This is a genomic window from Cellulomonas fimi (genome assembly GCF_028583725.1).
Taxonomy (GTDB): Bacteria; Actinomycetota; Actinomycetes; order Actinomycetales; family Cellulomonadaceae; genus Cellulomonas; species Cellulomonas fimi_B.
In genome coordinates, this window is record NZ_CP110680.1 from 4,022,033 (window position 1) to 4,075,722 (window position 53,690).

The window sequence follows — 53,690 nt, forward strand, 5'->3', positions numbered from 1 at the left end:
CGGCGGTGCGCGTCGGCGACCTGCACGTCGCGGAGGCGCCGTGGCTGCGCTTCCCGATGCTGCTCGGGCTGCCGCTGGCGCAGCCGCTGTGGGTCGACGCCGCGAGCGGGACCGACGCGGCGGCGGTCCGGCAGGTGCGCACGCTCGTCGCGCGGCTGCTCGCGGCGTACCCGGCGGGGGCGCTCGAGGTGCTCGTCGTCGACCTCGTCGGCGGTCTGGCACCGTCCCTCGGCGCGCTGGCCGCGCCGGGGAGCCGCGTCATGACGACCCCGGCGGCGACGTCGGTCGCGGCTGCCGGGGCGGTGCTCGACGCGCTGGTCCGGCGGGTCGACCTGGTGCAGATGGCGCGCTCCGCGGGCGCGCTGGACGCGCTCGACGGCGACGACGCGCACCGGCTGCTCGTGCTGCACGACGTCCCGACCGGCCTCGACGACGCCGCGCTGGCTCGACTGCGCTACCTGGTCGACGAGGGCCCGTCGGCGGGTGTCCAGGTGCTGCTCACGGGTGAGCGCAGCCCCGTCCACGACGCGAGCCCGCTCGTCACGACGCTGTTCCGCGACGCCGTCCGCCTGTCCGTCGAGCCCGACGACCACCTGGCCGACGCCTGGACGGGCACGCAGTGGCACTACACGCCCGACCTCGGCCCCGACGACGCGCGGGTGGTCGACGGCGTCCTGCGGTCGGCCGCGGGCACCGACGGCGCCTGACCGGGAGCGACGCGGTCCCGTCGCGGCGCGACGAGCTCAGCTCCGCCGGCAGGGCCCGAGCGCCGAGGTGACCGCCGCCGCGTACGCCGCGTAGCCGTCGGCGGTCGGGTGGAACGCGGCGGGGTCGGTCGGCCCGAGGATCCACGGGTCGGGTGCGTTCGCGCCGTGGCCGTCGAACCGCTTGCGGACGTCGACGTACCGGAAGCCGCTGCGGTCGGACGCGGCCGAGACGACCGTGGCGAGCGTGTCCGCGGCCGCGTTGAGGGCGCGCAGCTCGTCGACCGAGGCGGCGAGGTAGGCGCCGTGCTCGGGCGAGAACAGCCGCGGGTACCCGGCGACGACGACGTGGGCGTCGGGCGCGGCCGCGGCGACCGCGCCGTAGACGGAGTCGAGGCGGGCGGGCAGCTCGTCCGTGATGCGCGCGGTGACGACCGCGAGCGCCGCGCTGCACTGCGCGTCGGTGCCGCCGAGGCACGCGACGACCGCGGTCGACCAACCGACGTCGTTGCCGCCGATCGTCAGCGTGACGAGGTCGGTGTCGGCGTCGAGCGCGGCGAGCTGCCCGCCGGCCACGAGCGAGGTCGTCGTGGCGCCCGCGCACGCGACGAAGTCGTCGAGCCGCACGCGCTGACGCCCGTCGAGCCGGACAGGGTAGGCACCCTGCGAGCGGCCGCAGGCCGAGTACGGCGGGACGCCGTAGCCGGACGCGAACGAGTCGCCGAGGGCGTCGTACACGACGCGTGCCGGGGGCCCGGACGGTGCCCGTGGCGGCGCGGCGGACGCCGGGGCGACCGCCCCGACGACGGCGATCGCGGCGACCACGGCCAGGACGGCGGACCTCGTCGTCCGCAGGAACCTGCTCATGGGTGTGACGGTAGTCACCTCCGCGTCGTCGTGCCGTGTCAGCGCCGCACGCGGTAGCGGGACCACGTCGTGCCGTTGCCGAACGGGCGCTGCTCGACGAGGTCGAGGTCGAGCCGCACGTCGTCGGGCCAGAACCGCAGGCCCCCGCCGACGGACACGGGTGCGACGTAGGGCTGGACCTCGTCGACGATCCCGGCGCGCAGGGCGTGCGCGGCGAGCGTCGGGCCGTCGATCGTGACGTCGCGGTCGAGCGCGTCGACGCGTGCGCGCACCGCCGCAGGGTCGAAGGTCCGCTCCAGCGTCGTGCGCGCGGTGGTCAGGGTGTCGAGCGTCGTCGAGTAGACGACCTTGTCGGCGGCCTGCCAGACCTCGGCGTAGGTCCGGACGAAGTCCGGCGGGTCCGGGGTGTCGAGCGCGGTCTCCCAGAACGACATCGTCTCGTACATGCGCCGGCCGTAGAGGTAGGTGCCGACGGGCCGCGACCGGTCGGAGACGAAGTCGTGGAGCTCGGGGTCGAGCGCGCCGCCCCAGTCGCTGCTCCCGGTCCTGTCGGCCGCGTAGCCGTCGAGCGAGGTGAACATCGAGTAGATGAGCTGTCCCATGCCTCGAACGTAGGGGCGCTCGGACCTCTTGACAAGATTTGTTGTCAAGGTCCACGGTGGGGCCATGCAGGACGTCGAGGTCATCGAGGACGCGGAGGCCGCCGCCGCCGCGCTGGATCCCGTCCGGGCGCGGCTGCTCCGCGAGCTCGCCGTCCCGGCCTCCGCCGCCGGGCTCGCCGCGCGCGTCGGCATCGCCCGCCAGAAGGTCAACTACCACCTCAAGGCGCTCGAGGCGCACGGGCTCGTCGAGCTCGCCGAGGAGCGCCGGCACGGCGGCATCACCGAGCGAGTGCTGCGCGCGTCGGCGGCGGCCTACGTCGTCTCCCCCGCGGTCGTCACGGCGTCCGCGGCAGACCCCGACGACAAGGCCGACCACCTGTCCGCGGCCTACCTCGTCGCGCTCGCCGGCCGGCTGGTCCGCGAGGTCGGCACCCTCGCGCGGCGGGCCGGCACGTCGGGCCGGCGAGTGCCCACGCTCACGATCGACACGCAGATCGGCTTCCGCTCCGCCGCCGACCGGGCGGCCTTCGCCGACGACCTCACCGCCGCGGTGCTCGACCTGGCCGCGCGCTACCACCACGACGACGGTCGCCCGCACCGGCTCGTCGTCGCCGCCCACCCCCTCCCCGAGGAGACGACACCATGAGCACCACCACCCCGGACGTCCCGTACCGCCTCGAGTTCACCGTCGAGGTCCCCGGCACCCCCGAGCAGGTCTGGGACGCCATCGCGACCGCGAAGGGCATGAGCGCCTGGTTCGCGCAGACCGAGCTCGACGAGCGCGAGGGCGGCGCCCTGCGGTTCGTCATGGGCCCCGACATGGACTCCGTCGGCCGCGTCGTCCGCTGGGACCCGCCGCACCGCCTCGTCTACGACGAGGACTGGGCCGCCCTCATGGGCAAGGACCCCGACACCCTCAGCCCGCTCACGTCCGAGTTCGTCGTCGAGGCGCAGTCCGGCGGCACGTGCGTCGTGCGCGTCACGACCAGCGGGTTCGGCGTCGGCGCCGACTGGGAGTCGGAGTGGTGGGACAGCCTCGCGCCGGGCTGGATGCCGTCCTTCGACAACCTGCGCGTCTACCTCGCGCACTTCGCCGGCCAGGAGGCGACGCGGTTCGAGGCGTCCGTCTCGCGGCCCGGCGAGCCCAAGGCCGTCTGGTCGGCGATGCACGAGGCGCTCGGGCTCGGCGACGAGGGCGCGACCGTCGACGTGCGCGGCTCGACCGGCACCGTCGAGCGCGTGGGCGACCACCAGACGCTCGTGCGGCTCATCTCACCCGTGCCGGGCGTGCTCAACGTCTACGCGTTCGAGGACGGTGACGGCGGCGTGGCGGCCGGTGTGCGGGCGTTCCTGTTCTCCCCCGACGCCGCCGAGCACGCGCGGCGCGAGGAGCCCGCGTGGCAGGCGTGGCTCGACGACCTGTCGGTCCCGGCCTGATCAGGACGAGCGCGCCGCGGCGGCCCGGGCGGCGGCCTCGACCGTGGCCCGGTGCTCCGCGCGTGCGGCGCGCGCGGCCTCGTCGACGGTCGGGACCGGTCCCGCCGCCATGCCGGTCGCGCCGTCGAGACTCTCCCGCATGATGTCCGCGTGACCGGCGTGGCGGGCCGTCTCGGTCAGCACGTGCACCAGGACGTCGAACAGCAGCACGTCCGGCCGCGGCCACCACGGCACGTGCCCCGGGGCGTCGACGGGGAGCGCCTCGACCGTCGCGTCCGCGTGCGCGCAGGCCCGGCGGTAGCGCTCGACCACGTCCGCCCGCGACTCGTCCGCGGTCACCCACAGGTGGGCGCGGTTGCCGGCCGAGTCGTCCCACCGCGGGATCGGCTCGGAGAACGGCCGGCCGAAGATCTCGCCGAGGTACCGGGCCTCCGTGACCGCGAGGTGCTTGACCAGGCCGAGCAGGTTCGTGCCCGTCTCCGTCAGCGGGCGCCGCACGTCGTACTCGGACAGCCCGTCGAGCTTGCCGAGCAGCGACGCCCGCGTCCAGCGCAGGTCGTCGAGCAGGGACGTCTTCGCGTGGTCGTCGATCATCGCGCCAGCCTCCCAGCCCGGCCCGGCCGCGCGCAGGGCGCCGTCGACGTCCGCCGTCAGGGGGTGACGAGCTCGCGCGGGTAGGCGAGGACGTCGACGAGCGCGCCGTTGCGCCACACGGTGACCTCGATGCGCCGGTCGATCGCGTCCTCGACCATGAGCCGCTGCACGGCGGTCGCGGTGACGACGCGGTTGCCGTCGAGCTCGACCACGACGTCCCCGCGCCGCAGCCCGGCCTCCGCCGCCGGGCTGCCGGGCGACACCTCGGCGACCTGCAGGCCGGTGCGCGACCCCATCCGGGCGGCGAGCTCGGGCGACAGCGCGACCTGGATGCCCGCGATGCCGAGCCACGCCCGGCGGACCCGCCCCCGGGTCATGAGCGCGTCGACGATCTGCCGTGTCGTCGCGTTGACCGGCACGGCCAGCCCGACCCCGATGCCCGCGAGCGCGGTGTTGACGCCGACCATGCGCCCTGACCCGTCGGCCAGCACGCCGCCGCTGTTGCCGGGGTTCAGCGCGGCGTCGGTCTGCACGACCTCGTCGACGACCCGGCCCGACGCCGTCGGCAGCGACCGCCCGAGCGCCGACACGATCCCGGCCGTGACGCTGCCCGCGAGGCCGAGCGGGTTGCCGAGCGCGATGACGAGCTGCCCGACGCGCAGCCGCGCGGCGTCGCCGAGCTCGACCGGGTCGGGCAGGTCGTCGCGCGCCCGCAGCACGGCGAGGTCCGACAGCGGGTCGCTGCCGACGACGTCCGCGTCGACCGTCGTGCCGTCGAGGAACGCGGTCTCGACGGTCCGCGCGCCCGCGACCACGTGCGCGCTGGTGAGCAGGTGCCGGTCGCGCGTGACGACGCTCGCGGACCCCGCGCCCCGGCCGCGCGCCGTCACGACGGTGAGGCTCGCGACGCTCGGGAGCACGCGCTCCGCGACGCCCGAGACCGTGCGCGAGTAGGCGTCCAGCACGTCGTCGTCCATGCGTGGTGCAGCGCGCGCGACGCCCGCGGCGATACCCGCGTTCGCCCAGGGCGAGCACGTCGGGATCGCTCGTGAACCGTTTCGGACGCCTGCGCCACGCCGAGGACGGTCGTTATCTTCACCGGTGTAGATCGCCCTCCGGCCGCCGCCGCACGACGCGGTGCCGCGCGAACCGGAGCGGTCCGGACGAGCCGGAGGAGCCCCACCGTGCGCCATCCCACACCGACCCGCCTGCGCGGGACCCTGCTGGCGGCCGCCGTCGCCGTCCTCGCGCTCGTCGGGCTCACCGCCCCCGCCGTCGCGGCCCTGCCCGACTCGGTGCGCGCCGCGGGCGCGGTCCGCGCCGCCGCCACCGCCGGTTGCGGCCGCCCCGCCGGGCTCGCGACCGGCACCCACACGATCAGCAGCGGCGGCCAGCAGCGCACGTTCCGCCTCGACGTGCCCTCCGGCTACGACCCGAACCGCGCCTACCGGCTCGTGGTCGGGCTGCACTGGTGGCACGGCACCGCGTCCGACGTCGTCAACCAGGGCTTCTACGGGCTCAAGCCGCTCGCCGGCACCAGCACGGTCTTCGTCGCGCCCCAGGGCATCGACAACGCGTGGCCCAACAGCAACGGCCGCGACGTGACGTTCATCGACGACGTGCTGCGCACCGTCGAGCAGGCGCTCTGCATCGACACCACCCAGCGGTTCGCCACGGGCTTCAGCTACGGCGGCGGCATGAGCAACGCGCTGGCCTGCGCGCGCGCCGACGTCTTCCGGGCCGTCGCGGTGCTCAACGGCGCCCAGCTCTCCGGGTGCACGGGCGGCACCCAGCCGATCGCCTACCTCGGCTCGCACGGCGTCGTGGACGACGTCCTCAACATCTCCCAGGGACGCGCCCTGCGGGACCGCGCGCTGCGCAACAACGGCTGCCAGGCGCAGCAGGCGCCCGAGCCGGCCGCCGGGAGCGGGACGCACACGCGCACCGCGTACACGTGCCGCGACGGCTACCCCGTGGTGTGGCTCGCCTCCGACAGCGGCCACCAGTGGGACGCGCGGGACCGCGGGCAGCAGCAGTCGTGGGTCCCCGGTGAGATCTGGCGGTTCTTCACGTCGCTGCCGTCCACGACGCCGAACCCGACCCCCACCCCGACGCCCACGCCGACCCCCACCCCGACGCCGACGCCCACCACGAGCCCGACGCCGACCCCCACGCCGACCGTCACGACCCCGCCGCCCGCCGGCGCGTGCACGGCGACGTTCCGCACCGTCAACTCGTGGCCCGGCGGCTTCCAGGCCGAGGTCACGGTCCGCGCCGGTTCCCCGACCTCGTCGTGGAGCGTCGGCTGGCGGACGTCGGGCGAGCGGGTCGACCAGGTCTGGAACGGGACGCTGACCGCGCAGGGCGACCAGCTGACCGTGCGGAACGTCGCGTGGAACGGTGGCCTGCCCGCGGGCGGCACGGCGACGTTCGGGCTCCTCGGCAGCGGGACGCCGCCGACCCCCGCCCTCACCTGCACGAGCGCCTGACGCACGACGCGGTGGCCGCCGACGTCCCTCCCGTCGGCGGCCACCGCGCCCGTCTCACTCGCTGCGCAGCGCGCCCGGGCGCGTGAGGCGCCACAGGAGCGGGAGCGTCGCGGCGGTCGTCAGCAGCACGACGGCCGCCGCGGTGCCCGACGTCGTGCCGATGCCGAACCAGTCGAGCCGGACGCCCGCACCGGCCGCGCGCTGCAGCACCGCAGCGAGCCCGGCCCCCGTCGCGACCGCGAGCGCGAGCCCGAGCGCCACGGGCACCGCCACCTGGTAGAGCACGGACACGCCGAGCGTCCTGCGGCGGGTCCCGAACGCGAGCAGCACGGCGAGCAGCCGGCGGCGCTCACGGAGCTGCTCCAGGACGTCGACCAGCAGGCTCGCCCCCACGACGACCAGCAGGCCGATCGTGCCCACGAGCAGCGCGGCGCGCACGGTGTCCATCGTCGTCGCGACCCGTTCTGCGCCCGGCGTCACGTACGCCGTGGGGTCGACGCGCAGCACGGCCGTGCGGAGGTGGTCCATCGCGTCGGGGACGGCGGGGTCGACCACGACCCGCACCTCCTCGCCCGCGTCGGCGAGCACCAGCCCGTCCGCCGCCTGCGGCGTGAGCAGCAGCCACGACGCGACACCGGACCCCGCGTACCGCGCGTCGGCGGGCACGGTCCGCGCGTCAGCGGGCACCGTCCACTGCCGGCCGGGACCGTCCTCGGTCGAGACCCGGAACGTCATGCCCGCCCACGGCGCGGTGACGTCCGGGGCCGCCGCCACGAAGGCGTCACCCGCGGCGCAGTCGTCGATGTCCGCCTCCAGCGCGAGCGCCGCGCAGTCCCCCACCTGCGCCAGGAGCTCGACGTCGCTGCCGTCGTCGGCGACCAGCCGCACGCCGGCCAGGACGTGCACGTCGACGACCCCGGGAGCGGCCGCGACCGCGGTGCGCCACGCGTTGTCGGTGCGCTGGCCGTAGACCTCGACGACGCGCCCCGGGGCGTCGCCGCCCCCGCTCTCGTACGCGGTCTCGACGGCGCCCACGAGGCCGTGCATGGCGACGAGTCCCGCGACGGACACCGCGATCCCCGACACCGCACGGACCGACGTCCCGCTGTCGAGCTGCAGGCGGCGCACGGCGAGCTGCCACGCGACGCCGCCGGGAGAGAGCCGGCGCACGACGGCGTCGACGAGCCAGGGCAGCAGGAGCGCGACCCCGACCAGGAGCAGCACGAGGCCGAGCATGAGGGTCCACGGCGAGGAGGAGACCGCGTCGGCCCCGTCCCGCAGCGGCAGCAGCAGGAGGCCACCGCCCACGGGCAGCACGAGCCGCCACCACAGCCGACGACGCACGCCGCGGGCCCGGCGGACGACCCCGAGCGGCTCGGCGACCACGCGGCGCATCGCGGAGATCGTGACGACGACCGACGCGACGGGCACCAGCACGACGACGAGCGCGGCGAGCAGCGGGACGGGCCGCACGTCACCGGGGTAGAACCCCAGCTCGGCGGGCACCCACGCGTCCATCGAGGCACCCACCACGACCGCCAGCAGCGCGCCGACGGCGAGCCCCAGCGTCGCGCCGACGAGCGTCTCGCCCGCCGCGATCCGGCGGGTCGTCGCGACGTCCGCCCCGACGAGCCGCAGCGCCGCGAGCCGGCGGTCGCGCGACTCGCCGCCGAACCGGACGGCGGTCGTCACGAAGATCGCGACCGGCAGCAGGAGCACGACGAGCGCGACGATGCCCAGCAGCAGGAGCAGCGGCCCGGCGTCGGCGTCGGGGACGGCCGTGCCGAACGACGCGGTGCGCACACCGGTCTCCGGCGTGAGCGCGTCGGTCCCGGCGTAGACCCGGAGCTCGCCGGGACCGGCCAGGCCGGCCGGGCCGATCTCCCCGACGACGCGGTCCCCCCAGCGGCCGCGGACCGCCTCCCCCTCGTCGGAGGCGAGGAGCCTCCCGAGCGCGGGCGACACCACGAGCTCGCCCGGGGCGGGCATGACCGCGACACCCGGCGGAAGCACGGGATCGTCGCCCTCCGCCTGCAGCAGCAGCCCCTCGGCCGGCGCGCCCTGCACGTGCGACCGGACGGGGTACGTGAGCACGGTCGTCTCGTCGGGCGCGACGCCGTCCGACCCGTCGGCGAGCGTCCGCGGGACCTCCCGGGCGGCGACCCGGTCGGCCCGGGCGTCGAGCACGGACGGGATCGCGGTCGCGAGCAGCAGGAGCGCGACGCCGAGCCCGACGCCGGCGCCCACGAGCGCGAGCCGCGCCCACCCGGCGCGACCGCCCGCGACGGCGAGCCGGGCGCCGAGCGCCAGGTCGCGGAGCGGGCCCTGGCGTCCCGTCGGGCGCGTCATCGGGCGAGCTCCGGGGTGCGGACGCGACCGTCGCGGACGACGACCTCGCGGTCGGAGTACGCGGCGACGCGCACCTCGTGGGTGACGAGCACGACGGCCGCGCCGGTGTCGCGCGCCGCGGAGACGAACAGCTCCATCACGCGCTCGCCGTTGAGCGAGTCGAGCGCGCCCGTCGGCTCGTCGGCGAAGACGACCCGCGGCCGCACGACGAGCGAGCGGGCGACGGCGACGCGCTGCCCCTGGCCGCCCGACACCTCCCCCGGGCGCTTGTCGGCGGTGTCGTCGACCTCGAGCCGGGCGAGCCACTCGTCGGCGGTGCGGTGCGCCTCGCGACGCCCGACGCCCGTGAGGCGCAGCGGGAGCGCGACGTTCTCGCGGCACGTGAGCTCGGGCACGAGCTGCCCGAACTGGAACACGAATCCGAACTGCGTGCGCCGCAGGGCGCTGCGCTCGGCGTCGGACATCGCGGTGAGATCGCGCCCGGCGTACGTGACGGTGCCCGCGTCGGGCCGCAGGATGCCCGCGAGGCAGTGCAGCAGCGTCGACTTGCCGGACCCGGACGGCCCCATGAGGGCCAGCACCTCGCCCGCGCGGACGTCGAGCGACGCGGAGTCGAGGGCGGTGGTGGCGCCGAAGCGCACGTGCAGGTCGTCGGCGGCGAGGATCGGGGCGTGCGTCATCGGGTTCTCCAGTCGTGGGGTGCGAGGCCGGGGCGGCACGTCAGCGCCTCAGCTCGCCGCGGAGGCGGTCGAGCCGGGCGGCCGTGAGCTCGAGCCAGCGCAGGTCGGCCTCGAGGTGGAACAGCGCGTGGTCGCACACGAGCTGGTCGGCAAGGTCACCCTCGGTCTTGCGCCGGGTCAGGTCGCGCATGAGACGCAGGTGCTCGCTGCGCTGCGCGTCGAGGACCTGCGCCGCGTCGAAGCCCGTGAGGAGCGCCAGGACGACCTTCGTGTAGAGGGTGCTCTGCAGGTAGGGCTCGGGCTTCTCGGGGTGCGACAGCCACGCGTCGACGTCGCTCACGCCGGCGTCCGTGATCGCGTACCGCTTGCGGTCGGGGCCGTCGCCCGGCTCCTGCTCGACCTCGACGAGGCCGTTCTTCAGCAGGCGGGCGAGGGTCGAGTACACCTGCCCGTACGCGAGCGGCCGGTCGTGGCCGAAGCGCTCGTCGTACGCGCGCTTCAGGTCGTAGCCGTGGCGGGGTCCGGTGCGCAGGAGGCCCAGAAGGGTCGGTCCGACGGTCATGACGAGGACTATACACACCGTGTATACGCACCGTGTATAGCCCGGTGGGCTGTCGGGCCCGGGGATCGGCCGGGCGTCAGCCCTGGGAGCTCACGAGGACGTCCTCGGCGAGCAGCTCGAGGTACTCGAGCGGCGGCGCGGTGTCCGGGTACCCGCCCCCGAACACGCGCTCGGTGATCTCGACAGCCTCACGCGGCGTGCGGATGCCGAGGTGACGGAAGAGGACGACGAGGTCGTCGAGGTCGCGTTCCCGCCCGGCGAGCATCTTCATCGCCAGGAGGTGCTCGGGTGACGCGACGGCGGCGGACAGTCCGGGAACGTCGAACTCGGTCTCGCCGTCGTCGTCGACGAGGCCGACGACGGCCGCGGCGACCCGGTCGACGAGCCACTCGGGGTCGAGCCCGTGCCGTGCGGCGACCTCGCGCGCGGCCGTCCGCAGGCCGTCCGACCCGCTGCGGAACACCGCGTCGACGTCACGGGTGACGCGGCGCGAGTCGAGCGTGATGGACATCGCCGCACCGCCGACGACGTAGATCGTCGCGTGCAGCCCGTCGCGCTGGAGGACGGCGCCGAGCTCGGCGAGAAGGCCGACGACGTCGGCGCGGGACAGGGTCGGACCGTGCGTGCTCATGCCGTCGTGAAGTTCCGCTCGTCGAACCAGACGCCGAGGCGAGCGAGCTCGACCGGGGTGTGCTGCACCGCGACTGCCGCTCGCGCACCGCGCCCCGTCGGCCACCACCACGCGCTCAGAGGCCTCCGGCGGGTCCAGGCGGGGGCCGGGACGCCGGCGCGCCGTGCGACGTACCGCACGCTCCCGGCGACCAGCGCGTCCCAGCGGTCGTCGCCGGTCGACCGTGGCTCGGCGAGCATCTCGTCGGCGCCGCCTGTCGCTGCGACGCGCGGGAGGGCGTCGAGACCGTCGACGAGCATCCGGATCGCGGCCGGCTCGTCGCCCCGACCGACCTCTGCCGAGACGTCGTCGACGATCTCGGGGACCGTCCGCCACCACCGCGGCCCCGCGTCCTGCGCGCGTCGCGCGTCCTCGTAGTCGAACGCCTCGCGCGCGGCGCGCATGTAGCCGTTCGCCCAGCTCGGGGTCAGCAGGGTGCGACGGCCGCGCCGCTCGGTGCGCACCATCTCGGCGTCCACGAGTCGCGACACCTCGCGCGCGACCGTCGAGAGCGGCTCACCCAGCTCCCGTGCGACGTCCGTCGCCGTCATCGGCACCGACGCGCGCGCGAGCACCCGCAGCACCCGGGCCTGGGTGTCGCTGCGGAAGATCGCGGAGACGTTCGTCATGCCGTCAGCCTATCTCCCACAATCCGGTAGATCGAGCCGTCGCCCGGTGCTGCGCGCGGGCGGCATGCTGGGCCGGTGCTGAGCGACGGACGACTGCGCGACCTGGCCGACCGGCTCGCGACGGTGCCCGGCGTGCGGGCCGTCGTGCTCGGCGGCAGCCGGGCGCGCGGTGACGCCACGCCCGAGTCCGACGTCGACCTGGGCCTCTACTACCGGCCACCGCTCGACGTGGACGCGCTCGGCGCGGTCGCCCGCGAGGTCGCCGGCCCCGACGCGCGCGTGACGGCCCCCGGCGAGTGGGGTCCGTGGGTCGACGGGGGCGGCTGGCTCCACGTCGACGGCACCGCCGTCGATCTGCTCTACCGCGACCTGGACCGCGTGCACCACGCGTGGGCGGAGGCGCAGCAGGGCCGGTTCGCGTGGCACGCGCAGGTCGGCCACCCGCTCGGCGTGCCGTCGTTCGCGTACGCCGGCGAGGTCGCCGTCGCCGTGGTGCTCACGGACCCGTCGGGCGAGGTCACCGCGCTGCACGAGGCCGCGTCGACGTATCCCCCGCGGCTGCGCGACGCCGTCGTCGCCGGGCTGTGGGAGGCCGGGTTCAGCCTGGACACCGCCGCCAAGGCGGTGTCGCGTGCCGACAGCGCCTACGTCGCCGGCTGCCTGTTCCGCGCGGTGCTGCTCCAGGCGCACGCGCTGCTCGCCGACGCGGGCCGGTGGGTCACGAACGAGAAGGGCGCCGTGGCCGCGGCCGGGCGTCTGACCGGCGCACCGTCCGCGTTCGCGGCGCGCGCCCACGCCCTCTGCGCGGAGGTCGGCGGCACGCCGGACGCGCTGCGCGCGACGCTCACGGCCGCGCGCGACCTCCTCGCGGAGACCTCGGCGGCGTGCGGGGTGACGTCATGACGGCGCGCCTCGTGCTGCGGCCGCTGGCGTCGGCCGACGAGTCCGAGGCGTGGGCCGCGCACGACGAGCTCGCACGAGAAGGGTTCGACTTCCTGCTCGACGGCCGCCGCGACGACTGGCCGGGCTACCTCGCGCACCTGGCCGACGAGCGCGCGGGAGTGCGGCTCCTGCCCGGCCGCGTGCCCGCGACGTTCCTCGTCGCGGACGTCGACGGTGTGCTCGTCGGCCGCGTGTCCGTACGGCACGAGCTCAACGAGGCCCTCGCGCGCGTCGGGGGGCACATCGGGTACGCGGTGCGCCCCGCCCACCGGCGCCGCGGGCACGCGACCGAGATACTGCGGCAGTCGCTCGTCGTCGCCCGGTCGGTCGGCATCGCCCGCGCGCTCGTGACCTGCGACGACGACAACGTCGCGTCCGCACGGACCATCGAGCGGTGCGGCGGCGTGCTGCAGGACCTCGTCGCGGTCGCCGGCGGCCCGCCGAAGCGCCGGTACCGCGTCCCGACCGGCTGACCCCGCCGGCGGCCGGACGCGCGCCGGCGGGGTCGGCCGTCAGCCGGCCTCGACCGGGAGCCAGAGCTCGACGGTCGCGGTACTGAAGTCGTCGGCGCGCTCGACGACCGCGACGACCTCGGGCCCGGGCCGCAGCCGCGACGGGTTCGACGGGAACCACTCCGTCGCGGTCGCCGCCCAGAGGGTCTGCAGGGTGTCCGGGTAGGGCCCGGCGGCCCGGAACACGGCCCACGGGCCCGCGTCGACGTCGATCACGTCGAGGTCGGCCGGCACGTCGACGGCGTCCGTGACGGCGACGCCGTGCAGGTAGGTCAGCTCGGTGCCCTCGCGGCGGTCGGGGTCGAGATCGGCGCTCACGGCGAGCAGCCCGCCGGGCTCGGTGTCCCCGAGCGCCTTGAGCCGCGCGTGCTCCTGCGGCGGGATCGCGACGACGTGCTGCTGGATCGCGGGGTTGACCCCCTCGTGGACGAGCGGGACGCGCGCGGCGTGCCCGACGAGGCGGACGGCGGGACGGGTGACGAGGCGGACGTCCATGGGACTGGCTCCTTCGACGGTCAGGCGGAACCTGAGAACGGGTTGGCTGCGGAAGGGGCCACCGTCGCGCCGGGCCCGCCCGGGGCCGACGCCGTGCACCGCCTGGAACGCGCGGCCGAACGCCTCCGCCGAGCCGTACCCGTGGCGGACGGCGATCGTCAGCAGGTCGTCCGACCCGTCGACGACGTCCGCCGCGGCGACGGTCATGCGGCGCCGACGCACGTACTCCGACAGCGGCATCCCGGCCAGCGACGAGAACATCCGCCGCAGGTGGTACTCGCTGGTGCCGAGCGTCGTGGCGAGCCGGGCGACGTCGAGGTCCTCGGTGAGGCTCTCCTCGACGAGGTCGACGAGCCGGTTGAGCCAGGCGATCACGGTGCCCTCCTTCCGTCGTCCACACTGGCGCCCCGCGCGGTGCCGTCGCCCGATCATCGTGGCCCGGTGCGATCAGGCGGCGTGCACGGACGACGGCTGCCGGTCGCGCTCCCGCGGTCAGAGGTCGAACCGGCGCGCCAGGTCGTGCAGCGTGTCGGCGGAGTGCCGCAGGGCCGCGACCTCGTCGTCGGTCATCGGGGTCGGCAGCAGCGTGCCGGCGCCCGCGTGGCTGACCATCGTCGGGACGGACAGGCACATGTCGTCGATCCCCCGGTAGCCGCTGACGAGCGACGACACGGGCATGACGCGGCGCTCGTCGTTGACGACCGCCTCGACGACGCGCGAGCTCGCGAGCCCGATCGCGTAGTTCGTCGCGCCCTTGCCGGCGATGATCTCGTACGCGGAGTGGACGACCTCGTGCGCGATCGCGTCGCGCACCTCCGGGGTGAGGCGCTCACGGCCGTCGAGGGGCGGCACGTCGAGCAGCGGGACGCCGCCGATCGTCGCCGACGACCACAGGGGCACGGCGGTGTCGCCGTGCTCGCCCGCGATGTACGCGTGCACGTTCTGCACCGCGACGCCGACGTGCTGCGCGATCAGGTAGCGGAACCGTGAGGAGTCGAGGACCGTCCCGGTGCCCAGCACCTTCTCGCGCGGGAGGCCCGAGCACCGCAGCGCCGCGTACGTGACGACGTCGACGGGGTTGGTGACCATGACGTAGACCGCGTCGGGCGCGACCTCGACGAGCTGCGGCATGAGCGTGCGCGTCAGGCCGATGGTCTGGGCGGCGAGGTCCAGCCGGGTCTGCCCGGGCTTCATCTTGGCGCCCGCGGTGACGACGACGACGTCCGCGCCGGCGCACGCCGCGATGTCGTCGGACCCGACGACGTGCGCCATGGGCATGAACTGGATCCCGTGCGCGAGGTCGAGCGCCTGGGCCCGGACCTTGGCGCGGTCGATGTCGTAGAGGACGACCTCGCGGGCCGCGCCGCGCATGAGGACCGCGTAGGCGAGCGTCGCGCCGACCGACCCTGCGCCGACGACCGCGACCTTGGCCGTCGGGCGGGGCGGCGGGGTGCTGCCGCCGTCGACGAACCCGTCGAGACCTCCGGACCCTTCCCCGGCCTCGTGCGTCATCGCAGCCCCCTCACCGTGTCGCGGTACCGGTCCGGCCGTCCCCAGGCTAGGCGCGCGGGACCCGGTGCGGCGCGGTGCCCGCGCGGCGTTCACGCGGCAGCCCCGGCCAGGAGGGCGGGGGTCGCGACCGCGACCGTGAGCGGCGTGCGGTGCAGCAGGTTGTCACCGACGGGGCAGCGGCGCTGCGCCTCGGCGAGGATGTCCCGGGCCTGCGCCTCGGACCCGTCGACGTCGATCGCGGCGTGCACGCGGATGCCGGAGAACCCCGCGCGCGTGCCGATGTCGTAGCCGAACAGGAGCGCCGGGTCGAGGTCACCCTCGGCGGTCAGGTGCAGCGACCGGACGTGCACGGCGCGCTCCTGCGCGACGAGGTGCACGACGACGTTCAGGCAGCCGAGCAGCGACGCGAGCAGGAGCTCGACGGGGTTGGGGCCGAGGTCGGTGCCGCCGAGCGACGGCGGCTCGTCGACGACGAACGTGAACTGCCGGACGTCCACGTCGACGCGGGACGGGGAGGTGGAGCGGGCGGAGGCGGTGAACGTGGGCACGGGATGCCTTTCGGTCGGTCGGGCTGAGGTCCCCATCGCACGCCCTCGGGTCGCAGCGCCGGGCTGCTCGTGCGTGGAAACACGCACCCGGTCACCGGCTGCCCGGGCGGCACGGGGGTCGTCGTCGTACCCGTCCGGCACCCCTTGACGCTGCACTTGTTTTTTGCAAGCGTGGGTCCTGCCCGCCCGACCGCCGCACCGAGGGAGCCACGCCATGACCGCGATGTTCGTCAACCTGCCGGTGACCGACCTGGACCGCGCCACGGCCTTCTACACGGCGCTCGGGTTCAGGCTCAACCCGCTGTTCACCGACCACAACGCGGCCTGCGTCGTCGTCGAGGAGGACCACAGCGCGTTCATGCTCCTCACGCGCGAGTACTTCCAGACGTTCACCGACCTGCCGCTCGGCGACCCCGCCGTCAGCCCGTCGGTGTCGACCGCGGTCTTCCTCGACAGCCGCGACGCCGTCGACGCGACCGCCGCCGCCGGGCTCGCCGCGGGCGGCACCGAGCCGCGCCCCGCGTCGGACTACGGCTTCATGTACCAGCGCGGGCTCACCGACCCCGACGGCAACGTCCTCGAGTTCGGCTGGATGGACCCCGCAGCCGCCGCGCAGGGCCCCGACGCGGTCGCGAGCCAGCAGGCCTGAGGCCCGTGGCCGCACGCGACTACGGGCAGTACTGCGGCATCACCCGCGCGCTCGAGCTCGTCGGGGAACGGTGGGCGCTGCTCCTCGTCCGCGACCTGCTCGTCGGGCCGCGCCGCTACGGCGAGCTCGCCGCCGGCCTCCCCCGCATCCCGACCAACGTCCTCGCGGCCCGGCTCAAGGAGCTCCAGGCGGCGGGGATCATCCGGCGCGCCCCGCGCTCACGCGTCATCGTCTACGAGCTCACGCCGTACGGCCGCGAGCTCGAACCCGTCGTCCTCGCGCTCGGGGCGTGGGGGTTCAAGGCGCTGGGCGACCCGCGCGACGAGCAGGTCGTCACGCCCGACGCGCTCACGATGACGCTGCGCACCGCCTTCCGGCCCGAGGTCGCGGCGACGCTGCCTGCGACGGCTTACGGCGCCCACGTCGGCGACACCGGCCTGCTCGTCCGCGTCGACGGCCCGACGCTCGACGTCGCCCGCGGCGACGGACCCGTCGACCTGGCGTTCGCCGCCGGCCCGGAGCTCCACCGCCTCATCGCGGGCGACCTCTCGCCCGACCGCGCGCTCGCGACGGGCGCGGTCGAGGTGCTCCGCGGCCCGGGCGACCTCCTCGCCCGCTTCGCGACGACGTTCCACCTCGCCGCCTGACCCGTCCGGCACCTCGACCCGCGCACGCCCGCGGGCCGCACGCGGCAGCCTCGTGGAGGGTCAGTCCCGGGTCGCCGGCGTGCGGGTGATGCGCTCGACCGCCCGCACCACCTCGTCGCGGCCGCGGGGCTCGGTGTCGAGGGCGCGGTGGATCGTCAGGCCCTCGACCAGCGCGTCGAGCAGCCGGGCGGTCTCGGGGTCGAAGTGCCGTCCGAGCGCGCGCCGACTCCGGGCCATCCACGCGTGCGTGAGCTCGCGGTACCGCGGGTCGCGCGCGGCGAGGGTGTAGAGCTCGTGCGTCACGACGAGCTCGTGCGGGTCGGCGAGCACGCCCGTGGTGACGAGGTCCACCACCGCGCGCCGCGCGCCCTCCGCGTCGGCGACGCCCGCCATGGCCGTCTCGAAGCGGTCGCTCACCCGCCGGGCGAAGCGCTCGAACGCCTCGAACAGCAGCGCGTCGACGCTCTCGAAGTGGTAGGTGATCGACCCGAGCGGCACGTCCGCGGCCGCGGCGACACGTCGGGTCGACGCACCGGCGACGCCCACCTCGCCGACGACCCGGAGGCATGCCTCGACGATGCGGTCGCGCCGCTCCGGGTCGTGGCGGCGGGGCCGCCGCTCGGTCACCGCGCCTCGTCCTGCGCGCCGATCTGCCGGACGACGCGCGCCGGGTTGCCGACCGCGACCACGTTCGCGGGGAGGTCGCGGACGACGACCGACCCGGCGCCCACGACGGTGTTGTCGCCGATCGTGACGCCCGGGCACACGATGACCCCGCCACCGAGCCACACGTTGTCACCGAGGGTGATCGGCTTCGCCGCCTCGAGCTTGTCGCGGCGCGGCTGCGGGTCGACGGGGTGCGTCGGGGTGAGCAGCTGGACGTTCGGGCCGATCTGGCAGTCCTCGCCGATCGTGATGGTCGCGACGTCGAGCGCGGTGAGGTTGTAGTTGACGAACGTGCGCGCGCCGACGTGGATGTTCTCGCCGTAGTCGACGAACAGCGGCGGCTTGACGTACGCGCCCTCGCCGAGGGTGCCGAGCAGCGCGACGAGGTGCTCGCGGGCGTCCGGCTCGCCCGCGGACTCGGCGCGGTAGTAGGCGTCGGAGAGCCGGAACGCCTCGCGCGCGATGCGGCCGCTGTCGGGGTCGTCGGCGATGTAGAGGTCGCCGGCGAGCATGCGCTCGCGGTTGGTCCGGGGGTCACCGGCGAAGTAGTCCGTCGTCGTCATGCGGACGATCGTACACACGATGTGTACGACTGACCATATCGAGTGAGAACGCGCGAGCCCCGTCCGGTACGGTCGCGACGGACGCGGCCCGGAGCACGGCAGGGAGGACCGGATGACGGCAGGAGCGGAACCCCTCTCCGACACGGCGGCTGACGCGCGCGGAGGCGGGCCCGCAGCCGCACCCGTCGTCGTCCTCGTCGTCGCGCACCCGCGACCCGACAGCCTCAACCACGCGCTCGCGCGCCGCCTGGGCGACGCCGTGGCCCGCGCGGGCGGACGGCTCGTGACCCACGACCTGTACGCCGAGGGGTTCGACCCGGTGCTGCCCGCTGAGGAGTCGTTCGTCGTCGGGCGCGACCTGCACCGCGGCGGGCCGTCCGGCGACCCGCTGCTCGACCGGCACCGCGCGGACCTCGCGACCGCCGACGCGCTCGTCGTCGTGCACCCGGTCTGGTGGGGCATGCCGCCCGCGATCCTCGCCGGCTGGCTCGACCGGGTCCTCGTGCCCGGCGTCGCGTACCGCCTGCCCGACGCAGGCGGCCTGCCGGAGCGGCTGCTGGCGATCCGGCGCCTCGTCGTCGTCAACACGACCGACACCCCGGCCGAGCGGGAGGCGACCGTGTTCGGCGACCCGCTCGCCGCGATCTGGGAACGGTGCGTCGGCACGTACCTCGGCTCCGCGACGTCGCCGACGGTCGTCGAGCGGACGGTGCTCGCGTCGGTCAACGAGGCGGACGACGCGCAGCGCGCGCGCTGGCTGGACGAGGTGGAGGGCCTCGGCGCCCGGCTGGTCCAGGCCCTGGTCTGAGGGAGGGCGCCACGAGCCGGTCCGCACGCGTGCCGCGCGGGTGAGAAATGACGCCGACGGCCCGGACGTCGGCAGACGACGCCCGGGCCGCGTGCGTCGTCAGGCCGGTGCGGTCTGACGCCTGCGCAGGACCACGGCGACCGCCGCTGCGAGCACGCCGAGCACGAGCGTCACCACCGGGCTCTCGCCCAGCACGAGCAGGTTGGTGAGCGTCGCGCCGACCATGAGCAGCGCGAGGCCCGCCGCGGCGGGCAAGGCGACGCGCGGGACGAGCACCCCGACGGCGCCCGCGACCTCCAGCCCGCCGACGACGAGGCGCAGCCACTGACCGGCGCCGATGTCGGCGAACATGTCGACCATCGCACCCTCCCCCGCGAGCTTCGACCCCCCGGCCCCGAGGAACACGAGCGCGAGCGCGGCACGCGCGACCCACAGGAGGACGGTCACGGTCCGCGAGCGGACGCCGCCTCGCCGGCTGCTCGCGACCGACGAGGCGCCGGTGCCGCTCCCGGTCATGCGACCGAACCGTCCGCGAGGAGCGCGTCGAGCCGCTCGTGGCCCTCCCGGACGCCGTGCTCCATGCCGCTCGCGACGATCTGGTCGCGCGTGGTGAAGTCCTCGGAGAGCGTCGTGACGGTGAGTCGTGTCCGCCCGCCGGGGAGCTCCTCGAACCGGTAGCGCTCGAGCACGACGCCGTCCCCCATGCCCTCGACGGCGACGGTCTGGACGATCGACGACGGCGCCACGACCTCGTGGAACGACCCGTACGACACCATCTCAGTCGGGCCCGCGACGTGCGTGTACCGGTAGGAGCCCGCGGAGCGGCAGTCCCACGTGTCGAGGCGGGTCCGCGTGTCGGCCGGCCCGAACCAGCGCACGAGCAGGTCGGGGTCGACGTGCGCGCGGAAGACGCGGGCGGGCGTCGCGTCGAACTCGCGTACGAGGCGGACGACGGGCAGGTCGTCGGGGGCGACGACCTCGGTCTCGTGCCGGGTGCTGGTCATGCGCGGCCTCCTTCGGGTCCGGTGGTGCGGTCGGTGCGGTGGGCAGGGCCGGTGCGGTCGGCGCGGCCCGCGCGGTCGCCTGTCGGGGGCGTGGCGAGCAGGTCGTCGAGGCGGCGGTACCGCTCCTCCGCCTGGCGGCGGTACCGCTCGATCCAGCGGGTCATGAGCGCGAAGACCTCCGCGTCGAGCTGCACGGGTGCGCGCCGGTCCTCCGGGTCGCGGCGGACGACGCCCGCGTCGGTGAGCACGCGCAGGTGCTTGGACACCGCCTGGAGCGTCATGTCGTAGGGCTCGGCGAGCTGGCCGACGGTCGCGTCGCCGTCCGCGAGCCGGGCGACGATGTCCCGGCGCGTCGGGTCCGCGAGCGCCGCGAACGCGCGGGAGAGCGGGTCGGTGGCCGCCATGGATCCTCCTCAACCATCTGGTTGACAGCAACCATCGACCCGTCCCAGCACCCTTGTCAACCGTTCGGTTGAGACTCGCGGTCGCTGACGCCGTCCGTGCACCCTCGACCGGCAGCCGTCTTGTCTCTACACCGGTGAAAAACGATTCGGACCGGCGATCCACCCCCGCTCGCCTCGACAGCGCACGAACCGCTTCGGGAAGGTGGAGCGGCACGTCACCGCCTCGCCGTGCGCCCACGAGCACCGCTCGCACGCGCGCCCGGGGCCCGAGGAAGGATGCGGGATGGCACAACGACGACACAGGTGGGCGACCCTCGCGGTCACGCTGGTGACCGGCGCGCTGCTCGGCAGCGCCGTCCTGCCGCCGGCCTCCGCCGCCGCCGGCGGGTCCGGACCGTACCCGGCGGACTACGAGACGTCGTCGAGCCTGCCGAACCACACGATCTACCGGCCGGTGAACCTGCCGTCCGGGAAGATGCCGGTGTTCGTGTGGAGCAACGGCGCCTGCTCGGCGAACGGCACGTCGGCACTGCCCTTCCTGCGCGAGATCGCGTCGCACGGGTTCCTCGTCATCTCCAACGGCAGCCCGAACGGCGGAGGCTCGTCGACGTCGTCGTGGCTCACGCAGTCCATCGACTGGGCGGTCGCGGAGTCGACGCGCTCCGGCAGCCCGCTGCGCGACCGGGTCGACACGTCGAAGATCGCGGTGGCCGGCTTCTCGTGCGGCGGCCTCGAGGCGTACGCGGTGTCCGGCGACCCGCGCGTCACCACGACGATGATCTTCAGCAGCGGGCTGCTGAACGACGCCGACGACTACCAGCTCCGCCGGCTCGACCACCCGATCGCCTACATCATCGGCGGGCCCGGCGACATCGCGTACCCGAACGCGATGGACGACTGGGGCAAGCTGCCGGCGGGCCTGCCGGCGTTCATGGGCAACCTGCCCGTCGGCCACGGCGGGACGTACGACCAGGCGAACGGTGGCGAGTTCGGCCGCGCCGCGGCCCTCTGGGCGAAGTGGCAGCTCAAGGGCGACACGCAGGCCGGGCGGACGTTCGTCACGTCGGGCTGCGGGCTGTGCAGCGGCGGGCAGTGGACGGTGCAGCAGAAGAACCTCGTCCTCGCACCGGACCCGACGCCCACACCCACGCCGACCCCGACACCGACCCCCACACCGACGTCGACCCCGACTCCGGCGCCCACCACGACGCCGGACCCGACGGCCGCGTGCTCCGCGACCTACACCGTCGTCAACCAGTGGCCGGGCGGGTTCGTCGCGAACGTCGACGTGACGGCGCTGCGCGCCCTCGACGGCTGGCGCGTGCAGGTGACGCTGCCGTCGGGCGCGTCGGCGACGCAGGTGTGGAACGGCGTGCGCACCGGCACCGGTCAGCCGATGACCGTCACGAACGCGGCGTGGAACGGCGCCCTCCGAGCCGGCCAGGGCACCGGCTTCGGGTTCCAGGGCACGGGGACGGGAGCGGGTGCCGCCGTCTCCTGCCAGGCTGCCTGACCACGTCGGACGGCGAGGTGCCCGCCCCGGAAGGGACGGGCACCTCGTCATGTGCGTCGCGGTCGCGGCCGTTCGAACGCCGTCCGCGCGGCGTCGGGTCAGCGCGCGAGGAACGCGAGGAGCGCCTCGTTGACCTCGGCCGTGTGCGTCGTGAGCAGCCCGTGCGGGGCGCCCTCGATCTCGACGTACTCGGCCGACGGGAGCGCCCGGACGAAGCGGCGCGCGGTCACGTCGACGTCGAGGATCCGGTCCGCCGTGCCGTGCAGGATCAGCGCGGGCACGTCGATCTTCGGGATGTCGTCGCGGAAGTCCGTGCCCCACGTGAGCGGCGCCGCGGCCGACGCGACCGAGCCGGACCCGGCGGCGACGTCCCACGCGTGCCGCACCTGCTCCTCGGAGATGCGGGTGCCGAGGTTCTCGTCGAGGTTGAAGAAGTCCTGGTAGAACGCGGTGAAGTAGGCGTACCGGTCCTTGCGGACGGTCGCCGCGATGTCCTCGAAGAACGACGCGGGCGCGCCGCCCTCGGGGTTGTCCTCGGTCTTGGTGAGGAACGGCTCGAGCGACGCGAGGAACGCGGCCTTCGCGACGCGCGTCGAGCCGTACGTCCCCAGGTAGCGCGCGACCTCGCCGGTGCCCATCGAGAAGCCGACGAGGACCACGTCGCGCAGATCGAGCGTCTCCAGCACGACGTTGAGGTCCGCCGCGAAGGTGTCGTAGTCGTACCCGACCGACGGCTGGCTCGACTGCCCGAACCCGCGGCGGTCGTACGTGATGACGCGGTAGCCGGCGTCGAGCAGCGCGGCCGTCTGGCCCTCCCACGAGTTGCCGTCGAGCGGGAAGCCGTGGATGAGGACGACCGGCTGGCCGGTGCCCTTGTCCTCGTAGTGCAGCTCGATGTCGACCGAGTTCTCCGTGCCGACGGTGATGCGTCCCATGACACTGCCCCTCTTCGTTGTCGGGAGAACGATCGTTCTCCGCCGATGTCGCCTACACTAGAGAACGAGCGTTCTCAGCGCAAGGGCTGGGATCGGAACACCGGGCGACGACCCGGTGAAAGGCGGTGGACCATGGCGCGGGTGACCGAGCAGACGCCGACGACCGACACGCGCGAGCGGGTCGTCGCCGCCGCCGACGCGCTCTTCTACGCGCGCGGCATCCAGTCCGTCGGGATGGACGAGGTCCGCACCGCGGCGGGCGTCTCGCTCAAGCGCCTCTACACCGAGTTCCCCGGCAAGGAGGCCCTCGTGCTCGCGGTGCTCGACGCGCGGCACGGGATCTGGGAGGCCGGCCTGAGCGGAGCGTTGAGCGGCGTCGACGACCCGCGCGAGCGCCTGCTCGCGATCTTCGACTTCCTCGCCGAGTGGTTCACCGACGACACCTTCCGCGGCTGCGGGTTCATCAACGCGTTCGGCGAGCTCGGCGCGACGTCGCCCGCCGTCGCCGACGCCGTCCGCGCGCACAAGCAGTCGTTCCAGGACCACGTCGCCCGGCTCACCGCCGACGCCGGCGGCGACGCCGCGCTCGCGGCGCAGCTCGCGCTCCTCGCCGAGGGCGCGCAGACGACGGCCGCCATCGCGGGCCGTTCCGACGCCGCCCGCCAGGCACGCGCCGCGGCCGAGGTCCTGGTCGACGCCGCGCTCGGCGCCCGGTGAGGCCCCGACGCGCATGACCGACCACGACGGACCTGCCGACGTCCGGCCCCGCGCGACGGTCCGCGACGCGACCGCCGTCCGCGTCCGGCCGGGACGCGCCGACGACCTCCCCGCCCTCGCGCGGTTCGCGGGCTCGCGGGACCGTGCGCTGTGGCGCGTCGACGAGGCGCGCGACGGCCGCGAGACGCTGCTCGTCGCGGAGGACGCCCGTGGCCCCGTCGGCACCGTCAGCGTGCGCTGGGACAGCGACTGCGACCCGCCGCACCCGTGGCTCTACGGGCTGCACGTCGACGCCGACCACCGCGGCCGCGGTGCGGGCGAGCGGCTCGTGCACGCCGCCGAGGACGCGGCGCGCGACCGCGGCGCCGCCGCGCTGAGCCTCGACGCCGACCGCGACGACCCCGTCGTCGGCTGGTACGAACGTCGCGGCTACCGGCGCGTCCGCGCGCACGAGCACCGCTGGACCAGCGTCGACCCGCGGACCCGCCGGGTGACCGCGTCGGGGACCGCGGCGACGTGGGTGCTGCGCCGGCCGCTCGACGGGCGCGACGCCGACACCGGTGGCCGCACGGGCACCGGCACGGCGACCGACGCCGGCATCGGCACCGAGGACGCCTCGTGACGACCGAGCTGGAGCGGTACGACGCCCTCCCGCCCGTCGCCACGACCGACCTGCGCGGGACGTGGCGCGGTGCGGGGATCCCCACCGGTCACCCGCTCGACGGCGTGCTCGAAAGGCTCGGCTGGTGCGGCAAGAGGTTCGACGACGACGACACCGCGCACCCGCTGCTGTTCCGGTCGGGCCACGGCGTGGTGCGCGTCCACCCGGGCCTGGTCCCGCTCGGGCTCGTGCTGCGCGTCGCCCCGCTCCTGCGGACCCCGCCCGCCGCCGCGGCGTTCGCGCTCGTGCGGCCGTTCGTCACGACGCGTCGCCCCCGCGCCCGGCTGCGCGAGGTCCGGTACCGCGGAGTGGTGTCGGCCGCGATGGTCTACGACGACCTGCCGATCATCGACGCGTTCCGGGCGGACGACGACGGCTCTCTGGTCGGCGCGATGGACGCGCGCGGCATGACCGAGCCCTACCTGTTCCGGCTGCGCCGGGTCCGCTGAGCCACCGACGGCGGGCACCGAGCGTTGCCGGTGCCGCGCCGTCACGTCACCTGGGGACGACGCGGACGGGGTCGACACCCGCACCGCTACGGTCCCGTCCCGTGCAGCGACTCAACCCTCCCCCGAACTGGCCCACCCCACCCGACGGCTGGACGCCGCCGCCCGGCTGGCAGCCCGACCCCGCGTGGGGTCCGCCGCCCGAGGGGTGGCAGCTGTGGCTGCCCGACGAGGACGGCCCCGCGCGTCGCCGTCAGGACGCCTTCCGCCCGGTGGGGATCGTCGCGGGCGCCCTTCTCGTCGTCCTGCTGCTCGCGCAGGCGGTGCTCGGGATCTTCTCCGCGCAGGCCGCCGGCAGCGCGGTCGGCTCCGTCCTGCTGCCGTGGCTGATCGTCTCGCTCGCCGTCCGCTACTCGCGGCGCGAGTGGCCGTGGTGGGCGATCGTCGCGGTGTTCTTCGGTGTCTGGATCCTCCTGCGGCTGCTCAGCGCCGCCGGGCAGGCCGCCGGCGGGGGGTGAGACGTCGGCACGGTCCCCGCCCCTTACGCAACCGATGGTTGCATCATGACGGGCACAGGTCTACGGTGATGCGCAACCAATCGTTGCGAACAGCGGGAGAAGCCATGGAGTTCGGGAGCATCGAGCGCGAGATCCACGTCGACGCCTCGCCGGAGGTCGTCTTCGAGGTCCTCAGCAGCCCGGAGCACATCCGCGACTGGTGGAACGGTGCCGAGACGGACCTGTCCGCCGCGCCGGGCAGCGGGACGGAGGTCGCCTGGGGCCGCGGCACCGCCGACGAGCACGTCGAGCCGCTCACCGTCGTCGCCGCCGACCCGCCGCGGCTGTTCTCCTTCCGCTGGGTCCCCGACGACGCGGACGACCCCGTCGCCGCCGCGCTGCTCGTGACGTTCGAGCTCGTGCCCGCCGGGACCGGGACGCTCCTGCGGCTCACCGAGACCGGCTTCCGGGAGAAGGGCTGGGAGGTCGCCGTCATGGAGGCCGCCTATGCCGACCACGTCAGCGGCTGGGACGTCTTCGTCCCCGCGATCGCCGCACACGCCGAGCGGCTGGTCGCGACGCGATGAGCACCGCCGTCGACGACGACCTGTGGTCGGCGGTCGGGGACCCCACCCGGCGGCGCATGATCGACCTCCTGCTCACCGACGGACCCGGCACGGCCACCTCGCTCAGCGAACGCCTTCCGGTGACGCGGCAGGCCGTCGCCAAGCACCTCGTCGTGCTCGACCGCGTGGGCCTCGTGCACGTGACGCCCGCCGGGCGCGAGCGGCGCTACGAGGTCGACGAGGCCCAGCTCGCCCGCGCGGTCGCGCAGCTCGCCGACGTCGGCCAGGCCTGGGACGCCCGCCTGCAGCGCATCAAGCGGATCGCCGAGGCGATCGCCCGCAGTCAGAAGCAGTGACCGGTACCGAGGAGAGAGAAGGGTTCGAGATGGTGGACATCATCCACAGGGTCGGCATGCGCTCGGCCGCCCTGGACGACGTGTACGCGGCGCTCACCACGATCGACGGGCTGTCGGCGTGGTGGACGACCGACACGACTGGCGACCCGGGCGTCGGCGGCCTGCTCGCGTTCCGCTTCCCGCAGGGAGGCTTCGACATGGTCGTGCTCGAGCAGGAGCCCGGCCGGCGCGTCGTGTGGGAGGTCGTCGACGGTCCCGAGGAGTGGATCGGGACGACCGTGCGCTGGGAGCTCCGGCAGGACGGCGAGTGGGTCGTCGTCCTGTTCGCGCACGAGGGCTGGCGCGAGCCGGTCGAGTTCATGTCGCACTGCAGCACCAAGTGGGCGACGTTCCTGGTCAGCCTCAAGCAGCTCGTCGAGACCGGCGCGGGCGCACCTGCACCCGACGACCTCGCGATCTCCGACTGGCACTGACCCGGGCGGCGGGCCGGTCGGCTACGCGTGAACCGTGTGGGACACGGGGTACCACGCGTCGCCGGCGGGCTCGCCGTCGAGGTTCCAGCTCCACGACTCCATCGGACGCACCCGCACGTACCACCCCGGCCCGATCATCCCGGTCCGCTCGACGGGATCCTCCGCCACGCCGTAGACGCGGATGCCGCGTGCCGCGAACGGCTCCAGCGTCGGCACGTCGTCGAAGACGATCGCCACCCGCCGCCGGCCCGCGCGCACGTTGCGGACCTTGCGCGTCCGCAGGACCGTCTCGCCGCCGCCGAACCAGAACGCCTCGCCGTCGAGCTCGCAGACGACCGGTACGACGTCGGGCTGCTCCCCCTCGCCGAGGGTCGCGACGCGCGCGACCGGGTGTTCCCGCAGGTAGGCGATCTCCTGCGCGGTGAAGGCGGTGCCGCCCATCGTCCCTCCAAGTGGTGCCCGTGCCCGAAGGGGCAGAGGTCGTGGCGCTGAAGCCTTTCGGACGCTCCGGCGGGCGCCGTCGGCCCGTCCCCTGCCCCTAGTGTGCGCACCAGCCGACACCCCGGGAGGGCTCGATGACGAGGCGCACGCGGCTCGGTCTGACCGTCGCGACGGTCGCCGCCCTGTCGATCCTGCTCCCGGTGCCCGCGTGGGCCGGCGACGTGCAGCGCGAGGAGTTCTCGCGGCCACCGGCCGAGCCGTGGCAGGTGCTCGGGTTCGCGGGCGATCCGGTGGCGAGCACGCGCGGCGGTGCGATCACGATCGGCCGCGAGACGCTCGTCATGCTCCTCGAGGGCGCCGGGACGTCGGAGTGGACGGGGGCCTCCGGGCGGCTGACGGGGTGGGACGTCGACGTCCGCATGCGTCTCGGGCGCGACGCGACCGGCACGTGCCTCGACGAGGAGACCGGGACGCCGCCGCCGACGCTGCTGTGGGTCGGCGACACCATGGACCTCCTCCAGGTCGGCTTCGCGCCCGGAGAGCTCTGCGTCCTCTACCCGTTCGAGGACCGCCAGGTGATCCCGCTCGACACGCAGCGCTGGCACCGGTACCGCCTGGAGGCGCGCGGGCAGCACCTGCGGATCGCGGTCGACGGGCGCACGGTCCTCGACCGGACGCTCACCGGTCGCGGCGCGGGCACCGTCGGGCTCGGCTTCGAGACGTTCACCGGCTCCTCGACGTGGGACTACGTCCGCTACGACACGTCGCCGGAGCACCGGTGCACGGTCCGCGGCACGTCCGGCGCCGACGTCCTGACGGGCACGCCCGGCGACGACGTGATCTGCGCCGGCGCGGGCCACGACCGGGTCTCCGGGCTCGGTGGGGACGACGTGCTGATCGGCGGCGACGGCGACGACACGCTCCTCGGCGGCGACGGTCACGACCTGCTGCAGGGCGGCTGGGGCGCGGACGTGCTCGACGCCGGCGCGGACAGCGGACGGTCCGAGGGCGGCCAGGGCGGGGACACCTTCGTCATGGGCGCCGCACCCGACGGTGCACACCAGGTCGTCGGCGGACCGGGCCACGACGTCGTCGACTACGGGGCACGCACCGCCGGGGTCACCGTGACGCTGGACGGCGTCGGCGGCGACGGCGCGCCCGGAGAGGGCGACGCGGTGGGCGCACCGCCGCCGTGGAGCGCGTCGCCCGACGTCGAGGAGGTCCGCGGCAGCACCGGGGACGACGTCCTGACCGGCTCGCCGTGGCAGGACGCGCTCGTCGGCGGGCTCGGCGCCGACACGCTGCGCGGGCTGGCCGGCGACGACACGCTGCGCGGCACCGACGGCGTCGGGGGCAACGACCGGCTCGACGGCGGCGACGGCACCGACGGCTGCACCGCCGACCCGCTCGACGTGCTCACGTCGTGCAACGACCGCTACCCGCCGTACCCCACCCCGACGCCGACCGGCTCGGCCCCCGCGGGCCCGGCCCAGCGGCTCGCGCCGACGTGGCTGCCCACGACGGCGCCCGCGTCACCCGCCCGCGGCTGAGCCCGCGGGACCGGTCGCCGAGGTCCGCGCTGCGTCGTCGGGACCGCCGCCCCGACCGCGCTCGTCGCGCACGTCGACCGCGAGGGCCGGCCAGTCGCGCAGGACCGCGAGCGCGTCGGCCGTCAGGTCCCCGAGCGGCGGCCGCACGAGCCGTCCCGGCAGGAACGTGACCGTGGTGCCGGTGGTGCCGTCCGGCTCGACCGGGACGAGGTCGGTGACGGGGATCCCGTGCTCGTAGCGCTGCGTCCACGAGCCGTGGCTGCGCCGGTTGTGGTGGACGAGCCGGTCGCTGAGCGCGGACACGACCGAGACCCCGCGCCGCGGGTGGCCGTCGGGCAGGGACGGGCCGTCGACCGCGTCGAAGACACGCAGGTCCCGGGTCGACATGACGGGCTTGCGCACGGCGCGGCCGTGCTCGTCGAGCCGCGTGTCGGTGCCCCGCCCGTCGTCGGCGACGGTGACCGACCCGTCGTCGTGCAGCGTGACGAGGCAGCGGCCGCCGCCACGCTCGTCGGCCTCCTCGGCGGCGTACGCGAGCACCTCGAGGACGAGGTGCAGCACGCCGCCGGGCGCGAGCTCGTCGGCCCGGCGTCGCACGTCGTCGAGGTGCGCGACGTCGACCGACGTCGACCAGTCGTGCGTCGTGCTCACCCACGTGTCCCGGTCGCCCATCCGCACATCCTGGCGACCACGTCAGGCGGAGGGCAAAGGTCCGACGGCCCCGAGATCAGCCACGCGACAGACCGACGGCGTCCCGTCCGCACACCGTCGTGGCGGACCGTGCGACCTCGACCCGTGCCGGTTGTCGGGATCGCGCGCCCTCGCGCGTCACCCGGGCATGACCCTCACCGTGTCCCGCACCGCGCACCGCGCCACGACCGCGCTGTTCCTCGTCAGCGGCCTGTCCTTCGGCGGGTTCGTCGTCCGCTCCGCCGCGCTCAAGGTCGAGCACGGCCTCGACGACCGCGCCTACGGGCTCACGAGCGTGCTGTTCGGCGGCGTCGCCATCGCCACGATGCAGGCGCTCGGCCCGCTGCTCCGCCGCGTCGGCCCCGAGGCGGTCGCCCGCGTCGCGGTCGTCACCCTCCCCCTCGCCGTGGCGTTGCTGGGCGCGGTCCCCGGCACGGCCTCCTACGTCGCGGCGATCGCCGTGGTGGCCGCGGCGAACGGGGCCCTCGACGTCTCCATGAACGCCACCGCGGTCCGCGCCGAGCAGCGGATCGGCCGCCCGATCCTCAGCGGCTGCCACGCGGCGTGGAGCATCGGCATCACCGTCGCGACCCTCGCCGGGACCGCGAGCCTCGCGGCCGGGGTCCCGACCGCCGCCCACCTCGCCGTCGCCGCCGCCGTCGCGGTGCCCGTCGCGCTCGTGGCCGGGAGGCGGCTGCCGACCGCCGACGAGGTGGAGCGGTCGCTGCCCGGCACCGGTCCGACGACGGACGTGCCGCCGTCCGGGTCGACCGGCGGACGCCCGGCCCGACCGGTCCCCCGCCCGCGGTCCGGCTGGTCCCCGGCGTTCGCGCGCGTGGCCGTCGTCGGCGTCGTGCTCATGGTCGCCGAGGGTGCGGCGCTCGCATGGGGTGCGGTCCTGCTGCACGAGCAGCGCGACGCGACGCTCGCGGTGGCCGCCGCGGCGACGACCGCGTTCACCGCGGCCCAGACCCTCGGCCGCCTCGTCGGCGACCGGCTGCGCGCCGCGTGGGGCGACGCGCGGCTGTTCCGGCGCGGTGCGGTCGTCGGCGCGTGCGGGCTCGCCCTGGGCGCGCTCGCGCCGCACCCCGTCGCGGCCGTCGCGGGGTTCGCGCTGCTCGGCCTCGGCGGTGCGACGCTCGTGCCGATCGCGTACGCGGAGACGGGCCGCCTCGACCCGAGCGGCCGCTCGGCCGCGCGCCTGTCGGTCTTCGTCTACGCGGGCGTCCTCGCCGGCCCGGCGGCCATCGGCCTCGTCGCCGCGGGCGCGGGCCTCACGGCGGCCGTCGCGCTCGTCGCACCGCTGCTCGCGGCCTCGGCGCTCGTGCTGCCCCGGGCGGCCGCGGACGGGTCACCGACCGGCTCCGACCTCCCCGAGGCGTCCCGTCAGGCGCGCTGAGGCGTCCCGGCGCCGTCCCGGCCGGCCGAGGTCGCGCCGCGCTCAAGTCCCCCGCGGCGGTGGCCGATGGCACGTCGTGCCGTCCACGCAGGTCACCTACCGGTACGCCGCCACGTCCACCCTGCGCGGGGAGGACGGTCAGGTGTCCGTCGGGCTCGCCTCGACCGGCACCGGGACGTTCCTCGACGCGTACGTCGAGCGGGCCGACGTCGTGGCGGCCGGGCTGCTCCTCGTGGGGCGGGTGGCGTCGACCCGGTTCCACGACCCGACGACCGCGACCCGGCTCGCGGAGCTCGCGGACCCGATCATCACGACGGGCGACGGCACGGTCCGGTTCGAGAGCCTCTCCGCGTGCTGCGGCGTCGCCGCCCGGCTGGACCTGCCGGCGGACGGCGTGCACGTGACGACGCAGACCCCGGGGACGACCAACGTCGACCTCGGGCCGGAGATGCGGAGACTGCTCGGCGGCGTGCTGCCGCACGACCCGATGCGCGTGCGCGTGGCCGACACAGGACTCGCGGTGACGACGCTCGACGGCAGCGCGCACGAGCGGACGGTCGCGCTGCCGGACCGGTGGGTCCGCTCGCTGGCCGACCTGCAGGTGCTCGCGAGCCGCATGTCGCTGCGCGCGACGCTCGACCAGCGGCAGGTGCGGGCGTTCCTGCGGTCGCTGCCCCCGACGACGCCACCACGGTCGACGTTCTGGGCGCAGCCCGTGGGCGGCGGCGGGCTGCGCCTTGCGTCCCGACCGGTCGCGGGCGGCGTCCCGCTCGGCGGTCCGGAGCGCCTGCGCGTGCTCGACGCCGTGCTGCGGCACTGCCGGGAGGTGCGGGTCTACGCCGCCGACGGCGACGGGCCCGGTGCGTCGTGGTGGGAGGTCGCGCTGCCGCACGCGCGGCTCGGTCTGGGCCTCAGCCCCGAGACGTCCCGAGGCTTCTCCGGCGAGGGTGCGCTGCTCGACGGCGACGACGACCCGACGGCCGACGCGGCCCTCGCGGTGAGCGGCCGGCTCGGGTACGACCTGGCGGAGGGCCGGTTCTTCCCGCGCCTGCTGCCGGTCGGCCGCGACCTGCTCGGCACGCACCCCCGGCTGGCCACCGCGACGGCGCTGGTCGCGGACGGCGCCGTGCACCCGGAGGGCGACCACCACGTGGTCCGCGGCCGCACCCGCGACTACGTGGTCCGGCTGGGCTCTCCGGCCGACCGCTGCTCGTGCCGGTGGTACGTCGACCACGGCGGCACGCGGGGACCGTGCGCGCACGTCCTGGCGGTCCGCCTGCTGCGCGACGGCGCACCCCCCACCGGCGAGGAGACGCGATGACCGCCGACGACCTCCTGCCGCGGCTGCGTGCGGCGGTGCTGGCGGGGAACGCTCGCACCGTCCTCGACCTGACCCGGGACCTCACGGACGCGCAGCGGCGCGAGATCGGCCCGGTCCTGCGGGGCGAGTACGTCGCGCTCACGTACGCGCCCGATCGCATCACGTCGGACCCCGCCGCGGGTCGCGCGTACGAGCTGGCCCGGCTGGCCACGGAGCTCCAGCCGGGCGACGCCGCGTGGGCGCTCGTCTCGACCTCGCCGGCCGCGCTCCCCGACCGTCTCGCTGCGCTCGCACCGCGCAGCGCGGCGTGGAAGCGCCGGTTCGCGACGTCCGCCCTGCGGCGCGGCGACGGGTGGTGGGTCGTGCACGCCTGGGTCGGGGCAGGGGTCGTGCCACCGCCGTCGTCGCCCGAGTGGCCGCTCGGGGTGCTGCGCCGGTTCCCGTGGGCGGAGCTCGGGCGCACGGCCGACGCGGACCCCGTCGTCGCAACCGTCCTCACGACTTTGCTCGACACGCCCGGCGTCGGCAAGGAGCTCGGGCGCCACGCCCGGTACGGCTCGACGCAGGAGTGGCGACCGCTCGTCGAGGCGTGCGGCGGGTTCGACCCCGCGCGCCGGGGCGCGCTCCTCGACGGGTGCCTGTCGGCGCTCGGGACGGCCCCGCCGAGCGAGGCCGCCGGCTTCGTCGCCGTCCTGCAGCACGCGTCCCTGACCGACGCCGAGGTCGCGCGGCGGCAGGGACGGTACGCGGACCTGCTGCTCGCACCGTCGACGCCGGCGTGGACGCTCGCGGCCGACGCGCTCGACCGGGTGCTCGAGGTCGGTGCGCTCGACGCGGCCACGCTGCTCGACGTCACGCCCGAGGTCCTGCAGCACCGGACCAAGGTGCGGGTGCACCGGCACCTGCGGCTCGTGGAGAAGGGCGTCGAGCGGGGCGCGGTGGACGTGACGTCCGCGGCCGCGGCCGTCGTCGACGCGCTCGACCCCGCGCGCTCGGACGTCGCCGAGACCCTCGCGGCGACGTCGGGGCGCTGGGCGGACGGCCTCGACGCCGGCGCCGTGGCGGAGCTGCGCGCCACGGTGTCGGCGGCGGTGCCGCGACCGTGGCCCGGTCTGCGCGTCGCGCTCGGGACCCTGGCGCCGCGCGTCGACGCGGAGCACGCGTCCCCGACGGCGTCGGGCGACCGCCCTGCCGACGTCCGGGCGAGCGAGGTCCGGCCGGTCGACCTGCCCGCCCTCGGCCGGGTGCACCCCGTGGCCGACCTCGACGAGCTGCTCGTGCTCATGGAGGAGGAGCTGCCGGTCCGACCGACACCGGTCGCCGTCGAGCGCGCGCTCGACGGCATGGTGCGGCTGCGGCTCGACGACGTCCCCGGCGACACGCGCGCGCGGGCCGAGCGGGCGTGGTCGAGCTGGTGGTCGAGCGCTCCCGGCGACGATGTCGCGTGGGTCGTGCGCGCCTGGCTCGCGGCGGACACACCGCCGCTGCGGGCGGGCCGGCTCGTGCAGGGGACGGCCCTGTCCGACGCGGACGTGCCGCCGGGCGCGACCCCGACAGGCAGCGGGCCGGGCGGGTTCGGCCGGACCTGGACGCGGGTCGTCCCCGCGCACGACCCGGCGTTCCTCACCGAGCGACGGTTCGGGCTCGTCCGCCTCCACCACCTCGCGGTCGCACCGGGCCCGCTGCTCGCGCTGCCCTCGCGCGAGGACGGCACCGTCGCCGTCGACGACCTGCTCGCCCGGCTCGCCGAGCGCGAGGCGCTCGGGCTGGAGCAGGAGCTGTTCGACGGCGCGTGGGCGCTGCTGCGGCTGCCGCCGGCCGAGCACGCCGCCTTCCTCGCCGCGGCGGAGCGTCCGCCCCGGGTCGTCGCGTGGAGCGGCGCGGTGACCCGGCGTGCGGAGTGGGACCGCACGGTCGTGCGCGACGCGTTCGGGGCGCAGGCGCGGGTGTGGTCGGACCCGGGCGCGACCGCCGGCTCGTCGGACGACCCGGTCCGGGCGTGGCTCGCCCCCGACCCGGACCCCGATCTGCCGGGGTCGCGGTACGCGGCGTGGCGGCGGAGCGGGCGCGGCGCCACCCCCACGGCGGCGACCTGGGGCACGACGCTCCCGTCGCACCCCGACGTCCTCGTCGCGCACGTGCAGCACGCGGTCCTGCAGGCGCTGCACGACGACCGGGCCGACGCGGTCGACGAGCTCCTGCGGGTCCTGGGCGACGCCCGGGAACCCTGGCGTCGGCCGTCCGCGTGGGCGGTCGTGACCGGCATGAGCGTCGAGCACCGCGCGTCGCGGCTGGCCGCGAGCGAGGCCGTCGGTGCGGGTGCGGCGCGCGGGACGCTGCCGCCGGCGACCCTCACCCAGGCGCTGCTCGACGTGCTCGGCCCGGACGCCGGACCGTACGGGGCGACGACCGTCGGCAGCACCGGGACCGCGCACCCCAAGGTGTCGCGCGTCGCGGAGGGCCTCGCCGACGCCGCCCGGCTCGACGACGGGACGGCGGACGTGGTGCTGCGCGGCCTGCTTCCGGCCCTCCCGCCGCTCATGGGCCCGCCCGGCGGTCACGCCCTCGTGGCGGTCGCCGCGCAGCTCGCCGAGCGCCTCGGCCGGCGCTGCGACGTGCCCGCCGAGGTCCGGGACCTGGCGGGCGGCAGGTCGCGCTCGCGGACGGCGACGGAGGCGCGCCGGCTGGTCGCCGCGGCCGGCACACCCCGCTGACGGGCCGGCGGCGGCTACCGCAGCGGGAAGCGGAACGGGATCGGGATGCCGCCGCAGCAGCAGACGCCGCGCACGTCGGACTGTGCCAGGAGTGCGGCGGCGCGGTAGCAGGCGAGGAGCTGGAGGGCGGTCGGGACGACCGACCGCACGACCCCGCGGCGCGCGACGAAGCCCCGGACGGCGCCCGAGCAGGAGTCGCCGCCGGTCGCGACCCGGTGCGCGCAGCTCCAGCCCTTCCGGGGCGAGAGCCGACGCTGGTACGCGGCGATCAGGCGGTCGACGGCCGTGGCGACGGGACTCATCGGGTCACGGTAGGCGGCGCTCCCCGGCCGCGCCCGGCGAGCGGGCGGCGAGCAGACGGCGAGCGGACGGCGAGCGGACGGCGAGCGGACGGCGAGCGGACGGCGACGACGGGACGCACGCGGGCGCGGCGCGGCTCGTCGTCAGAGGGCGTCGGGCAGCCGCCGGTACGTCGTCGTCAGGCGGTACTCCTTGCGCGGCCCGGACGCGTGCCAGACCTCCTCGTACGCGTCCTCGCCGACGAACCGGCCACGCACCGTGTAGGTGTCGTCGCCGCACCCGTGCACGCCGGACCAGCGGTCGTCGCGCAGGTCGAACCGGTAGAACGGCCGCCCGTCGCCGAACAGCACGTCGACCGCCCCGTCGCCGTCGCTGCGCAGGAGCAGCCGTCGGCCAGCAGGCCGCACGTCGCCGCCGAACGCGAGCACACCCTCCTCGACGCACGCCAGACCACCGTCGCCCGTCGGCGTGCTGGTCGCCGTCCCGCGGAACGTCCCGTCGAGCCCGGCGCGCGCGTCGGCGACGCCGCGGTCGACCGACCACGTCCCGGCGAACCTCGCGAGCACGTCCACGGTCGTGACCGTCTCACGGCGGGCGGTCCGCGGGAAGCGCCGGGAGGGAGCCGCGCGCCCGGTTGCGACCGACCGCGCCGCGCGTAGCGTGCTGGTCGACGACGACGTCTGAGGGGGCAGCATGGTCGCGCGTACCGAGGTCGAGCACGTCCGGACGGACCCCGGCCTCCCGCCGGTCGCGGTGGTGGAGCGCGGGCCGATCCCGCCGGCGCGTCGCGCGGTCCTCGCCGCGGTCGCGGTGCTGGGCGCGGTCGCCTGGTCGGTGCTCGCGCTCGCCCGCGGTGAGCAGGTCAACGCCGTGTGGTTCGTGTTCGCGGCGGTCTGCACGTACGTCATCGGGTACCGCTTCTACGCACGGCTCGTCGAGTCGAAGATCGTGCGCCCGCGCGACGACCGTGCGACGCCCGCCGAGCGGTACGACAACGCGAAGGACTTCATGCCGACGGACCGGCGGGTCCTGTTCGGCCACCACTTCGCCGCGATCGCCGGTGCGGGACCCCTGGTCGGGCCGGTGCTCGCCGCGCAGATGGGCTACCTGCCGGGCACCGTCTGGATCATCGTGGGTTGCGTGCTGGGCGGTGCCGTCCAGGACTACCTGGTCCTCACGCTGTCCGTCCGGCGCCGTGGCCGCAGCCTCGGTCAGATGGCGCGCGACGAGCTCGGCCGGTTCGGCGGCGTCGCGGCGCTCGTCGCCGTGTTCGTCATCATGATCATCCTCATCGCGGTGCTCGCCCTCGTCGTGGTCAACGCGCTCGCCGAGAGCCCGTGGGGCGTCTTCTCGATCGCCATGACGATCCCGATCGCGCTGTTCATGGGCGCCTACCTGCGGTTCCTGCGGCCGGGCCGGGTCTCCGAGGTGACGATCATCGGCGTCGCGCTGCTGCTGCTCGCGATCGTCGCGGGTGGCTGGGTCGCCGAGACGGACTGGGGCCAGGACTGGTTCACGCTGAGCCCCGTCGCGCTCGCGTGGTGGCTCGCCGCCTACGGGTTCGCCGCGTCGGTCCTGCCGGTGTGGCTGCTGCTCGCGCCGCGCGACTACCTCTCGACGTTCATGAAGGTCGGCACGATCGTCCTGCTCGCCGTGGGCATCCTCGTCGCACGGCCCGAGGTGCAGGCGCCCGCGGTGTCCTCGTTCGCGCTGCGTGGCGACGGGCCCGTCTTCGCGGGTGCGCTGTTCCCGTTCCTGTTCATCACGATCGCGTGCGGCGCGCTCTCCGGGTTCCACTCGCTCATCGCGTCGGGCACGACGCCGAAGCTGCTCGAGAAGGAGAGCCAGGCGAAGCCCATCGGCTACGGCGGGATGCTCACCGAGTCGTTCGTGGCGGTGATGGCCCTGGTCACGGCCGTCGTCATCGACCAGCACCTGTACTTCGCGATGAACGCGCCCGCGGGCGCGACCGGCGGGACGCCCGAGACCGCGGCCGCGTACGTCAACGGGCTCGGCCTCGGCGGCACACCCATCACGGCCGGCGAGATCGAGCGCGCCGCGCAGTCCGTCGGGGAGGAGTCCGTCGTCTCGCGGACCGGAGGCGCGCCGACGCTCGCGTTCGGCATGTCGCAGGTGCTCAGCACCGTCGTCGGCGGGTCCGGGCTCGCCGCGTTCTGGTACCACTTCGCGATCATGTTCGAGGCGCTGTTCATCCTCACGACGGTCGACGCGGGCACGCGCGTCGCGCGCTTCATGCTGTCCGACAGCCTCGGCAATGTCGGCGGGCCGCTGCGGCGCTTCCGGGACCCCTCGTGGCGCGTCGGCGCGTGGATCTGCTCGGTCGTCGTGGTCGGTGCGTGGGGGGCGATCCTGCTCATGGGGGTGACCGACCCCCTCGGCGGGATCAACACGCTCTTCCCGCTGTTCGGGATCGCGAACCAGCTCCTCGCCGCGATCGCGCTCACCGTCGTGACGGTCGTCGTCGTCAAGAAGCGGCTGTACCGGTGGGTGTGGATCCCCGCCGTCCCGCTGCTGTGGGACCTCGCGGTGACGATGACCGCGTCGTACCAGAAGGTGTTCTCCGCCGAGCCGCGGATCGGCTACTGGGCGCAGCACCGGGCCTTCCAGGACGCGCGCGCCGCCGGCGAGACGTCGTTCGGCGTCGCCGCGTCGCCGGCCGAGATGGACGCGGTCATCCGCAACACCGCCGTCCAGGGCACGCTGTCGATCGTCTTCGCGGTGCTCGTGATCGTCGTCGTGGTGGTCGGTGCGGTCGTCGTCGTGCGATCCGTCCGCGCGGGCGGCCTGCCGACGACCGAGGAGCCCGACGAGCCGTCGCGGATCTTCGCGCCCCGCGGACTCGTGCGGACGGCGGCCGAGCGCGAGGTCCAGGAGCTGTGGGACGCGCACGACCGGGTGGGCACCGGGACGGGGACGCGCTCGTGACCGGGCGACGCGCGGCCCTCGCGGGACGGTCGACCGCGCACGCCGTCGTGCGCGCGGCCCGCGCCGTGCACTGGTACACCACGACGCTCCTCGGGGACCGCGACTACGACCGCTACGTCGCGCACCTCGCGCGCGCCCACCCCGGCGTCGTGCCGCCGTCCGAGGCGCAGTACTGGCGGACCCGCCACGCCGAGGCGGACGCGCGACCGGGCGCGCGCTGCTGCTGACGGGTCGCGCCGCGGCCCCGGTCGAGCGTGAGAGGACCGTCGGGCCCGACGACAGCGGGCGTCCGTCGGCCTAGCCTCGGGACATGGCCGACACCGTCCCCGGCCGTCTCGCACCGCTCCTGTCGCAGTACGACTGGGCGTGCGGGCGGCTCCTCGCGCGCCTGACCGGACCCGACACGGACAGCGGCGACGGCGAGCGCGTCGCCGTCTCGCCGCTCACGGACGCCGAGTACCTGTGGGAACCGGCTCCGGGCGCGTGGTCGGTCCGCCGCAAGGCCGACGGCCCCGGACCGGGGGCGACGGTGCTGGTCGGCGCCGGCGACTGGGGACGCGACGGCGGCCGCCCGCACCCCTGGCCCCCGCCGGTCACGACGATCGCCTGGCGCATGGCGCACGTCGCCGAGATGCTCCTCTTCCGCGCGGAGTACACCGTCGGGAGCCGGACGGGGTCCGAGGCGGACCTCGTGTACCCGGGCACCGCCGACGCCGCCGTCGACCTGCTCGCCCGCGGGGTGCGCGCGTGGCGCGAGGCCCTGGTCACGGCCGACGACGCCGCGCTCGACGAGGTCGGCCGCTGCACGTACCCGGACGGTGACGACGCCGAGCAGCCGTTCCTCGAGATCGTCTGGTGGGTCAACCAGGAGGTGCTGCACCACGGCGCGGAGATCGCCCTGCTGCGCGACCTGCACGGCGCGCTGCACCGCGGCTGACGGCGTCCGCCGGGCCGAGCCGGGTCGACCGATCAGCGGTCGACCGATCAGGGGAAAAGTACGAAACGGACATCGCCGACCGTGGGAGCGCGTGCACACTCGGGGGACGACGCACGACGCGTCGCTCGACGACGCCAGGAGGACACGTGCTCGGCTTCCGCAGGACCCACGACGACCCGCCGCTCCCCGAGCACGGCGACGACTGGTCCGCGGACCGGCTCCTCACGTTCCACCGCCGACTCTCCGTCGCCGCGTCGGGCGCCCCCACGCCCGGGCAGGTCGACGCCCTGCTCGACGAGGTCCCCGCGACCCCGCGCAACGTCGCCGCCCTGCTCGAGCACCTGGTCGACGAGCACGCGCGCCGCGCGCGCGAGACGGGCCGCTCCCGCGCCGTCGTCGCGGCGCCGCTCCCCGCGGGTGCCGTCGCGCGCGTCGGGCACCTGCTCGTCGTGCGCTGGCTGACGCGCCGCCAGGCGATGGGCCGTCGCGTGATCCGCCGCCTCTCCCACTCCCCCGCCGCCGTCGCCGCGCCGTCCCAGCGGACCGGGTGGCTGCTGGTCCGCCACCTCACCGACGGCCTCACGACACCGGCGCCGGCCTGACGTCGACCCTCCGCGACGCAGGCCGGCGTCGGCACCGCGCTCGCTCCACGGAGCCCGCCGGTCGCGCTCGGCAGGGCGGCCGCCGCGCGTGCTTGACTGCCACGCGTGACCTTCACGCCGATGCCGGAGCGGATCGCCACGCCGCGTCTGGTCATGACGCCGCAGGTGCCGTCGGACGCGGGCTGGCTCGCCGACCTCTTCACGGCGCGCGGGAAGGGCGTCGTCACGCCCGACGACGCCGCGGTGCGGATCGCCGCGATGCAGGAGCTGGTCGCCGAGCACGGGATCGGCGCGCGCGTCCTGCGCCTCCGCGAGGGCGGTGACGCGTTGGGCTACTGCGCGATCGTCGTCGGCCGCGGCTCGCTGGAGGAGCCGGAGCTGGCCTACGAGCTGCTCCCCGCCGCGCACGGGCACGGTTACGCGACGGAGGGCTCGCGCGCGCTCGTCGCGGCCGCGTTCGGGACCGGACGCACGCGCCTGTGGTCGACCGTCCGGCCGTGGAACGAGCCGTCGCTGCGGGTCCTCGCCCGCGTGGGCTTCCGCCGCTCCCGCACGACGACCGACGCGCAGGGCGAGATCCTGTGGCACGTCCTCGACGGCGGGCGGCGGCCGGCGGCGCCCGGCCCGTGGGGCGCGCACGATGTCGTCGCGTGAGACGACCGAGCGGTTCGTCGACCCGGCGGCGCGCGACGCGCTGCAGCGGCGGACGCTGCGGGTCGTCGTCGCGAGCCAGGTGCTCGGCGGTGCGGGGCTCGCGGCGGGCGTCACGGTCGGCGCGCTGCTCGCGGAGCAGATGCTCGGCTCGCAGCAGCTCGCGGGGGTGCCGGCCGCGCTCATGACGACCGGCGCGGCGGTCAGCGCGTTCCTCGTCGGACGGGTCACCCAGCGGTACGGCCGCCGGGTCGGCCTCGCCGGCGGGTTCGCGGCGGGTGGCCTGGGCGGGCTCGGCGTCGTCGCGGCGGCGGCCGTGGGCAGCGTGCCGCTGCTGCTCGTCGCGTTCCTCGTCTACGGCGCCGGGACGGCGACCAACCTGCAGGCCCGCTACGCCGGGACGGACCTGGCGCTGCCGGACCGGCGCGGGACGGCGATCTCGGTCGCGATGGTCTCGACGACGCTCGGCGCGGTCGCCGGCCCCAACCTCGTCGCACCGCTGGGCGACCTCGCGACGGACCTCGGCCTGCCGTCCCTCGCGGGACCGTTCCTGCTCGCCGGCGTGGCGTTCCTCGCCGCGGGCGGGGTGCTGCTCGCGCTCCTGCGTCCCGACCCGTACCTGGTGGCCCGGCGTCTCGACGACGCGAGCGCGCCGACGACCGCCGTCGTCCCGGGACCGGCGGTCGCACCGGGGAGCGGAGTGGCGGTCGGTGCGACGGTCATGGTCCTCACGCAGGTCGCGATGGTCGCGATCATGACCATGACGCCCGTCCACATGCGTGCGCACCACCACGACCTGTCCGCCGTGGGCCTCGTCATCGGCATCCACGTGGGCGCGATGTTCCTGCCGTCGCTCGTGACGGGCCCGCTGGTCGACCGCGTCGGCCGCGTCCCGATGGCGGTCGCGTCCGCGGTGACGCTGCTGCTCGCGGGCGTCACCGCCGCCCTCGCCCCCGCGGACTCGACGACGCTGCTCGTGGTCGCGCTCGCGCTGCTCGGCCTGGGGTGGAACTTCGGCCTCATCGCGGGCACGGCGCTGGTCGTCGACGCGACGACGCCCGCGAACCGCGCGCGGACGCAGGGCTCGCTCGACGTGCTGATCGCGCTGGGCGGCGCGGGCGGCGGCGCGCTGTCGGGCGTGGTCATGTCGGCGACGAGCTTCGCGACGCTGTCGCTGGTCGGCGGCGTGCTGTCGCTCCTGCTGCTGCCGGTGCTGCTGTGGACGCGACGGCCCGCGGCGACGCGCGCCTGACCTCGCCCGCACCGCCCGGCCCGTTCCCGCCACGCGGGCCGAGCGGCACGGTGCCTACACTGACCGCGCCGTCGGCCGGTCGGCCGCGGAGCCCCTGAAACCCGAGGAGCACCCATGCGCGCGACCGTCATCCACGGCGAGCGGGACGTCCGCGTCGAGGACGTGCCGGACCCGGTCCTGCGGCAGGGTGGCAGCGGGCGCGACGCGGTCGTGCGCGTCGTCGCCGCGTGCGTGTGCGGCTCCGACCTGTGGACCTACCGCGGCGTGCAGCCCGTGCGGTCGCCCAAGCGCATCGGGCACGAGTTCATCGGGATCGTCGAGCAGGTCGGCGACGCGGTCGAGCACGTCGCGGTCGGCGACGCCGTGATCGCGCCGTTCTACGTCTGCGACAGCACGTGCGCCAACTGCCGCAACGGCGTCAGCACGTCGTGCCTGCACGGCGGCTGGTGGGGCTCCGACGACCGCGAGGGCGGCTTCGCGGACGGCGGTCAGGGCGAGCGCGTCCGGGTGCCGCTGGCGGACGGGACGCTCGTCGTCGTGCCGGGCGTCGACCTGGAGAGCGACACCGGGCGCGCCCTCGTCCCGCACCTGCTCACGCTGTCCGACGTCATGGGCACCGGGCACCACGCGGCCGTGTCCGGCGGGGTCGGTCCGGGGTCGACGGTCGCGGTCGTCGGTGACGGCGCGGTGGGCCTCTGCGCGGTCGCGGCGGCCCGCCGGCTCGGTGCGTCGCGCATCGTCGCGATGTCGCGGCACGCGCAGCGGCAGGAGCTCGCGCGCGAGCTCGGCGCGACCGACGTCGTCCCGGAGCGCGGCGACGAGGGCGTGGCGCGGCTCAAGGAGCTGTTCGACGGCATCGGGCCGGACGTCGTGCTGGAGTGCGTCGGGACGAAGGAGTCGATGGACCAGGCGCTGCGGTCCGCGCGGCCCGGCGGGCAGGTCGGGTTCGTGGGCGTGCCCGCGGGCGGTCCCGAGCTGCCGGTGCGGACGATGTTCGACACCAACGTCGGCGTGCGCGGCGGCGTCGCGCCGGTGCGCGGCTACATCGAGGAGCTCCTGCCCGAGGTTCTCGACGGGCGGCTGCGCCCGGGCGTCGTGTTCGACCTGGAGCTGCCGCTGGAGCAGGTCGCCGAGGCGTACGCCGCGATGGACGAGCGCCGCGCGACGAAGGTGCTGCTGCGCCCATGACCGCCGTCAGGCGGCGGCCGGCACCGTCGGCGTGAACGGCAGGATCTCCTCCTCGCCGCCGTCGATCACGAGGCAGGTGCTCTCCGGCACCTCGAGCCACGCACCGCGCAGGTCGCCGAGCGGCTCGGACACGACGAGCCGCGTGTCGTCGGCGAGGTCGTGCAGCACGGGGTTGTCCGGGTACTGGTGCCGCAGCACGGCGACGTCCTGATTGCGGAACAGCGAGCGCGACCGCCCCTCCGACGAGTAGCGGAACGCCCACAGCCGGCGCCCTTCGGTCACCGCGAACGTCCCCTGCACCGGGTACGGCACACCGTGGCGCCGCGCCGTGTCCTCGACGAGGCCCACGGTGGCCGCGACGGCTGACGGCGGGTCGTCGCGCAGCCCGAGCGTGAGCGCGAGGTGGAACAGCGTCTCGGAGTCGGTCGTGCCCTCGATGAGCGGGTAGAGCGACGGGTCGACGGCGAGCTGCAGGTCGCGCTTGAGGGTCGGGAAGCCGTCGACGAAGCCGTTGTGCATGAACAGCCACCGGTCGTGCCGGAACGGGTGGCAGTTCGTCTGCTGCACGACCGAGCCGCTGGTCGTCGCCCGGACGTGCGCGAACACGGTGCCGGACCGCACGTGCTGCGCGAGCTCGCGCAGGTTCCGGTCGCTCCACGCGGGCTCGATGCTGCGGAACACCCCCGGCGCCGTGTGGTGCTCGTCGTACCAGCCGACGCCGAACCCGTCGCCGTTGGTCGGCTCGGCGCCGAGCCGGCTGTGCAGGCTCTGCACGACGAGCGAGTTCGCGGGCTTGTAGAGCAGGTCGTCGAGCGTGACCGGGGAGCCGGTGTAGGCGAGCCAGCGGCACATGGTCGGCCTCCTTGCCGCGCCCGACGGTCGGGCCCGTCAGCCCCACTGTCCGCCGGTTCGCCGCCGTTGCCCACCCCCGTCACCGTCCGGGCGACGGCGGGTCGCGCGCGGGGCGGGCGGGGGCGGCCGGGGCGACGAGGGCCGGGACGCGCCCGGCCGGGACGACGACCTGCGCGGACGCTCCCCCGGCACCCGGGCCGCACCGCCTACGGTGTCCGGCGTGACCCGCGTCCTCGTGCCCGCCACCGTCGTCTGCCTGCCCGCGCTGCTGCCGGCCGCGTGCTCGGGCGCACCGGAGGAGGTCGAGCCGGCGACGGCCGTCCCCGCCGGCTGGCTCGAGGACGCCGCCGAGGGCTGGCCGGGCTCGGCCGGCCACGGGAGCTCCGCGCCGGTGCTGTCGGGCGACGACTGCGTCCTGGCGGACGAGGTCGTGGCGCGCGGCGCGACGGCGCGCACCGACCTGAGCGGCTGGGGCCCCTACGGGGACGACGCGGCCGCCGACGACGCCTTCCGCTACGTGTGCGAGTTCCGCGGCGACGGCCTGAGCGCCCAGCTGCAGCTCGTGCAGGCGGGGTCCGCGGGCGACGCACGCACGACCGTCGACCTGTTCCTCGACCAGCGCACGACCTCCGACCAGGAGAACACGTCGTCGACCGTGCAGGTCGCGGGTGTCGACGTGCACGTCAACCACCGGTGGTACCCGGGGCCGGGGTACGGAGAGGCGACCGCGCTGTTCCACGACGAGGGCGCGGACGCCCTGGTCCAGCTCGAGGTGACGTCGCTCGACGAGGCGGCGTTCGACGCGTACACGCCACAGCGGGTCGCGGACGACCTCATGGAGCAGCTCGGCCGCGGCTGACGTCGCGGATCGCAACCGGCCCGCTATCGAAACCCGCCTCGCCGCCGCGCCCATGGTGGTCGCGCCGCGGACGCAGCAACCGAACCGGCCGACTTAATCGGTTCGGGACCCCGACGCCCCCTCGGCATCGCCGCCGTCATCGGCCACACTCGGCTTCGATAACGATATCGACAGGGCGAACACCCTCCGTGGACGCCCTGTGCGTCCGGCTCGCGACCGCTGCGCACGACCCTCGCGACGCGCGCCGGACGACCTCCCCCCGTCCCGACGATCGGCACGAAGGAGTGCACGATGACCGATAGTTTCGCTCGAACTCGCGGTGGACCCCGCCACCGCCGGCGCCGCCCGCTCGCCGCGCTGACGGCCCTGCTGGCCGCCAGCGCGCTCGTGGCGGCCGGGCTCGTGATCGCCAGCCCGGCGTCCGCCGCGGTGACGTCGAACTCCACCGGCACCAACAACGGCTGGTGGTACTCGTTCTGGACCGACAGCCCCGGCACCGTGTCGATGGACATGGGGTCGGGCGGGCAGTACTCGACGCAGTGGAGCAACACCGGCAACTTCGTGGCCGGCAAGGGCTGGCAGACCGGCGGCCGCAAGACCGTCAGCTACTCGGGCCAGTTCAACCCGTCGGGCAACGCCTACCTCACGCTGTACGGCTGGACCCAGAACCCGCTGATCGAGTACTACATCGTCGACAGCTGGGGCACCTACCGCCCCACCGGCACCTTCATGGGCACGGTCACCAGCGACGGCGGCACGTACGACATCTACCGCACCCAGCGCGTCAACAAGCCGTCGATCGAGGGCAACAGCTCGACGTTCTACCAGTACTGGAGCGTGCGTCAGCAGAAGCGGGTCGGCGGCACCATCACGTCCGGCAACCACTTCGACGCGTGGGCGTCCAAGGGCATGAACCTCGGCAACCACAACTACATGATCATGGCGACCGAGGGGTACCAGAGCAGCGGCTCCTCGAACATCACGGTGTCCGAGGGCTCGGGCGGCGGGAACACCGGCGGCGGCGGGAACACGGGCGGCGGCGGGAACACCGGCGGCGGCGGGAGCTCCGGCTGCACGGTCACCGCGACGCGCGCCGAGGACTGGTCCGACCGGTTCAACGTCAGCTACACCGTCAGCGGCTCCAGCTCGTGGACCGTCAACCTGGCGCTCAACGGCGGCCAGACCATCCAGAACTCGTGGAACGCCAACGTCTCGGGCAGCGGCTCGACCCGGACGGTCACGCCCAATGGCTCCGGCAACACCTTCGGGATCACCGTCATGAAGAACGGGAACAGCACGACGCCGTCGGCGACGTGCAACGGGGGCAGCACCGGTGGCGGGGGCGGCGGGACGGCGACGCCGACACCCACGCCGACGCAGCAGCCGCAGTCGTGCTCCGCGGGCTACGTGGGCCTGACGTTCGACGACGGGCCCAACAGCGGGACGTCGAACCAGATCATCTCGACGCTCCGGCAGTACGGCGCGACCGCGACCGTGTTCCCGACGGGCCAGAACGCGCAGAACAACGCGTCGCTCATGCAGGCCTACAAGAACGCCGGCCTGCAGATCGGCAACCACAGCTGGGACCACCCGCACCTGGTGAACATGAGCCAGAGCGACATCCAGTCGCAGCTCTCGCGGACCCAGCAGGCGATCCAGCAGACGGCCGGTGTCACGCCGACGCTGTTCCGGCCGCCGTACGGCGAGACGAACGCGACGCTCAGGTCGGTCGAGCAGTCGCTCGGCCTGCGGGAGATCCTCTGGGACGTCGACTCGAACGACTGGAACAACGCGAGCGCGGACCAGATCCGGCAGGCGGCGTCCCGCCTGACGAACGGCCAGATCATCCTCATGCACGACTGGCCGGCGGCGACCGTGCAGGCCCTGCCGGGCATCCTGCAGGACCTGCGCTCGCGCAACCTGTGCGCCGGCCACATCTCGTCCTCGACCGGGCGGGCGGTCGCACCGTCCAGCGCCGGCGGGGACGGCGGCGGCGGGGGCGGCGGCGGTGGCAGCACGGGCTCGTGCACGGTCACCGCGACGCGGGCCGAGGAGTGGTCGGACCGCTTCAACGTCACCTACACCGTGAGCGGCTCGAGCAGCTGGGTCGTGACCCTGACGCTCAACGGCAGCCAGTCCGTGCAGAGCAGCTGGAACGCGACGCTCAGCGGCAGCGGCAGCACGCGCCAGGCCCGTCCGAACGGGTCCGGCAACTCCTTCGGCGTGACGTTCTACAAGAACGGGAGCAGCACGACTCCGGGTGCGACGTGCGCGACCGGGTAGACGTCACCTGAACGGGAGGACTGACCGGCCCCTCCCGGACCGAGGCCGTCCGCGCACGTCACCGCGGGCGGCCTCGGTCGCGTCCGGGGTCGCGGCATCGCGCCCCTCCTGACGCGACCTGGCCGCCGGGCGCCGGCGCCCGTTGCCAGACCTCACGCAAAACGATAGCCTTCTATCGTTTCTCGATAGATCGACTCTCCAGTGAGGTGCCCATGGGCCGGTTGGCCATCCTCGCCCTGCGCGTGGTGATCGTCCTCGCGTTCGCCGGGCTGCTGTTCGTCCAGCTCTTCCTCATGCCGGTCGTCTACCTGGACCTCCAGGACGCCGGCCGCGACGTCGCCCACCTGCGCTGGGGCCTGCCGATCATCGGCGTCCTGTTCGCGCTCGCCGCCGAGGTCGCGCTCGTCGCCATCTGGAAGCTCGTGACGATGGTCAAGCGCGACACCGTCTTCTCGACGCGGGCGTTCCGCTGGGTCGACGTCGTCATCGGCTGTGCGATCGCCGCCACGCTGATCGCCGTCGTCCTGTCGTTCCTGCTCGCCCCCGGCGAGGAGGTGCCGCCCGGCATGGTCATGCTCGTCGTGATCGGCGGCGTCGGCACCGCGCTCATCGCGCTCGTCGTGTTCGTCCTGCGCATGCTGCTCGCCAAGGCCGTCGCTCTGGACACCACGGCGACGACGCTGCGCGCCGAGCTCGACGAGGTGATCTGATGCCCATCGTCGTCGACATCGACGTCATGCTCGCCCGTCGCAAGATGTCCGTCGGCGAGCTCGCCGACCGCGTCGGCATCACCCCCGCCAACCTCGCCGTCCTCAAGAACGGCCGCGCCAAGGCCGTGCGGTTCACGACCCTCGAAGCGCTCTGCGCGGTGCTCGACTGCCAGCCCGGCGACCTGCTGCGCTGGGAGGCCGCCGCCGAGGGCGACCCGGACGACGACCTCCGCGCGACCGGCTGACCGCGCGACCGCACGACGTGGGCCCGACTCCTCGACGAGGAGACCGGGCCCACGTGCACATCCGGGGTGCGTCAGGACGTCGCGCGCGCCGCCGCCGTCCCGGCCGGGTCCGCCGACAGCACGACGGTCGCACCACCCGCCTCGACCGCCTGCAGCGTCCGGAGCTGGAGCAGCCCCGGCTGGCCGTCGAGCAGCCGCGCGGCGTTGGCCAGCGCCCGCGTCGCCGCGACCTCCGACCGCGCCCGCTCGAGCGCCGCGAGACCCTGCGCGCGGGCCGTCACGACCTCGGCGGCCGCCCGCCGCAGCTCCGCCGGCACGACGACGTCCCGCAGCGCGATCCGCTCGGCCGCCAGGCCGACCTCCGCGGCGGCCGGGGCGACGGCCGCGAGGAGCTCGTCCGGCACGACCGTCCGGTCGGCGAGCAGCTCGTCCAGGGTCCGGCGCGCGACCGCCTCCCGCAGCGCGACCTGCAGCGCCGCGTGGAGGAACGCGTCCGGCCCGTCGACGGCCTCGAACCACGTCCGCGGATCGACCACGCGGACGGTCGCCATGAGGCTCACCTTGACCGCCAGCCCGTCGCCGGTCAGGACCTCCTGGAGCGGCACGACGACCAGGCGCGGCCGGACGACCACCCGGACGGTCCGCCGACGCCACGCCCGCAGCCGGTGCCGGCCGGGGTCGAGCACGGTCTCGAACCGCCCGTCCTCGTACACCAGGACCCGCTCCCACTCCTGCACGACCAGCTTCATCTGCTCGACCTCCTTCCGTCCGACGTCCCGGCGCCGTCCGTCGACCCGGGGTCCTGCGTGCTGCGCGCTCACCGACCGGCGCGCGGTCGGGCCGGGCACGGGGGACGTGCCGTCGTCGACGGACGTCGCGGACCGTGCCCGACCCTGCGACCACGCGCCGGCCGGCAGAGACGGGAGTCGAACCCTGAGCGCTCCATGGGCGCCTGCATCCACGCAGGTGCTCCGGACGACACGCAGGACCCGCGACGGCGACGCCGTCCGGCTGCTCTCCCGGAGCGTCGGCGAGCGTAGGCGCAGGTCGGCGACCGGTGCACCGGGTTATCCACACCGGTCGCGGCCGGTCCGGTCGAGACGGCCTGCCCGCACGTCGGGGCGCGTGGCGGCCGCCCGTCAGTTGAGCGAGGCGTCCTCCGCGAACGTCGAGACGATCGCCAGGTCACCGCCCTGCCGGCGCAGCACGCGTCGCCACAGGGTCGACGGGTCGGCGGTGACCGCGTCGTCGGGCTCGGCCGGGAGCACGTACCAGGACCCCTCCTCGAGCTCGCCCTCGAGCTGGCCCGCACCCCAGCCCGAGTGACCCGCGAACACGCGCACGCCCGTGACGAGACCGTCGAGGGCCGCCGGGTCGGAGTCCAGGTCGACCAGGCTGAACGGTCCGACCAGCCGGTCGACCGTCGCCGGCAGCGGCGCCCCGACCGGCGCGGTGACCACGCCGATGGCGCCGTCGAGCCCGACGGGACCGCCCTGGAAGAGCGTCGCGGGCATGCTCACGTGGTCCTGCCAGGCGGGCAGCACGACGTCCACGTCGACCGGGACCGGACGGTTCAGGACCACGCCGAACGCGCCCTCGTCGCCGTGGTCCAGGAGCAGCACGACGGCACGGTGGAAGTTCGGGTCGAGCAGCCGGTTCTTCGCCACCAGCAGCCGGCCGCTGAGCGCCGGGTCGTCCGTCACCGTCCCATCATCGGCGACGCCCGCCCGACCTGCACCGGGCCGTCTCCGGCGGCAAGGGTTACCGCGCCTGGGCCGGCACCCGTCGGCCGTCCGGGCGGCGGTAGACGGAGACGTGCGACGTCGACTCCTCGTCGAACGGTGCGCCGGACCAGTCCGCCCACCGCGACTCGAGCTCCAGGCCGGCGATGCGCGCCATGAGGTCGAGCTCGGCGGGCCAGACGTACCGGTGCGGGCTGCGGCCCAGGCGGACGCCCTCCTCGCCGCCGAACCGCACGTGGTGCGAGACGACGTGCTGCCGGAGCACGTCGACGGTGTCGATCCCGACGTACCCGGGCTCGACGGCGAAGACGGTCGCGCGCTGCCCGGGCGGGAGGATGCGCAGCTGCGGCACCCACAGCTCGACGACGAACCGGCCGCCGGGCTCGAGGTGCGCGGACGCGTTGCGGAAGCACGCGACCTGGGCGTCCTGGTCCAGCAGGTTCGAGATCGTGTTGAAGACGAGGTAGACGAGCCGGAAGGGGCCGTCGACGCGCGTCGTCGCCATGTCGCCGTGCACCACGGGAAGGGTCTGCTCGTCGACCTTCTCGCGCAGCCGGGCGATCATCGCGCGCGACAGCTCGATGCCCGTGACGGGGACACCGCGCTCGGCGAGCGGGATCGCGACGCGGCCCGTGCCGACGGCGAGCTCGAGGGCGCGGCCGTCACCGGCCAGGGCCGCGAGTCGGTCGACGGTCGGTCCGAGCACCTCCGGCGCGAACATCCCCTCACCGGGAGTGTCGTAGCGGGCGGCGACGTCGGCGTCCCACAGCTCGTCCTGGGTGAGGTCGAAGACCGAGCGCTCCATACGGCCAACCTCGCACCTCGGACGCCGAGGCAGGCACTCCTTTACCGGGGCCACCAGGTATTCGAGCGGACCTCGTCGGGGCGCGGTGGCAGGATCCGCCGGGTGACCAGCACGGACAGCAGCCCCGAGACCGCGCCCGCACCAGCCCCGGCGGTGTCGTCCGTGCGGTCGGGGCTCGACCGGACGCGCGCCGCCTTCTCGTCGCTCGAGGACCGCCGCTACCGGTGGTGGTTCTCCGGCCAGGTGCTGTCGTCGTCGGGACACGTCACGCAGGCCGCGGGGCTCGCGTGGCTCGTGCTGCACCTGTCGGGCCGCGCGGTCGACCTGGGGCTCGTCACGACCGCGGCGATGCTGCCGATCCTCGTGGGCGCCGCCCCGGCCGGCGCGCTCGTCGACCGGTTCGACCGTCGGCGGCTGCTGCTCACCACCCAGGTGCTGCTGATGTCGCTCGGGGCGCTGCTGGCCGTCCTCACCGCGACCGGCGCGGTCACGGTGCCCCTCGTCCTCGCGTTCGCGTTCACGTCGGGCGTGGTCGCCGCCGTCGACGGGCCGGCACGGCAGGTGTTCGTGCTCGACCTCGTCGGACGCGAGCGGCTGGCCAGTGCCGTGAGCCTCTACGAGGTCGTCATGAACGCTGCGCGCGTCATCGGGCCGTCGGTCGGCGGCGTGCTGCTCGCGCTCGTCGGGCCCGCGGCGTGCTTCGCGTTCAACGCGGCGACGTACCTGCTGCCGCTCGGGGTGCTGCTCGCGCTGCGCGGGCTGCGCGCCCGGACCGCCGTCCGCGCGGGCGAGAAGCCGACGACGAGCCTGCGCGCCGGGCTCGCGTACACGTTCGGCCAGCCGGTCATCCGTGCGTGCGTGGTGCTCGCAGCGGCCAGCACGATGATCTTCAACCAGGGCGTCATGGTCCCGGTGCTGGCGACCGACGCGCTCGGGCTGCCGCCGCAGGGGTTCGGCGCGCTCATGGCCGCGTTCGGGCTGGGTGCCCTCCCCGGGGCGATCGCGGCTGCGGGCGGTGGTGCGCCGACGGGACGGCGGGTCGCGGTCCTGGCGTTCGCGACCGGCGTCGCGATCCTCCCCGTCGGGCTCGCTCCCGGCTTCGCGGTCGCCGTCGTCGCGGCCGCGGTGCTCGGGTTCGTCTCGATCTGGTGGGTCGCCGCGGCCAACACGCTCGTGCAGCTCGTCGCCGCACCGCACCTGCGGGGCCGCGTCATGGGCGTGTGGACCGCCGCGCTCCCGGGCAGCGCGCTGGTCACGGCGCTCGCCCTCGGGGCCGTGACCGACACGTGGGGCGTCCGGTGGGCGTACGTGGCCCTCGCGGCGTCGTTCCTGGCGGCCGCGGCCGCGGGCGCCCGCGCGCTCACCGCCCACGACCGGGCCACCGTCCCCGACCGCCCCTGACCGCCCCTGACCGCTCCTGACCGGACGCTCGCTCCCCTCGTCCGTCGCCGTCGACCCGGGTCTGGGTACCGCTCGAGGTCGTCGAGCGGTCACCGGACCCGGGTCGCGGGAGCGGTCGGACCGGCCGGCCGGGTCCGTACGGGCGGGCGCAGGTGGCGGGCGGTGGTCAGCAGCGGACGATCGAGCCGCCCGTCACGTTCGCGATCGTCAGGTTGACCGTGCACGGGTTCTCGACGACGCGCGCACCGCCGGACAGCGCCAGGTTGCGGATCGCGATGTCGCGGTTGGCGGGCATCGTCGAGCGCGCCGCGAGGCGCACGTCTCCCCCGACGACCGTCCCGCTCGTCGCGGCCAGGGTCACGTTGGTGCAGTTCTCGATCAGCACGGGGTTGTTGCCGGTCCGGCTGATCTCGACGCGGTTGATCCTCAGCCCGCCGGACTCGGAGACGCAGAAGACGCCGCGCCCGCCGCCGCTGGCCTTCACGGTGCCGACCGTGATGTTGGTCGGGTAGGACGAGCCGACGCGGCCCGCACGGTTGGCGATGCGGAACGCCGCGTACCCGGTACCGCTGCCGGCGTCCTGCGCGTCGACCGTGCCGACGGACGCGTTGATCGTGGCGTTGAGCAGCAGGCCGGACTCGCCGACGTTCCGCGCGGTGACGGTCCCGACGGTGAGCCCGTCGACGCCGTAGGTCTCGACCGCGTGCGACCCGGCGCCCGAGACGTAGGCGCGGTCGATGCTGATGTTGCGCGCGTACCGGCTCGTGTCGCCGAGGTTGTCGATGCGCACGCCGATGCCGCCGCCGGACAGCCGCATGTCGATCTCCCGCAGGCGCAGGTTGTCGACGTTGCGCGCGAAGATCCCGTAGACGGGCGTGCCGGTCAGGTACAGGCGCGCGACCTCGATGTCGGTCGCGCCGCGCATGTACACGCCGGCGACGTTGCCGGAGCCCGACCCGGTGACGTGGATCGTGCCGCAGGACTCGAGGGTCGTGTAGCTCGGCAGCGTGATGCGCGCGTTGGCCGACATGGTGCCGCTGCCGTTGACGACGACGCGCTGCTTGCTGGTGCGGCCCGCGTCGAGGCCGCCGATCGCGGTGTTGATCGCGGTGAGCATGTCGCTGCCGGACCAGAGCTCGCGGCTGCCGCGGTAGGCGCGCCAGGTGCTGCCGTCCTGGACGGCGGAACCGTGCACGGTCGAGCCGGTGCAGCTCGTGCCGGGTGCGGCGTGGCCGGGCGGTGCGACGGCGAGCGCGGCGACGGCGAGCCCGGTCGCCGTGAGCCCGGCGAGGAGCGCGGCGCGGACCGGGCGGTCGGCGCGTCCGAGGAGAGTGACCACGGTGTCCACCTTTCGAGGGTGTGACCGGGCCGGGTGGGCGGCACCCTCCGTCGGGCGCCCCGACGGTCCGGTCGGCGTCTCGCAGGCTAGGAGGACCGGTGGGCGCGGCACAGGGTCTTGAATCGTTTCGGTAAACGCATTCCAGCGTGTGCCCCGACTGCATCCTCCTAGCGAGCCGCGACCTCGCCGCGGTGCCGCGAGCGCCACGCGACCAGGCAGGCGAGGCCCAGCACGAGGGTCCCGAGGATCGTCACCACCCGCCACACGATCGTCGCCGCGACGATCGCCGCCTCCTGCTCGACGCCCACGGCCGTCGTCCAGGCACCGACCAGCAGCGCGTCGAGCAGCCCCAGCCCGAAGAGCGGGAACAGCGTCAGGGGGTACACCAGGAGGAACGGCCCCAGCACGTCGACGACCGACAGGCCCGTCACGCCGCACGCGCGCAGCGCGACGAGCAGCACGAGCCCGTCCGCGAGCACCATGCCCACGAGCGCCACCATCGACGGCAGCAGGCCCCGCCGCAGGCTCGCCGACGACCGCGCGCGCACCTCGACCATCGTCGCGGCCCACACGTCGGGGTCCACCGCCCTCCCGCGCCGCACCAGGGCGACCAGCCGCGCCGCCGTGCGCCCGAACCACGCCGCCAGGTGGTCCCCGCGCAGCAGCAGCACCAGAGCGGTGAGCATGACCGCGGCGACCAGCCCGCACACCACCGCGACCACCCACTGCCGGCGGTCCACCCCGCCCCAGACCAGCAGCAGGAGGCCCAGCGTCGGCGCGAGGAACCGCACCGCGTAGAACTTCGCGGTGTTGAGCGTGACGCCCGCCATCCCCGCGGTCGGGTCGACGCCCCACGACCGGAACATCGCGACGCGCACCACGATGTCCGAGGGCGGCGGCGTGAACGTCGCGACCACGTTCGCCGTGAGGTCGTTCTGCATCGAGCGGCGCAGCCCCAGGCCCGGC

General features: G+C 75.3%; 61 protein-coding genes (2 of these 61 running past the window's edge). 33 read left to right on the forward strand and 28 right to left on the reverse strand.

Annotation, left to right across the window (positions count from 1 at the left end; translation table 11 throughout):
* Nucleotides 1–707: the final stretch of a TerD family protein gene (locus tag OOT42_RS18100; protein WP_273652538.1), read on the forward strand. It extends 985 nt beyond the left edge of the window; only the last 707 of its 1,692 coding nucleotides appear in the window; its start codon lies beyond the left edge, outside the window; it ends in the stop codon at nt 705–707.
* Nucleotides 708–743: 36 nt separating this feature from the next.
* Here OOT42_RS18100 and OOT42_RS18105 read toward each other — a convergent pair whose 3' ends face one another.
* Both OOT42_RS18105 and OOT42_RS18110 read right to left on the reverse strand, forming a co-directional pair.
* Nucleotides 744–1,571 (reverse strand): SGNH/GDSL hydrolase family protein, encoded by an 828-nt coding sequence (locus tag OOT42_RS18105; RefSeq protein ID WP_273652539.1) that lies wholly within the window; start codon nt 1,569–1,571, stop codon nt 744–746.
* A 38-nt stretch (nt 1,572–1,609) separates the two neighbouring features.
* Nucleotides 1,610–2,173, reverse strand: coding sequence for a dihydrofolate reductase family protein (locus OOT42_RS18110; protein ID WP_273652540.1), 564 nt, complete (start codon nt 2,171–2,173; stop codon nt 1,610–1,612).
* Between the two features lie 64 nt (nt 2,174–2,237).
* Here OOT42_RS18110 and OOT42_RS18115 point away from each other — a divergent pair, with 64 nt between their 5' ends.
* Together OOT42_RS18115 and OOT42_RS18120 are read left to right on the forward strand one after the other, a co-directional pair.
* Nucleotides 2,238–2,819, forward strand: a complete 582-nt coding sequence (locus tag OOT42_RS18115) for an ArsR/SmtB family transcription factor (RefSeq protein WP_273652541.1) — start codon at nt 2,238–2,240, stop codon at nt 2,817–2,819.
* A complete protein-coding gene (locus tag OOT42_RS18120; RefSeq protein ID WP_273652542.1) occupies nt 2,816–3,610 on the forward strand; it encodes an SRPBCC family protein in 795 nt (264 codons plus the stop codon). The genes OOT42_RS18115 and OOT42_RS18120 overlap by 4 nt, the downstream gene beginning before the upstream one ends.
* On the opposite strand, the gene OOT42_RS18125 is transcribed toward OOT42_RS18120, so the two are convergent.
* Together OOT42_RS18125 and OOT42_RS18130 are read right to left on the reverse strand one after the other, a co-directional pair.
* Nucleotides 3,611–4,204, reverse strand: coding sequence for a DinB family protein (locus OOT42_RS18125; protein ID WP_273652543.1), 594 nt, complete (start codon nt 4,202–4,204; stop codon nt 3,611–3,613).
* A 56-nt stretch (nt 4,205–4,260) separates the two neighbouring features.
* Nucleotides 4,261–5,181, reverse strand: a complete 921-nt coding sequence (locus OOT42_RS18130; RefSeq protein WP_273652544.1) for a S1C family serine protease — start codon at nt 5,179–5,181, stop codon at nt 4,261–4,263.
* Nucleotides 5,182–5,388: 207 nt separating this feature from the next.
* Between OOT42_RS18130 and OOT42_RS18135 the strand changes: the two genes are divergently transcribed.
* A complete protein-coding gene (locus OOT42_RS18135; protein ID WP_273652545.1) occupies nt 5,389–6,693 on the forward strand; it encodes a cellulose binding domain-containing protein in 1,305 nt (434 codons plus the stop codon).
* A 54-nt stretch (nt 6,694–6,747) separates the two neighbouring features.
* Here the strand turns inward: OOT42_RS18135 and OOT42_RS18140 are convergent, their stop codons facing one another.
* From OOT42_RS18140 to OOT42_RS18160, 5 genes are all read right to left on the reverse strand, one after another.
* Nucleotides 6,748–9,042, reverse strand: coding sequence for an ABC transporter permease (locus tag OOT42_RS18140; RefSeq protein WP_273652546.1), 2,295 nt, complete (start codon nt 9,040–9,042; stop codon nt 6,748–6,750).
* Entirely contained in the window at nt 9,039–9,722 is a 684-nt protein-coding gene (locus tag OOT42_RS18145) for an ABC transporter ATP-binding protein (protein ID WP_273652547.1), read from the reverse strand. Before OOT42_RS18145 ends, OOT42_RS18140 begins: the two co-directional genes overlap by 4 nt.
* Before the next feature lie 40 nt (nt 9,723–9,762).
* The gene (locus OOT42_RS18150; protein ID WP_273652548.1) at nt 9,763–10,284 is read right to left on the reverse strand and encodes a PadR family transcriptional regulator; all 522 of its coding nucleotides are present in this window, start codon (nt 10,282–10,284) and stop codon (nt 9,763–9,765) included.
* Between the two features lie 76 nt (nt 10,285–10,360).
* The gene (locus OOT42_RS18155; RefSeq protein WP_273652549.1) at nt 10,361–10,915 is read right to left on the reverse strand and encodes a DUF6036 family nucleotidyltransferase; all 555 of its coding nucleotides are present in this window, start codon (nt 10,913–10,915) and stop codon (nt 10,361–10,363) included.
* Nucleotides 10,912–11,583, reverse strand: a complete 672-nt coding sequence (locus tag OOT42_RS18160; RefSeq protein WP_273652550.1) for a helix-turn-helix domain-containing protein — start codon at nt 11,581–11,583, stop codon at nt 10,912–10,914. The genes OOT42_RS18155 and OOT42_RS18160 overlap by 4 nt, the downstream gene beginning before the upstream one ends.
* Before the next feature lie 75 nt (nt 11,584–11,658).
* Between OOT42_RS18160 and OOT42_RS18165 the strand changes: the two genes are divergently transcribed.
* Together OOT42_RS18165 and OOT42_RS18170 are read left to right on the forward strand one after the other, a co-directional pair.
* Nucleotides 11,659–12,486, forward strand: coding sequence for a nucleotidyltransferase family protein (locus OOT42_RS18165; protein ID WP_273652551.1), 828 nt, complete (start codon nt 11,659–11,661; stop codon nt 12,484–12,486).
* Nucleotides 12,483–12,998 carry a GNAT family N-acetyltransferase gene (locus OOT42_RS18170; RefSeq protein ID WP_273652552.1) on the forward strand — a complete coding sequence of 172 codons (516 nt, stop codon included), beginning with the start codon at nt 12,483–12,485 and terminating at the stop codon, nt 12,996–12,998. The genes OOT42_RS18165 and OOT42_RS18170 overlap by 4 nt, the downstream gene beginning before the upstream one ends.
* 39 nt (nt 12,999–13,037) lie before the next feature.
* On the opposite strand, the gene OOT42_RS18175 is transcribed toward OOT42_RS18170, so the two are convergent.
* The 3 genes from OOT42_RS18175 to OOT42_RS18185 all read right to left on the reverse strand — a co-directional run bounded on the left by OOT42_RS18175 (nt 13,038) and on the right by OOT42_RS18185 (nt 15,592).
* Nucleotides 13,038–13,907: an AraC family transcriptional regulator gene (locus OOT42_RS18175; protein WP_273652553.1), complete on the reverse strand. Its 870-nt coding sequence runs from the start codon at nt 13,905–13,907 to the stop codon at nt 13,038–13,040.
* 117 nt (nt 13,908–14,024) lie between these two features.
* Complete coding sequence (locus OOT42_RS18180) at nt 14,025–15,044, reverse strand: L-lactate dehydrogenase (protein WP_273652554.1); 1,020 nt, start codon at nt 15,042–15,044, stop codon at nt 14,025–14,027.
* An 89-nt stretch (nt 15,045–15,133) separates the two neighbouring features.
* Nucleotides 15,134–15,592: an OsmC family protein gene (locus OOT42_RS18185; protein ID WP_273652555.1), complete on the reverse strand. Its 459-nt coding sequence runs from the start codon at nt 15,590–15,592 to the stop codon at nt 15,134–15,136.
* 214 nt (nt 15,593–15,806) lie between these two features.
* On the opposite strand from OOT42_RS18185, the gene OOT42_RS18190 reads away from it, so the two are divergent.
* Together OOT42_RS18190 and OOT42_RS18195 are read left to right on the forward strand one after the other, a co-directional pair.
* On the forward strand, nt 15,807–16,241 hold the full coding sequence (locus tag OOT42_RS18190) for a VOC family protein (RefSeq protein WP_273652556.1): 435 nt from the start codon (nt 15,807–15,809) through the stop codon (nt 16,239–16,241).
* 5 nt (nt 16,242–16,246) lie between these two features.
* Nucleotides 16,247–16,888: a winged helix-turn-helix transcriptional regulator gene (locus OOT42_RS18195; protein WP_273652557.1), complete on the forward strand. Its 642-nt coding sequence runs from the start codon at nt 16,247–16,249 to the stop codon at nt 16,886–16,888.
* Nucleotides 16,889–16,948: 60 nt separating this feature from the next.
* On the opposite strand, the gene OOT42_RS18200 is transcribed toward OOT42_RS18195, so the two are convergent.
* Together OOT42_RS18200 and OOT42_RS18205 are read right to left on the reverse strand one after the other, a co-directional pair.
* Nucleotides 16,949–17,515, reverse strand: a complete 567-nt coding sequence (locus OOT42_RS18200; protein WP_273652558.1) for a TetR/AcrR family transcriptional regulator — start codon at nt 17,513–17,515, stop codon at nt 16,949–16,951.
* Nucleotides 17,512–18,117 carry a sugar O-acetyltransferase gene (locus tag OOT42_RS18205; RefSeq protein ID WP_273652559.1) on the reverse strand — a complete coding sequence of 202 codons (606 nt, stop codon included), beginning with the start codon at nt 18,115–18,117 and terminating at the stop codon, nt 17,512–17,514. The genes OOT42_RS18200 and OOT42_RS18205 overlap by 4 nt, the downstream gene beginning before the upstream one ends.
* A 112-nt stretch (nt 18,118–18,229) precedes the next feature.
* Here OOT42_RS18205 and OOT42_RS18210 point away from each other — a divergent pair, with 112 nt between their 5' ends.
* Nucleotides 18,230–18,925 (forward strand): NAD(P)H-dependent oxidoreductase, encoded by a 696-nt coding sequence (locus tag OOT42_RS18210; RefSeq protein WP_273652560.1) that lies wholly within the window; start codon nt 18,230–18,232, stop codon nt 18,923–18,925.
* Nucleotides 18,926–19,024: 99 nt separating this feature from the next.
* On the opposite strand, the gene OOT42_RS18215 is transcribed toward OOT42_RS18210, so the two are convergent.
* The 3 genes from OOT42_RS18215 to OOT42_RS18225 form a co-directional block, all read right to left on the reverse strand.
* Entirely contained in the window at nt 19,025–19,372 is a 348-nt protein-coding gene (locus tag OOT42_RS18215; RefSeq protein ID WP_273652561.1) for a DoxX family protein, read from the reverse strand.
* A 65-nt stretch (nt 19,373–19,437) separates the two neighbouring features.
* Nucleotides 19,438–19,929 (reverse strand): SRPBCC domain-containing protein, encoded by a 492-nt coding sequence (locus tag OOT42_RS18220; RefSeq protein WP_273652562.1) that lies wholly within the window; start codon nt 19,927–19,929, stop codon nt 19,438–19,440.
* Nucleotides 19,926–20,333 (reverse strand): ArsR/SmtB family transcription factor, encoded by a 408-nt coding sequence (locus tag OOT42_RS18225; protein WP_273652563.1) that lies wholly within the window; start codon nt 20,331–20,333, stop codon nt 19,926–19,928. Before OOT42_RS18225 ends, OOT42_RS18220 begins: the two co-directional genes overlap by 4 nt.
* 283 nt (nt 20,334–20,616) lie before the next feature.
* Between OOT42_RS18225 and OOT42_RS18230 the strand changes: the two genes are divergently transcribed.
* Complete coding sequence (locus tag OOT42_RS18230; RefSeq protein ID WP_273652564.1) at nt 20,617–21,846, forward strand: cellulose binding domain-containing protein; 1,230 nt, start codon at nt 20,617–20,619, stop codon at nt 21,844–21,846.
* A gap of 98 nt (nt 21,847–21,944) precedes the next feature.
* On the opposite strand, the gene OOT42_RS18235 is transcribed toward OOT42_RS18230, so the two are convergent.
* Nucleotides 21,945–22,781 (reverse strand): alpha/beta fold hydrolase, encoded by an 837-nt coding sequence (locus OOT42_RS18235; protein ID WP_273652565.1) that lies wholly within the window; start codon nt 22,779–22,781, stop codon nt 21,945–21,947.
* A 141-nt stretch (nt 22,782–22,922) separates the two neighbouring features.
* Between OOT42_RS18235 and OOT42_RS18240 the strand changes: the two genes are divergently transcribed.
* The 7 genes from OOT42_RS18240 to OOT42_RS18270 all read left to right on the forward strand — a co-directional run bounded on the left by OOT42_RS18240 (nt 22,923) and on the right by OOT42_RS18270 (nt 26,497).
* Nucleotides 22,923–23,498, forward strand: coding sequence for a TetR/AcrR family transcriptional regulator (locus OOT42_RS18240; RefSeq protein WP_273652566.1), 576 nt, complete (start codon nt 22,923–22,925; stop codon nt 23,496–23,498).
* 13 nt (nt 23,499–23,511) lie between these two features.
* The gene (locus OOT42_RS18245) at nt 23,512–24,120 is read left to right on the forward strand and encodes a GNAT family N-acetyltransferase (protein WP_273652567.1); all 609 of its coding nucleotides are present in this window, start codon (nt 23,512–23,514) and stop codon (nt 24,118–24,120) included.
* Nucleotides 24,117–24,608 carry a GXWXG domain-containing protein gene (locus tag OOT42_RS18250; RefSeq protein WP_273652568.1) on the forward strand — a complete coding sequence of 164 codons (492 nt, stop codon included), beginning with the start codon at nt 24,117–24,119 and terminating at the stop codon, nt 24,606–24,608. Before OOT42_RS18245 ends, OOT42_RS18250 begins: the two co-directional genes overlap by 4 nt.
* A 101-nt stretch (nt 24,609–24,709) precedes the next feature.
* Complete coding sequence (locus tag OOT42_RS18255) at nt 24,710–25,123, forward strand: hypothetical protein (protein WP_273652569.1); 414 nt, start codon at nt 24,710–24,712, stop codon at nt 25,121–25,123.
* A gap of 104 nt (nt 25,124–25,227) precedes the next feature.
* Nucleotides 25,228–25,689 carry an SRPBCC domain-containing protein gene (locus OOT42_RS18260; RefSeq protein ID WP_273652570.1) on the forward strand — a complete coding sequence of 154 codons (462 nt, stop codon included), beginning with the start codon at nt 25,228–25,230 and terminating at the stop codon, nt 25,687–25,689.
* On the forward strand, nt 25,686–26,024 hold the full coding sequence (locus OOT42_RS18265) for an ArsR/SmtB family transcription factor (RefSeq protein WP_273652571.1): 339 nt from the start codon (nt 25,686–25,688) through the stop codon (nt 26,022–26,024). Before OOT42_RS18260 ends, OOT42_RS18265 begins: the two co-directional genes overlap by 4 nt.
* Entirely contained in the window at nt 26,021–26,497 is a 477-nt protein-coding gene (locus OOT42_RS18270; RefSeq protein ID WP_273652572.1) for an SRPBCC family protein, read from the forward strand. Before OOT42_RS18265 ends, OOT42_RS18270 begins: the two co-directional genes overlap by 4 nt.
* A 21-nt stretch (nt 26,498–26,518) precedes the next feature.
* Here OOT42_RS18270 and OOT42_RS18275 read toward each other — a convergent pair whose 3' ends face one another.
* Nucleotides 26,519–26,938 (reverse strand): PPOX class F420-dependent oxidoreductase, encoded by a 420-nt coding sequence (locus OOT42_RS18275; protein ID WP_273652573.1) that lies wholly within the window; start codon nt 26,936–26,938, stop codon nt 26,519–26,521.
* Nucleotides 26,939–27,072: 134 nt separating this feature from the next.
* On the opposite strand from OOT42_RS18275, the gene OOT42_RS18280 reads away from it, so the two are divergent.
* The gene (locus tag OOT42_RS18280) at nt 27,073–28,488 is read left to right on the forward strand and encodes a calcium-binding protein (protein ID WP_273652574.1); all 1,416 of its coding nucleotides are present in this window, start codon (nt 27,073–27,075) and stop codon (nt 28,486–28,488) included.
* Here the strand turns inward: OOT42_RS18280 and OOT42_RS18285 are convergent.
* Nucleotides 28,471–29,160 (reverse strand): ATP-binding protein, encoded by a 690-nt coding sequence (locus OOT42_RS18285; protein WP_273652575.1) that lies wholly within the window; start codon nt 29,158–29,160, stop codon nt 28,471–28,473. The two genes, OOT42_RS18280 and OOT42_RS18285, sit on opposite strands and share 18 nt — an antisense overlap.
* 166 nt (nt 29,161–29,326) lie before the next feature.
* Between OOT42_RS18285 and OOT42_RS18290 the strand changes: the two genes are divergently transcribed.
* The 3 genes from OOT42_RS18290 to OOT42_RS18300 all read left to right on the forward strand — a co-directional run bounded on the left by OOT42_RS18290 (nt 29,327) and on the right by OOT42_RS18300 (nt 34,612).
* The gene (locus OOT42_RS18290) at nt 29,327–30,577 is read left to right on the forward strand and encodes a hypothetical protein (RefSeq protein ID WP_273652576.1); all 1,251 of its coding nucleotides are present in this window, start codon (nt 29,327–29,329) and stop codon (nt 30,575–30,577) included.
* 76 nt (nt 30,578–30,653) lie between these two features.
* Nucleotides 30,654–31,898: an SWIM zinc finger family protein gene (locus OOT42_RS18295; protein WP_273652577.1), complete on the forward strand. Its 1,245-nt coding sequence runs from the start codon at nt 30,654–30,656 to the stop codon at nt 31,896–31,898.
* The gene (locus OOT42_RS18300) at nt 31,895–34,612 is read left to right on the forward strand and encodes a hypothetical protein (RefSeq protein ID WP_273652578.1); all 2,718 of its coding nucleotides are present in this window, start codon (nt 31,895–31,897) and stop codon (nt 34,610–34,612) included. The genes OOT42_RS18295 and OOT42_RS18300 overlap by 4 nt, the downstream gene beginning before the upstream one ends.
* 14 nt (nt 34,613–34,626) lie before the next feature.
* On the opposite strand, the gene yidD is transcribed toward OOT42_RS18300, so the two are convergent.
* Together yidD and OOT42_RS18310 are read right to left on the reverse strand one after the other, a co-directional pair.
* A complete protein-coding gene (gene yidD, locus OOT42_RS18305; protein WP_273652579.1) occupies nt 34,627–34,914 on the reverse strand; it encodes a membrane protein insertion efficiency factor YidD in 288 nt (95 codons plus the stop codon).
* A 141-nt stretch (nt 34,915–35,055) separates the two neighbouring features.
* The gene (locus OOT42_RS18310; protein WP_273652580.1) at nt 35,056–35,484 is read right to left on the reverse strand and encodes a DUF6314 family protein; all 429 of its coding nucleotides are present in this window, start codon (nt 35,482–35,484) and stop codon (nt 35,056–35,058) included.
* A 121-nt stretch (nt 35,485–35,605) separates the two neighbouring features.
* Here OOT42_RS18310 and OOT42_RS18315 point away from each other — a divergent pair, with 121 nt between their 5' ends.
* The 7 genes from OOT42_RS18315 to OOT42_RS18345 all read left to right on the forward strand — a co-directional run bounded on the left by OOT42_RS18315 (nt 35,606) and on the right by OOT42_RS18345 (nt 42,488).
* Nucleotides 35,606–37,858, forward strand: coding sequence for a carbon starvation CstA family protein (locus OOT42_RS18315; RefSeq protein ID WP_273652581.1), 2,253 nt, complete (start codon nt 35,606–35,608; stop codon nt 37,856–37,858).
* Nucleotides 37,855–38,085 carry a YbdD/YjiX family protein gene (locus OOT42_RS18320; RefSeq protein ID WP_273652582.1) on the forward strand — a complete coding sequence of 77 codons (231 nt, stop codon included), beginning with the start codon at nt 37,855–37,857 and terminating at the stop codon, nt 38,083–38,085. The genes OOT42_RS18315 and OOT42_RS18320 overlap by 4 nt, the downstream gene beginning before the upstream one ends.
* Before the next feature lie 83 nt (nt 38,086–38,168).
* Entirely contained in the window at nt 38,169–38,795 is a 627-nt protein-coding gene (locus OOT42_RS18325) for a DinB family protein (RefSeq protein ID WP_273652583.1), read from the forward strand.
* A 146-nt stretch (nt 38,796–38,941) separates the two neighbouring features.
* Nucleotides 38,942–39,397: a hypothetical protein gene (locus OOT42_RS18330; protein ID WP_273652584.1), complete on the forward strand. Its 456-nt coding sequence runs from the start codon at nt 38,942–38,944 to the stop codon at nt 39,395–39,397.
* A gap of 105 nt (nt 39,398–39,502) precedes the next feature.
* Nucleotides 39,503–40,051: a GNAT family N-acetyltransferase gene (locus OOT42_RS18335; RefSeq protein WP_273652585.1), complete on the forward strand. Its 549-nt coding sequence runs from the start codon at nt 39,503–39,505 to the stop codon at nt 40,049–40,051.
* Entirely contained in the window at nt 40,038–41,300 is a 1,263-nt protein-coding gene (locus tag OOT42_RS18340) for an MFS transporter (protein WP_273652586.1), read from the forward strand. Before OOT42_RS18335 ends, OOT42_RS18340 begins: the two co-directional genes overlap by 14 nt.
* A 114-nt stretch (nt 41,301–41,414) precedes the next feature.
* On the forward strand, nt 41,415–42,488 hold the full coding sequence (locus OOT42_RS18345; protein WP_273652587.1) for a zinc-dependent alcohol dehydrogenase family protein: 1,074 nt from the start codon (nt 41,415–41,417) through the stop codon (nt 42,486–42,488).
* Between the two features lie 6 nt (nt 42,489–42,494).
* Here OOT42_RS18345 and OOT42_RS18350 read toward each other — a convergent pair whose 3' ends face one another.
* Nucleotides 42,495–43,340, reverse strand: coding sequence for a class II glutamine amidotransferase (locus tag OOT42_RS18350; RefSeq protein ID WP_273652588.1), 846 nt, complete (start codon nt 43,338–43,340; stop codon nt 42,495–42,497).
* Between the two features lie 220 nt (nt 43,341–43,560).
* Here OOT42_RS18350 and OOT42_RS18355 point away from each other — a divergent pair, with 220 nt between their 5' ends.
* The 4 genes from OOT42_RS18355 to OOT42_RS18370 all read left to right on the forward strand — a co-directional run bounded on the left by OOT42_RS18355 (nt 43,561) and on the right by OOT42_RS18370 (nt 47,437).
* Nucleotides 43,561–44,199 carry a hypothetical protein gene (locus OOT42_RS18355; protein WP_273652590.1) on the forward strand — a complete coding sequence of 213 codons (639 nt, stop codon included), beginning with the start codon at nt 43,561–43,563 and terminating at the stop codon, nt 44,197–44,199.
* A 291-nt stretch (nt 44,200–44,490) separates the two neighbouring features.
* The gene (locus tag OOT42_RS18360) at nt 44,491–46,482 is read left to right on the forward strand and encodes a glycoside hydrolase family 11 protein (protein WP_273652591.1); all 1,992 of its coding nucleotides are present in this window, start codon (nt 44,491–44,493) and stop codon (nt 46,480–46,482) included.
* 212 nt (nt 46,483–46,694) lie between these two features.
* Nucleotides 46,695–47,192 carry a DUF2975 domain-containing protein gene (locus tag OOT42_RS18365; RefSeq protein ID WP_273652592.1) on the forward strand — a complete coding sequence of 166 codons (498 nt, stop codon included), beginning with the start codon at nt 46,695–46,697 and terminating at the stop codon, nt 47,190–47,192.
* A complete protein-coding gene (locus OOT42_RS18370; RefSeq protein ID WP_273652593.1) occupies nt 47,192–47,437 on the forward strand; it encodes a helix-turn-helix domain-containing protein in 246 nt (81 codons plus the stop codon). The genes OOT42_RS18365 and OOT42_RS18370 overlap by 1 nt, the downstream gene beginning before the upstream one ends.
* Nucleotides 47,438–47,508: 71 nt before the next feature.
* On the opposite strand, the gene OOT42_RS18375 is transcribed toward OOT42_RS18370, so the two are convergent.
* The 3 genes from OOT42_RS18375 to OOT42_RS18385 all read right to left on the reverse strand — a co-directional run bounded on the left by OOT42_RS18375 (nt 47,509) and on the right by OOT42_RS18385 (nt 49,984).
* Nucleotides 47,509–48,186, reverse strand: a complete 678-nt coding sequence (locus OOT42_RS18375) for an SPFH domain-containing protein (protein ID WP_273652594.1) — start codon at nt 48,184–48,186, stop codon at nt 47,509–47,511.
* A 390-nt stretch (nt 48,187–48,576) separates the two neighbouring features.
* Nucleotides 48,577–49,140 (reverse strand): YqgE/AlgH family protein, encoded by a 564-nt coding sequence (locus OOT42_RS18380; protein ID WP_273652595.1) that lies wholly within the window; start codon nt 49,138–49,140, stop codon nt 48,577–48,579.
* Between the two features lie 58 nt (nt 49,141–49,198).
* Nucleotides 49,199–49,984 carry a class I SAM-dependent DNA methyltransferase gene (locus OOT42_RS18385; protein WP_273652596.1) on the reverse strand — a complete coding sequence of 262 codons (786 nt, stop codon included), beginning with the start codon at nt 49,982–49,984 and terminating at the stop codon, nt 49,199–49,201.
* 102 nt (nt 49,985–50,086) lie between these two features.
* Here OOT42_RS18385 and OOT42_RS18390 point away from each other — a divergent pair, with 102 nt between their 5' ends.
* Nucleotides 50,087–51,385 (forward strand): MFS transporter, encoded by a 1,299-nt coding sequence (locus OOT42_RS18390; protein WP_273652597.1) that lies wholly within the window; start codon nt 50,087–50,089, stop codon nt 51,383–51,385.
* A gap of 166 nt (nt 51,386–51,551) precedes the next feature.
* Here OOT42_RS18390 and OOT42_RS18395 read toward each other — a convergent pair whose 3' ends face one another.
* A complete protein-coding gene (locus OOT42_RS18395; protein WP_273652598.1) occupies nt 51,552–52,724 on the reverse strand; it encodes a hypothetical protein in 1,173 nt (390 codons plus the stop codon).
* 167 nt (nt 52,725–52,891) lie between these two features.
* On the reverse strand, nt 52,892–53,690 hold the 3' portion of the coding sequence (locus OOT42_RS18400) for a lysylphosphatidylglycerol synthase domain-containing protein (RefSeq protein WP_273652599.1). Its footprint extends 356 nt past the window's final position; the window shows 799 of its 1,155 coding nt (coding positions 357–1,155); its start codon lies beyond the right edge, outside the window; it ends in the stop codon at nt 52,892–52,894.

Excerpts from the sequence above, each read along its gene's own strand:
- OOT42_RS18315 (WP_273652581.1), top strand. The coding sequence starts at position 35,606 with ATGGTCGCGCGTACCGAGGTCGAGCACGTCCGGACGGACCCCGGCCTC.
- OOT42_RS18345 (WP_273652587.1), top strand. The coding sequence starts at position 41,415 with ATGCGCGCGACCGTCATCCACGGCGAGCGGGACGTCCGCGTCGAGGAC.
- OOT42_RS18160 (WP_273652550.1), bottom strand. The coding sequence starts at position 11,583 with ATGACGAACGTCTCCGCGATCTTCCGCAGCGACACCCAGGCCCGGGTG.
- OOT42_RS18360 (WP_273652591.1), top strand. The coding sequence starts at position 44,491 with ATGACCGATAGTTTCGCTCGAACTCGCGGTGGACCCCGCCACCGCCGG.
- OOT42_RS18170 (WP_273652552.1), top strand. The coding sequence starts at position 12,483 with ATGACGGCGCGCCTCGTGCTGCGGCCGCTGGCGTCGGCCGACGAGTCC.
- OOT42_RS18190 (WP_273652556.1), top strand. The coding sequence starts at position 15,807 with ATGACCGCGATGTTCGTCAACCTGCCGGTGACCGACCTGGACCGCGCC.
- OOT42_RS18275 (WP_273652573.1), bottom strand. The coding sequence starts at position 26,938 with ATGGGCGGCACCGCCTTCACCGCGCAGGAGATCGCCTACCTGCGGGAA.
- OOT42_RS18265 (WP_273652571.1), top strand. The coding sequence starts at position 25,686 with ATGAGCACCGCCGTCGACGACGACCTGTGGTCGGCGGTCGGGGACCCC.
- OOT42_RS18130 (WP_273652544.1), bottom strand. The coding sequence starts at position 5,181 with ATGGACGACGACGTGCTGGACGCCTACTCGCGCACGGTCTCGGGCGTC.
- OOT42_RS18325 (WP_273652583.1), top strand. The coding sequence starts at position 38,169 with ATGGCCGACACCGTCCCCGGCCGTCTCGCACCGCTCCTGTCGCAGTAC.
- OOT42_RS18365 (WP_273652592.1), top strand. The coding sequence starts at position 46,695 with ATGGGCCGGTTGGCCATCCTCGCCCTGCGCGTGGTGATCGTCCTCGCG.
- OOT42_RS18260 (WP_273652570.1), top strand. The coding sequence starts at position 25,228 with ATGGAGTTCGGGAGCATCGAGCGCGAGATCCACGTCGACGCCTCGCCG.
- OOT42_RS18115 (WP_273652541.1), top strand. The coding sequence starts at position 2,238 with ATGCAGGACGTCGAGGTCATCGAGGACGCGGAGGCCGCCGCCGCCGCG.
- OOT42_RS18210 (WP_273652560.1), top strand. The coding sequence starts at position 18,230 with ATGACGGCAGGAGCGGAACCCCTCTCCGACACGGCGGCTGACGCGCGC.
- OOT42_RS18180 (WP_273652554.1), bottom strand. The coding sequence starts at position 15,044 with ATGACGCACGAGGCCGGGGAAGGGTCCGGAGGTCTCGACGGGTTCGTC.
- OOT42_RS18145 (WP_273652547.1), bottom strand. The coding sequence starts at position 9,722 with ATGACGCACGCCCCGATCCTCGCCGCCGACGACCTGCACGTGCGCTTC.
- OOT42_RS18340 (WP_273652586.1), top strand. The coding sequence starts at position 40,038 with ATGTCGTCGCGTGAGACGACCGAGCGGTTCGTCGACCCGGCGGCGCGC.
- OOT42_RS18155 (WP_273652549.1), bottom strand. The coding sequence starts at position 10,915 with ATGAGCACGCACGGTCCGACCCTGTCCCGCGCCGACGTCGTCGGCCTT.
- OOT42_RS18375 (WP_273652594.1), bottom strand. The coding sequence starts at position 48,186 with ATGAAGCTGGTCGTGCAGGAGTGGGAGCGGGTCCTGGTGTACGAGGAC.
- OOT42_RS18285 (WP_273652575.1), bottom strand. The coding sequence starts at position 29,160 with ATGGGCGACCGGGACACGTGGGTGAGCACGACGCACGACTGGTCGACG.
- OOT42_RS18205 (WP_273652559.1), bottom strand. The coding sequence starts at position 18,117 with ATGACGACGACGGACTACTTCGCCGGTGACCCCCGGACCAACCGCGAG.
- OOT42_RS18235 (WP_273652565.1), bottom strand. The coding sequence starts at position 22,781 with ATGGGACGCATCACCGTCGGCACGGAGAACTCGGTCGACATCGAGCTG.
- OOT42_RS18220 (WP_273652562.1), bottom strand. The coding sequence starts at position 19,929 with ATGACCAGCACCCGGCACGAGACCGAGGTCGTCGCCCCCGACGACCTG.
- OOT42_RS18105 (WP_273652539.1), bottom strand. The coding sequence starts at position 1,571 with ATGAGCAGGTTCCTGCGGACGACGAGGTCCGCCGTCCTGGCCGTGGTC.
- OOT42_RS18280 (WP_273652574.1), top strand. The coding sequence starts at position 27,073 with ATGACGAGGCGCACGCGGCTCGGTCTGACCGTCGCGACGGTCGCCGCC.
- OOT42_RS18225 (WP_273652563.1), bottom strand. The coding sequence starts at position 20,333 with ATGGCGGCCACCGACCCGCTCTCCCGCGCGTTCGCGGCGCTCGCGGAC.
- OOT42_RS18370 (WP_273652593.1), top strand. The coding sequence starts at position 47,192 with ATGCCCATCGTCGTCGACATCGACGTCATGCTCGCCCGTCGCAAGATG.
- OOT42_RS18110 (WP_273652540.1), bottom strand. The coding sequence starts at position 2,173 with ATGGGACAGCTCATCTACTCGATGTTCACCTCGCTCGACGGCTACGCG.
- OOT42_RS18290 (WP_273652576.1), top strand. The coding sequence starts at position 29,327 with ATGACCCTCACCGTGTCCCGCACCGCGCACCGCGCCACGACCGCGCTG.
- OOT42_RS18385 (WP_273652596.1), bottom strand. The coding sequence starts at position 49,984 with ATGGAGCGCTCGGTCTTCGACCTCACCCAGGACGAGCTGTGGGACGCC.
- OOT42_RS18120 (WP_273652542.1), top strand. The coding sequence starts at position 2,816 with ATGAGCACCACCACCCCGGACGTCCCGTACCGCCTCGAGTTCACCGTC.
- OOT42_RS18245 (WP_273652567.1), top strand. The coding sequence starts at position 23,512 with ATGACCGACCACGACGGACCTGCCGACGTCCGGCCCCGCGCGACGGTC.
- OOT42_RS18300 (WP_273652578.1), top strand. The coding sequence starts at position 31,895 with ATGACCGCCGACGACCTCCTGCCGCGGCTGCGTGCGGCGGTGCTGGCG.
- OOT42_RS18350 (WP_273652588.1), bottom strand. The coding sequence starts at position 43,340 with ATGTGCCGCTGGCTCGCCTACACCGGCTCCCCGGTCACGCTCGACGAC.
- OOT42_RS18125 (WP_273652543.1), bottom strand. The coding sequence starts at position 4,204 with ATGATCGACGACCACGCGAAGACGTCCCTGCTCGACGACCTGCGCTGG.
- OOT42_RS18230 (WP_273652564.1), top strand. The coding sequence starts at position 20,617 with ATGGCACAACGACGACACAGGTGGGCGACCCTCGCGGTCACGCTGGTG.
- yidD (WP_273652579.1), bottom strand. The coding sequence starts at position 34,914 with ATGAGTCCCGTCGCCACGGCCGTCGACCGCCTGATCGCCGCGTACCAG.
- OOT42_RS18150 (WP_273652548.1), bottom strand. The coding sequence starts at position 10,284 with ATGACCGTCGGACCGACCCTTCTGGGCCTCCTGCGCACCGGACCCCGC.
- OOT42_RS18140 (WP_273652546.1), bottom strand. The coding sequence starts at position 9,042 with ATGACGCGCCCGACGGGACGCCAGGGCCCGCTCCGCGACCTGGCGCTC.